Origin of the sequence: uncultured Massilia sp., from assembly GCF_913773735.1 — a bacterium.
Lineage (GTDB): Bacteria > Pseudomonadota > Gammaproteobacteria > Burkholderiales > Burkholderiaceae_D > Telluria.
Genome location: NZ_CAJYEB010000035.1, coordinates 1 through 57,184 on the forward strand (window position 1 = coordinate 1; position 57,184 = coordinate 57,184).

Sequence of the window (57,184 nt, forward strand, 5' to 3'; positions counted from 1 at the left end):
GCCCACGATCGGTCACTTGCTTGACCGCCGCGATCTTGAATTCTTCCGTGTACCGCTTCCCACTCATGTTGACTCCTTTTGCCTAGAATTATGGCTCAGAAGTATCTAGCATAGTGGTGGCGATTCAGTCGTCACGTTGTGACCAACCACGCTGGTTCTTGCAATAGCATTCAGAAGGTCCGCTTCTGGTCCACAGCTGCCTGTCGTAACAGTCCGAAAGTTATTAGCTCGGCAATATGATATGCTGCCTGACTGGGTCGAGCGGCTGGAATCAGCCCAGGCTGTGTAAAAACGCAAAACCTTGAAATTTTCATGGGTAGGGTGACCCTTCCCGACCTTGAGAAAATCGCGCAGCGGCCGTTCTGAGAGGTCGATTTTTTTGTTGGACGATGTTTCTCGCGTTTTTACACAGCCTGGGCCAGGAGCCGACATTCAAATGATCACTCAAAGAGGTTAATGCACCCTATGAAAATCTCTTTCTCGTGCAAACATATTGCTAGCATGTGGATGTTTTTCCTTGCAGCCTTGGTACACGGGCAGGAACTCGACTCTCTCTGGGAGCTACGGGTGATGGACATGAACAATCGGGTCAAAGTTGAGGCAACGATCCGATTTTCGAATGAACCTGCCCAGTCCTGCATGGGTAGTGACTGGAAGCGTATCGTCGTTGAGACAAAAGACGATCGGGCCGAAGACTTTTTCCCGCTGGATAGCCCGCTTGCTTACAAACTAGAACGCGGTACGCTAACACTTGGCCGGACCCATGTATGTGACGGATATTTATTTTTGACTGGAAAACAGGAAGGCACAATCATTCGGGGCGACTACAATGCTGTAGGCTGGGGTAATAAGAAACTGGGTTCATTCTCATTAAAGAAAATCGAATTGCGATAAATCGTCGAGGTTTGTAATACGTGCTTCGTCCGATTCGGGTCGATAGCGGACGTACGCGGCCTCAGTCCGGGCACTAACATGGCGTCCGTGTTCGTAGACAGACTGATGCCATGGCCCGAGCACTTCTGCCCGAAGACCTGTGGTCGCTTATGGAAGGCCATCTCCCAATCCACCATCGATCGTCTAAAGGGGCGGCGGCCACGCATTGATGATCGCGCGGCTATGACGGGAATGCTGTTTGTCCTCCTGACCGCAATACCCTGGGAGGACCTGCTGCGCGAACTCCGCTGCGGCAGTGGCATGACATGCTGGCGTCGCCTTCACGAACGGATGCGTGTCGGCGTTTGGCAGCGCGTCCACAAACGCGATTCTCCGACGGCGCCGGGAGCACGACCAGAGCATGTGGGATCGAGCTTGCGTTGACGCTGCAAGCGTACTGGCACCCGCCGGAGGCGAGCACGCGGGCCGCAACCCAACCGACCGCGGCGAACCCGGAAGCAAACACCATTTGCTGGTGGACGAGCGTGGGCTTCCACTAGTCGCTCGGATTTCGGGCGCGCAGGGACACGACGCGCGTTTCCTCATCCTTTTGGTAGCGTCAATCCCGGCAGTGAAAGGACCGGCACGTTCAGTTCGCAAACGTCCAGGCAAGTTGCATGCTGATCGCGCATACGCTTCGAAAGCCCATCGGGCCTGGTTGCGCAGTCGAGGCATCGCAGTTCGGTTTGCGCGTGATGGCGTGGAGTCGCGCGAGAGGCTTGGCCGCTGGCGCTGGGTCGTCGAGCGAACCTCGGGTTGGCTGCATCCCTTCCGCAGATTGCGCATCCGACATGAGCGGCGGGCAGACATGCATCGGGCGTTCTTGTCGCTTGCCTGCCCGCTGATCCGTTGGCGGTACTTCGGCCGGTGTTATCAGGCGCTCCAAGGGCGCGCGCACGATTCGCCGCACATGCCAAACCCGCTATCCTTGTGCTAGTCTTTCTGGTGAGAAACCCAACGAAAGGCGACGCATGGCTTCCCAGGTGAAGGCTTCCGTGATGGAGGCGATCGGCAATACCCCCGTGGTCCGGCTCGGGCGACTGTTCCCGCACGCGCACGTGGTGGCGAAGCTCGAATTCATGAACCCCGGCGGCAGCGTCAAGGACCGCATGGTGCGGCACATGCTGCGCGGCCTGCCGGAAGGTGCGCGGCGCGTGGTGGAGAGCTCGTCCGGGAACACCGGCGCCGCGCTCGCGATGGCCAGCGCCGTGCTCGGCCTGCGCTGCGACGTGACGGTCCCCGATACCACCAGCACGGAAAAGGTGAAGCGGATCCGCGCCTACGGCGCCGACGTGCACCTGTGCGCGCCGGACGGCGCCGGCGACCCGGCGCGCGGCTACCATGCGGTGGCCGAAGGCATCGCGCGCGACGAAGGGGCGCACTACCTGGACCAGTACTGCTCGGAACACAACCGCGACGCGCACTACCGCGACACCGGCCCGGAACTGTGGGAGCAGCTGGCCGGCGAGATCGACGTGTTCGTCTGCGGCATCGGCTCGGGCGGCACGATCTCCGGCATCGGCCGCTACCTCAAGGAGCGCCGGCGCGACATCGCGGTGGTCGGCGTCGAGCCGCTGCACTCGGCCTACCGCGGACTGGTCACCGACGAACCGGCGAGCGGCGCCTACGCCACCGTCGTCGAGGGCGTGGGCAAGCGCCAGCCGTCGCGCAGCTTCGATCCCGCCGTCGTCGACGACGTGGTGCAGGTGGCCGACGACGACGCGCTGGCCTGGTGCCGCCGCCTGGCCGCCGAGGAAGGCATCCTGGCCGGCGGTTCGAGCGGCTGCGTCACCGCCGGCATCGCCCGGCTCGAGGGCGCGCTGCGCGGCAAGCGGATCGCCACGCTGTATCCGGATTCGGGCGCGTTCTACCTGTCCAAGTACTTCTGACCGGTGCGCCGGTTCACGCCGTGGCCTGGGCGCGTCCCCTGCGCCGCTCGGCCAGCACGTAGCCCATCCACAGCACCAGCAGCCAGGCCGGGATCAGCCATACCGACAGCAGCAGGTCCGGCGACCGGGTCATGATGACGACGATGCCGGCCAGGTACGCCAGGCACAGCCAGTTGGTCAGCGGGTAGGCCGGGCTGGGGAAGGCGGTGGCCTGGCCCGCGGCGCGCTTGGCGGCGCGAAAGCGCAGGTGGCTCCAGCTGATCATGGCCCAGTTGATCAGCATGCCGCCCACGGCCAGGCCCATCAAGAGGCCCAGCGCCTTGCCCGGCAGCGCGTAGTTGACGCCCACGCACAGGGCGGTGGCCAGCGCCGACACGCCCAGCGACGCCAGCGGCACGCCGCGCTCGTTCACCTTCAGCAGCGCGCGCGGCGCGTGGCCCTGCACGGCCAGGCCGTACAGCATGCGGCTGTTCGAGTACACGCAGCTGTTGTAGACCGACAGCGCCGCCGTCAGCACGACCAGGTTCAGCACGTGGGCGACGATGCCGGCGTCGAGCGCCTTGAAGATCAGTACGAAGGGGCTGGCGCCCGGGACGATCTGGTTCCACGGATACAGCGACAGCAGCACGGCCAGCGCGCCGACGTAGAACACCAGGATGCGCCACAGGGCCTGGTTGGTCGCGCGCGGGATCGAGCGGGCCGGGTCGGCCGCCTCGGCCGCCGTGATGCCGATCACTTCCAGGCCGCCGAACGAGAACATGATGATCGCCATCGACATCACCAGCCCTTCGAATCCGTGCGGGAAGAAGCCGCCGTGGCGCCACAGGTTGTCCACGCCCGCCTGCGGACCGGCGCCGCCGCTGGCCAGCAGGAAGATGCCGTAGACGATCATCGCGACGATGGCGGCCACCTTGATCACCGAGAACCAGAATTCGCTCTCGCCGAAGGCGCGCACGTTGATCAGGCTGATGCCGTTGGCGAGCACGAAGCAGCCCAGCGCCGACACCCAGGTCGGCACCGACGGGAACCAGTACTGCACGTAGATGCCGACGGCGGACAGTTCCGCCATGCTGACGAGGACGTACAGCACCCAGTAGTTCCAGCCCGAGACGAAGCCGGCGAAGCGCCCGCAGTACTTGTCGGCGAAGTGGCCGAAGGAGCCGGCGACGGGCTCGTCGACCATCATCTCGCTGAGCTGGCGCATGATCAGGAAGGCGATGAGGCCGGCGACGGCATAGCCCAGCAGCACGGCGGGGCCGGCGATCCGGACGGTTTCGGCCACCCCCAGGAACAGGCCGGTGCCGATGGCGCCGCCGAGGGCGATCAGCTGGATGTGCCGGCTCTTGAGGCCGCGGTGGAGTCGAGAATCGTCGTTTGCCATGCTGCGCTAGCTGATAGGAAAGACAATGATTCTAAAGGAAACGGCCGCCGGTGTGACCGCCCGCGCGGCTTTTACGTTCTTTTACACGCGGTAATCATGCTGGCGGCGTGGGCAGGTCTTACAATGCGCAACGTTTCCAGACCAGAAACAGCCACAGGCGCCCGGCACGCCCCCTCTCCGGCCGGAGCGACGACGAACACACCATTACCGTAACGACCCATGTCCCAAGCGAATCGTCTCATCCACAGCAAACAGGCGCAGGCCGGCACCGGGGCGTCGCCGCGCCAGCGCGTGCTCTACCTCGCCGTCGGCCTCGCCCTGTGCGAGTTCGGATCCGCCGTGCCGGCGCTGGCGCAGAGCGCCACAGCGCCGGCCCCGGCCGCGGTCCCCGCCGCCGCCGCCACCACCGCAGCGCAGGCCGCGCCGGCGGCCGCCACGACGGCGCCCAAGGTGGTGAACGTGGTCGGCGAGCGCCCGACCAACCGCATCGACCGCCAGGTCTACGACGTCAAGCAGGACATCAACGCGAGCAACGGCAGCGCCGCCGACGCCCTCGGCAACGTGCCGTCGGTGGCGGTGGACCCGGACGGCACCGTGTCGCTGCGCGGCAGCACGAACGTCCAGATCCTCGTCGACGGCAAGCCCTCGGCCATGCTGCAGGGCGACAACCGCGGACCGGCGCTGCAGGCCATGCCGGCCGACGACATCGATTCCGTCGAGGTGATCAACAATCCCGGCGCGGAATTCGGCAACGAGGGCGGCGGCGGGCCGATCCTGAACCTGGTCATGAAGCGCAACCGCAAGCCGGGCGGCTTCGGCGTGGCCAACGCCAACGTGGGCACGGCGGGGCGCTACAACGCGGCGCTGAGTGGCTCCTACAATACCGGCCGCTGGGGCTTCCAGGGCGGCGTCAACGTCCGCCACGACGGCCGCAACTCGACGTCGGACAGCGAGCGCGAACGCGTCGATCCCCTTACCGGCGACACCCAGCGCAGCACCACCGCGTCGTCCAGCGCGGGCCTGAACGACAATACGGGCGCGCGCGGCCAGGTGTCGTACAACCTGGGCCAGGACGACACGCTGGAGGCGAACTTCGCCGTGATGAAGCGCACCAACGACCAGGAGGGCCTGGACCGCTACCGCGTGGTCGACGAGGACGGCACGCCGACCAGCGACTACTACCGCAGCACCCAGCGCAGCGGCGACAACACCAACAAGATGTTCGGCGCCCGCTGGGACCACAAGGGCGAGAAGCTGGGCGAGTCGTTCAAGATGGACCTGCGCGTGTCGGACAGCGACACGAGCAACGCCACCGACTACGCCAACCGCTACCTGGTGCTGCCGCCGTTCGCGGCCGACAGCCGCAACCTGCAGGACGACGCCGGCGCGACGAAGATCGTCGACTACACCGGCGACTACGAGCGCCCGCTGGAGAGCGGCGCGATCCTCAAGCTGGGCTGGAAGCTGTACGACAACCAGACCGATGCCGACCGCCGCTACTACGACTTCGACCTGGCCACCGGTGCGCAGACCCTGAACGGCCGCCGCACCAACGCCTTCGCCTACGAGGAACGCGACACGGCGCTGTACACCAGCTACCAGTGGCGCGTGAACGAGCGCTGGGGCGCGCTGCTCGGCCTGCGCGCCGAGCACACCGACATGGACATCGGCGCCGGCAGCAGCGGCACGGCGGCCGCCGGCAACAGCTACCTGAACTGGATGCCGAGCGCCTTCGCCACCTACAAGCTGGACGACAAGACCAACCTGCGCTTTTCCTACGCGCGCCGGATCCGCCGCCCGCAGCCGAACGACCTGAACCCGTTCGTGCGCTACGTGGACGAGTTGAACGAATCGAGCGGCAACCCGTTCCTGAAGCCGGTGAAGACGGATTCGCTGGAAGTGGGCTACGAGACCAAGGCGGCGGGCCTGGACGCCAACGTGCGCGCCTACTACCGCAACGACAGCGACATGATCCGCAGCCGCCAGTACGCGGTGAACGACACGGTGATCCTGACCACGCAGGAAAACGGCGGCAGCAACCGTTCCGGCGGCCTGGAATTCACACTGAGCGGCAAGCTCACGCCCAAGCTGTCGATCAACACCAGCGGCAACGTGTTCTTCGCCCAGCAGCAGCAGATCGACATCACCGGCGCGGAGAACAAGCGCAGCGCCACCTCGCTGAACGTGCGCGGCCGCTTCACCTACCAGCTGACGCCGCAGGACATGGTGCAGCTGATGCTCAATGCCCAGGGCAAGACCCTGGCCGGCGCCGGCTACCGCCAACCCAGCGCCACCGCCAATGTGACCTGGAAGCGCAGCCTGACGCCGGCGCTGTCGCTGGTCGCGACGGTGACGGACCTGTTCGACTCGCAGAAGATGGAGACGATCACCGACTCGGCGACGCTGAAGGAACACACGATCCGGCGCTTCGACGGCCGCATCGTGTACGTGGGCCTGTCCTACCGCTTCGGCGGCGTGCAGTCGCGCCGCGAGGGAGCGGACGGGGAGGGCTGGCGCCGCGGCCCGCCGGGCGGCATGGGCGGTCCACCGCCGGGCGGACCGGGCGGCGGCTTCGGCCCGGGCGGCGGTCCCGGCATGTGAGGCGCCGTCACGCCACGTGCGGCAGCCCCAGGTTGCGGTTGGCCGGCAGCGCGACGTCGATCAGCTTCGGCTGCGGCAGGTTCAATGCCGCCATCAGCGCCACGAAGTCGGCGCGCGTGCCGCCGGCCAGGCGCGCGTTGTGGCGCTTTTCCCAGCCGATCGTCGTCACCGACTGGCCCTTGTAGTCGTGGCCCGGCCAGACCCGGGTAGCGTCCGGCAGCGCGAACAGGCGCGTCGTGATGCTGTCGTACAGCGCCTCGGCGCTGCCGCCCTGGAAGTCGGTGCGGCCGCAGCCGTCGATCAGCAGGGTGTCGCCGGTGAAGACGTTGCCGCGCCAGACGTAGCACATGCTGCCGGCCGTGTGGCCCGGCGTGTGGAGCGCGGCGATGGTTTCGCCGGCGCCGAAGCGCAGCACGTCGCCGTCGCGCAGCTGCACCTCGGCCGGCGGGATGCCGCAGCCGCTCGGCACGGCGGCGCGCGCGCCCGTCAGCTGGCGCAGCCGGCCGGCCGAGGTGACGTGGTCGGCATGCGCGTGGGTCTCGAGGATGGTGGCCAGGCGCAGGCCCAGGCGCTCGATGTGGGCGAGGTCGCGCTCCCAGTGCTGGTCGACGGGATCGATGATCACGGCCTCGCCGTTTTCCGGTCCCGCCAGGATGTAGGTGAAGGTCGACGACGCGGCGTCGAACAGCTGGATCGGGTTGATGTGCATGGCTTACTCTCCTGGTCTGGCCGCCGGCGGCGGCAGGCCGGCCGCGTGCGCGGACCGGATGCGTTCAAAGACCTCGAATAGTGCCATGCCGGCCACCATCGCCGCAACGAACATCAGGGTGGGCCTGCCGCCGACGGCCAGCGCGGCCAGCGCCGGACCGGGGCAGTAGCCGGCCAGGCCCCAGCCGGCGCCGAACGCCAGCGCGCCCAGCACCAGCCGGGCGTCGATGCCCGCGGCGCCGGGCAGGTGCACTTGCCCGCCCAGCAGGGTGCGGCCGCGCGCGCCGGCCACGCGGAAGGCCAGGGCGGCGACGGCGATGGCGCCGAGCATCGTGAACAGCAGCGACGGGTCCCACCGTCCCGCCAGGTCGAGGAAGGCCAGCACCTTGGCCGGGTTGGTCAGGCCGGAGAGGATCAGGCCGGCGCCGAACAGCAGGCCGGCGAGGAAGGCGGTGAGCGGCATGGCGGCGCCTTCAGGCGAGGACGTGACGCGTCACGAAAACGGTGGCGAAGCCGGCCAGCATGAAGCAGGCGGTCGCGACCAGCGAGCGGGGCGACAGGCGCGCGATGCCGCACACGCCGTGGCCGCTGGTGCAGCCGGAGCCGAAGCGGGTGCCGGCGCCCACCAGCAGGCCCGCCACCGTCAGCAGCAGCGGCGAGTGGTCGATCTGCGCCGGCGGCATGGCGCCGACCGCGAGCCAGGCCAGCGGCGCCACGAACAGCCCCAGCAGGAAGGCGCCGCGCCAGGCGACGTCGCCCCTTGCCGGGCGCAGCAGGCCGCCCAGGATGCCGCTGATGCCCGCCACGCGGCCATTGGCCAGCAACAGCAATGCCGTGGCCAGCCCGACCAGGATGCCGCCGGCCAGCGCGGACCAGGGCATGGAGTGTTGCCAGTCGATCGTCATCGTGTCTCTCCTCGTCGTCCGGTGTGACGTGCCATGCTGTCTTTGATCGCCACGACGCGCCGCCGTTCTTCCTCTGGTAGTTGCAACTAACCGACAGGCGGTGCCGCCGACTGGAAAAGCGGCCCGCAGGGTGGGGGGCAACGTCCCGACACGAACCCTGGTGCGCGCCGGGAGCGCAGCCTAGCGCCCGTCGTCCACCACGCCGGGGATGTCCTGCGTCGGCCGCTGGAACCTGCCCTTCAGGTCGTCCACTCCCGACTGCGGCTTCGCCAGCGGCCGCAGGTCCGCCCGCTCCTTGCGTTTTTCGGGCGTGCGGATCTTCAGCCGCGTGTCGCGCTCTTCCTGCACGTTCGGCAGGATCTCGCCGTCGCGGTTGAACGACCAGGCCAGTTGTGGCGCGCCCAGGGGCAGGGCGTCGCCGCGCTTGCCGTTGTAGCCGGTGTTCCACAGGTGCCAGGTCTTGCCGTAGCTGTTCATCTTGCTCTTCATGAGCGCGTGTTCGGCCGCGTCCGGCAGTCCCGGCGCGACCAGTTGCCCGGACAGGATCTCGCCGTTGTGCGGATGCCAGTACTGGCGCTCGGCCGCGGGCAGGGTGGCGAACAGCTTCTCGGAAATGATGTACTCGATGCCGGTCAGGTTGGCCGTCCTGGTGTTGCCGTCGAACAGGGCGCACTGGGCCAGGTCCTCGTTCAGCTGGTGGCAGAAGTGGTGCGCCTCGATCTGCTGTTCCGGCGCCTGCTTCATCGGGTGGAAGCCGACCAGGTAGACGTCGAAGCCGGCCAGCGGCGCATTGCCCTGCAGGACGCGGGCCCCGGCTTCGAGCATGCGGGTGCGGGGACGCTTGGCGTCGCCGGCGGGGGCGACCTGCGGTGTCGATTGCTGGGCGGCGGCCTCGGCGCCGGCCAGGGCGGCCACGGCAGCCAGGGCGGCGAGGGCGGCCGGGAGGGCCGCCGCGGTACGGCATCGGGTAGTCATGGGGCGTCTCCGGCAGCGTGGCGATGCCGGAGATCGTAGCGGCTTACGCCTGGCGACGCCGCTCGCTTGGCGGCGTGTCCGCCGGCGACGCGTCCGGCGCCACCAGCAGGCGGTCGATGCGGTTGCCGTCCATGTCGACCACCTCGAACAGCCAGCCGCGCCAGGTCAGGCGGTCGCCGGCCTTGGGGATCACGCCCATCTGGTACAGCAGGAAGCCGGCCAGCGTGTGGTAGGCGCCGGTGTCCTCGTCGGGAAAGGCGATGTCGGCGCCGGTCAGGTCGCGGAAGCGGTCCATGACCATGCCGCCGTCGACGAACCAGCTGCCGTCCTCGCGCTGGACGGCGTCCGGATGCTCGGCGTCCTCGCCGGTGCTGACCTCGCCCACCAGCGCGCTCATCACGTCGGTCAGCGTGACCATGCCCTGGATGTCGCCGTACTCGTCGACGATCATCGCCAGTTCCACGCGGTGCTTCTTGAGCTGCTCGAGCAGGTCGATCGCGCTCACGGATTCCGGCACGTAGACGATCGGCTCGACCGCGGCGGCGATGTCGATCGCGTCCAGCGACTGCTTGCGGATCGCCTGGCCGAACAGGTTGCGCGCGCGCACCACGCCCAGCACCTGGGAACGGTCGCCCTGGTGCACCGGGAAGCGGCTGTAGGGCGACTCCGCGATCAGCGCCAGGTTGTGCGCCAGCGGCTGGTTCAGGTCGATGTATTCGAGGTCGACGCGCGGCGTCATCAGGGCGCGCAGGTGCCAGTCGTCCAGGCGCAGCGCGCGCGCGGCGATATCGTACTCGGCCTTCTCGAACACGCCGGCCGCGGTGCTCTCCTTGATCATGCCGGTGACGTCTTCCTCGGTCGGCGTCTCGTCCTTGGTGCGGTGCATGCCGATCAGCCGCATGATGGCGTCGGTGGTGAGCGACAGCAGGCGCACGAACGGGTGCATGACGCGCGACAGCAGGTTCAGCGGCCGCGCGATCAGCGCCGCCATCGTTTCCGGATACAGGATCGCGATGCGCTTGGGGACCAGTTCGCCCAGCACGATGGAGACGAAGGTGATGCAGATGACGACGATGGCCAGCGCGATCCAGTGGGCGGCCTCGGCGTCGATGCCCAGGCCGGCGACGAACGGACCGAAGCGCTCGACCAGCGAGGCTTCGCCGAACGCGCCGGTGAAGATGCCGATCAGGGTGATGCCGACCTGCACCGTCGACAGGAAGCGGCTGGGATCCTCGTGCAGCCCGAGCGCGGTGCGGGCGCCGGCGCTGCCGTCCTGGGCCATGCGCTCGAGCCGCAGCCGCCGGGACGACACCACGGCCAGCTCGGACATGGCGAAGACCGCGTTGAGGAGGATGAGGGCGAGGATGATGAAGATGTCTGACATGCGGTACCTGGTCGAAGCGGAACGGCCCGTGCCGTCCCTCGTTTCCCGGATGATCGCATGCCCGCCGCGGCGCGCCAACGGCTACCCGGCCCTCCGGCCGGGTTTTGCCGATTTTTTTTCGGGCTTTGCCGGTATTTACGGGGTGTTCGGGTCAAAATGGCGCCCGATGCCGGCCCAGCAATCCTGGTAGTCGCGTTGCCGCAGGGGCGAGGCCAGCGCCTGCCCGGTGGCGACGATCGGCGTGCGCGTCTCGAACATGAAGGCCATCGTGTCGGCCACCTTGTGCGGCTTGCTGGTGTCGGCCGCGCTGGCCTTCTCGAAGGTGGCGGCGTCGGGACCGTGGCCGCTCATGCAGTTGTGCAGGCTGGCGCCGCCCGGCACGAAGCCCTCGGCCTTGGCGTCGTAGGCGCCGTGGATCAGGCCCATGAACTCGCTGGCGACGTTGCGGTGGAACCAGGGCGGGCGGAACGTGTCCTCGCCGACCAGCCAGCGCGGCGGGAAGATCACGAAGTCGAGGTCGTCCACGCCGGGCGTATCGGTGGGCGAATGCAGCACCAGGAAGATCGACGGGTCCGGGTGGTCGTAGCTGATCGAGCCGATGGTGTTGAAGTGGCGCAGGTCGTACTTGTACGGCGCGTAGTTGCCGTGCCAGGCGACGACGTCGAGCGGGGAATGGCCGATCCGCGCCGCCCACAGGTGGCCGGAGAACTTGGCCACCAGCTCGAAGTCGCCCTCGACGTCCTCGTAGCGCGCCTGCGGCGTCAGGAAGTCGCGCGGGTTGGCCAGGCCGTTCGCGCCGATCGGGCCCATGTCCGGCAGGCGCAGCAGGGCGCCGAAGTTCTCGCACAGGTAGCCGCGCGCGGCGCCGTCGGGCAGCGACACCGAGAAGCGCACGCCGCGCGGGATCACGGCGATCTGCTGGGGTTCGACTTCCAGCAGGCCCAGTTCGGTGGCGATCGCCAGCCGGCCCTCCTGCGGCACGACCAGCAGCTCGCCGTCGGCCGAGTAGAAGTAGCGGCCCTGCATCGAGCGGTTCGCGGCGTACAGGTGGATCGCGCAGCCGCGCATGGCGGCGGGCGAACCGTTGCCGGCCATCGTCACCCAGCCGTCGATGAAGTCGGTGGGGGCCGCGGGGATCGGCAGCGGACTCCAGCGCATCTGGTTGGGCGAGGCCGCCAGGCCGTCGAAGCCGGCGACGATGCCGGCGTGGTCGATGCGGGCGAACGCGCCGTGCATCGCGCCGGGACGGATCCGGTACAGCCAGGAGCGGCGGTTGTGGCTGCGCGGCGCCGTGAACGCCGTGCCGGACAGCTGCTCGGCATACAGGCCGTAGGCCACGCGCTGCGGCGAGTTGCGGTGCGCCGGCAGCGCGCCGGGCAGCGCCTCGGTGGCGAATTCGTTGCCGAAGCCGGACATGTAGCCGGGATGGCCGGTCGCCGGGACCGGTTGCGCGAGGGCCTGTTGCGGGGCGTTCAAGAAAGTCTCCTGTCGGTGTCGTGTTTTTACTGTAGGGGAGTTGCGCGGATTTTACGAGATGAATATAAAAATGTAGACTATTCACATCGTAAATAGCACTCCACCCGCCATGACCGAACCCGGTAGCATCGACCTGAATTTGCTGTCCGTGTTCCAGGAGGTGTACCGCGAACGCCAGATCTCGGCGGCGGCGCGCCGGCTGGGACTGACGCAGTCGGCCGTCAGCAATGCGCTGGCGCGGCTGCGCCGCAGCTTCGACGACGAACTGTTCGTGCGCACGGCGCACGGCATGCAGCCGACCCCGCTGGCCCAGCAGATGGCCGAGCCGATCGGCGCGGCGATGGCGCAGGTGGCCCTGGCGCTGTCGCAGCGCAGCCGCTTCGACCCGGCCACCAGCACGCGCCGCTTCACGCTGGCGATGACCGACGTGGGCGAGGTGTACTTCATGCCGGTGCTGGTCGAGCGCTGCCGCGCCGTGGCGCCGCACGTGGAGATCGCGTCGAGCCGCGCCCGGCCGCTGCGCCTGAAGGACGACATGGAGACCGGCCGTGTCGACCTGGCGATCGGCGCCTTCGACGACGTGTCCGAGGCGCTGTACCAGCGGCAGCTGTTCCGCCAGCCCTTCGTGAGCATGTTCCGCAAGGGGCATCCGCTGGCCACGGGCACGGTGGACCTGGCGCGGTTCGCGGCGGCCACGCACCTGATCGTCGATGCGGCGCAGAGTCCGTACGACCGCATCAACGTGCTGCTGGAAAAGGCCGGGGTGACGGCCAATGCGCGCTTTCGCGTGCCGCATTTCACGGCGGTGCCGTACATCGTCAGCACGAGCGAGCTGGTGGTGACGGTGCCGCAGAAACTCGCCGAGAGCGCCGCGGGGCCTTTCGGACTGAAGTGGATCGAGCCGCCGCTCGCCCTGCCGACGTTGCAGACCAACGTCTTCTGGCACCGGCGCTTCAACCACGATCCCGGCAACCAGTGGCTGCGGGGACTGATCGCCGACGTGTTTGCCGAGTGACGGCGGCCGGAGGAGGATAATTTACTTACAATGAGGAACGAGACAATGGCCGACCTGTTCGACAATCCGATGGGCCTGATGGGCTTCGAATTCGTGGAGTTCGCTTCGCCCACCCCGGGCGTGCTGGAACCGGTGTTCGAGGCGCTGGGCTTTAGCAAGGTGGCGGTGCACCGCTCCAAGGACGTGGTGCTGTACCGCCAGGGCGACATCAACTTCATCGTCAACAACGAACCGAAGAGCGCCGCCGCGTACTTCGCCGCTGAGCACGGCCCGTCGGCCTGCGGCATGGCCTTCCGCGTGAAGAACGCGCACCAGGCCTACGCGCGCGCGCTGGAACTGGGTGCCCAGCCGGTCGAGATCCCGACCGGTCCGATGGAATTGCGCCTGCCGGCCATCAAGGGCATCGGCGGCGCGCCGCTGTACCTGATCGACCGTTTCGACGAAGGTGACAATGTCGGCAAATCCATCTACGACATCGACTTCGAATGGATCGACGGCGTCGAGCGCCATCCGCGCGGCCACGGCCTGTCGATCATCGACCACCTGACCCACAACGTCTACCGCGGCCGCATGACCTACTGGGCCGGCTTCTACGAGAAGCTGTTCAACTTCCGCGAGATCCGCTACTTCGACATCAAGGGCGAGTACACCGGCCTGACCTCGAAGGCGATGACGGCGCCGGACGGCATGATCCGCATCCCGCTGAACGAGGAAGGGCAGGCCGGGGGCGGCCAGATCGAGGAATACCTGCTGAAGTTCAATGGCGAAGGTATCCAGCACATCGCGCTGCTGAGCGACGACATCTACGCCACCGTCGACGGCCTGCGCGCCGCCGGCGTGCCCCTGATGACGGCGCCGCCGGAAACCTATTACGAGATGCTGGAAGAGCGCATCCCGGGCCACGGCGAGGACGTCGACGCGCTGCGCGCGCGCGGCCTGCTGGTCGACGGCAAGGTCGAGGACGGCCGCCAGCGCCTGCTGGTGCAGATCTTCTCGCAGAACCAGCTGGGTCCCGTGTTCTTCGAGTTCATCCAGCGCAAGGGCGACGACGGCTTCGGCGAAGGCAACTTCAAGGCCCTGTTCGAATCGATGGAGCGCGACCAGCTCAAGCGCGGGGCGCTCAAGACCGCGGCCTGAGCCCGGCGCCGGACGGCGCCACCGATGTGGGGCGGGCAGCGCCACCGCGCCGTCCGCGACCACGCCCCGCAGATACTGCCCACGCGTGACGTGCGCGTCGGGCTGGCATGGCTCCGGTTCCGGCCGCTGGCCGTGCCGGCGTCACGCAAGGGCAGCGGAGCGTCATCGTCCGCCAGGCGGGTGGAGCAGCCCACGCTACGACCGACCCTGCGTCCTGCCCCGCGCCCTGATAACTGCTATCCTTTCCCTCCTCATCCATTCCCGAGGAGCCCCGCTTGCTGCCCGCCTTCGCCATCCTGCTCGCCTTCCAGTGCCTGGGGGAGGGCCTGGTCTTCCTGTCCGGCTTTCCCGTTCCCGGCCCCGTCGCCGGCATGCTCCTGCTGCTGGCCGCGCTGGTCGCCTGGCCGCGCCTGCACGCGGCGGTCGAGCGCGGCGCCAGTGAACTGCTGCGCCACCTGTCGCTGCTGTTCGTGCCGGCCGGCGTCGGCATCGTCGCCGCCGCGTCGAGCGTCGGCGGGCACTGGGTGGCGACGCTTGCCGGGGTGGCCGCCAGCACGCTGCTCACCATGGCGTTCACGGCGCTGGTGCTGAAGGCGGCCGGGATGGGCGCCGACCCGGACCGCTGCACGGACACGGAGGGCGGCGATGCTTGACTTCGAGCACATCGCCCACTTCTGGGTCTACCTGTCGGCGTCGCCGCTGCTGGGCCTCACGCTGACGCTGTGCGCCTACCTGTTCGCCCAGTGGATCCATGCGCGCTGCGGTTTCTCGGCGCTGGCCAATCCGGTGGCCATTGCCATCGCCATCGTCGCCGCCGTGCTGCTCGCCAGCGGCATGTCCTACCAGCGTTATTTCGCCGGCGCGCAATTCGTGCACTTCCTGCTCGGGCCGGCCACGGTGGCGCTGGCCGTGCCGCTGGCGCGCCAGGTGCCGCGCCTGCGCCGCAACCTGCTGCCCCTCGCCGCGGCCCTGCTGTGCGGGTGCGTGACGGCGATCGTCAGCGCGGTGGGCGTGGCGGTGCTGCTGGGCGCCTCGCCCGAACTGGCGCGCTCGATCGCGCCGAAGTCGGCCACCACGCCCATCGCGATGGCGGTGGCCGAGCGCCTGGGCGGCGTGCCGGCGCTGACGGCGGTGCTGGTGATCGGCACCGGCATCTTCGGCGCGGTGACGGCGCGCTTCCTGTTCGACGCGCTGGGCGTGCGTGCGCATGCGGCGCGCGGACTGGCGCTGGGCGTGGCCGCGCACGGCATCGGCACGGCGCGCGCCTTCCAGGTCAGCGCCGAGATGGGCGCCTACGCGGGACTGGGGATGGGGGTGAACGGGGTGCTGACGGCGCTGATCGCGCCGTGGCTGGTGCCGCCGCTGCTGCGCTGGATGGGCGCCTAGGGACCGCCCCGGCCCTGGCCGGGGCGGCGGGCGTGGTCCTGGCGCCGGTCAGGCCGACCTGCGCGTGAAGGCGCGCGCGGCGAACAGCGCGCTGGCCAGGCCCACGACGACCGCCGCGGTGCTGCCCGAGAAGCCGCGCACGTGGTTGGCGGCGAGCTTGCCGGCCTTCGGTCCCACCAGCTGCATGCGCCGCTTCGTCATCCGGGCGCCCAGCTCGGACAGCTGGTCCTTGCCCAGCGTCTGCTCGGCCTCCGGCAGCAGTACGGTTTCCTCGTCGGCCACGTGGTGCACGACGTCGCGCATCAGCTCGAACACCAGCTCGTCGTGGCGCGGCGACGCCGGGTCGGTGCGCCGCAGTTCGGCGATCACGCGGCGCATCTCGTCGTGCTCCGGTTCGCTCTTGTCCATCACCTTGCGGTCGTGCGCCTTCGGCCGCATCGCCGGGTAGAAGATCTCCTCTTCCAGCGTGGCGTGGATCTCCAGCGCGTCGCAGATGGTCTCGGCCAGCGCCTTCTTGACGGAAGGGCTCTTGTCCCTGGTGTACTGGTGGAAGGTGACCATCACGTGCGAATGGTCGAAGCGGATCATGTCGGTGATCGTCGGGCTCAGCTTGTTCAGAGAAAACATCGTGTGCTCCTCTCGTCGTGGGGGAATAGGTGCACATCGTATGCCCGCCGGCTGCGCGCGCGCGTAGGAGGCGCACGCAAGGGCGTGTCAGCGCCGGACGCAGGCGGCCCGGACGGCGTGCTTGTCGGCCGGATAGATTCTGAAAACGTCGCTTGTCGTCCTACACGGATACGGCCGCCCCGCCGATGCGGAACGGGTAGCCGGGCTGCGATCATGCCCGAGGCGTAGCGCCCTCCGGGTGCGCGCCGACCCTGCTCGACAACCCTATCACTGGAGAGAAGGCATGTTTGCACACACCAAGCGCTTGCAATACACCGTGCGCGTCAGCGAACCGAATCCCGGCCTGGCCAACCTGATGCTGGAACAGTTCGGCGGCCCGCAGGGCGAGCTCGCCGCGGCCATGCGTTACTTCACCCAGGCCGTCAGCGAGGACGATGCCGGCCGCAAGGACATGTTGTTCGACATCGCGACCGAGGAGCTCAGCCACCTCGAGATCATCGGCCATATCGTGGCGATGCTGAACAAGGGGGCCAAGGGCCGCCTGGCCGAAGCGGTCGACAGCGAGGCCGAGACCTACCGCAAGATCCAGGGCGCGGGGAACGACAGCCACGTCACCCAGGTGCTGTACGGCGCCGGCACCCCGCTGGTCAATTCGGCCGGCGTGCCGTGGACGGCGGCGTACATCGACACGATCGGCGAGCCGACCGCCGACCTGCGCTCCAACATCGCGGCCGAGGCGCGTGCCAAGATCGTCTACGAGCGCCTGATCGCGCTGACCGACGACCCGGGCGTGCAGGAAGCGCTGGGCTTCCTGATGACGCGCGAGATCGCCCACCAGAAGTCGTTCGAGAAGGCCCTGTACGCGATTTCGCCGAACTTCCCGCCGGGGAAAATGCCGGGCGATGCGCGCTTCGCCAACACCTACTTCAATATGTCGCAGGGACCCGGCGAGATGCGCGGCCCGTGGAACCAGGGCGGGCAGTGGGATTACGTGAGCGACCGCGACAGCCAGGCGGCGGTCGACGGCGGCAGCGGCGACGCCGAGGTCAGGCTGCCGGCCGAGGACGTCGAGACGCTCGAGGCGATGGCCCTGCGCACCCGGTCGGATCCGGGCAGCGATCCGGCCACCGGCGCCGAACTGGGCATGGGCAACCAGACCCTTGCCGACGGCAAGACGGTGGGCGGCGCATGAGGGCCGGGCGCGCCGCCCCGTGGACGCGGCGCGCTGGCGTGCGCCACATCCGGGCCGATCGCCTATGATTGGCTGAATGATGGAGACGCCATTTTCCAAGGCCGGGCGGGACACCGCACTGGGGGCCAACGCAGGCATCACGTCCAATGCCGGCCTCCCGTCCAATGCCGGTCACACGGCCGCCCGCCGCACGCTCGGGCCGCACCGCATGGTCGGCCTGTTCATCTGCGCGCTGGGCGCCGTGGCGCTGCTGGCGGGCCTGCTCGAACAGCTGGTGCAGGCGACCCCCAGGCTGCGCGGCGCGCTGGTCGGCGGCGGCACGGCGGCCGCGGCCACCGCGCTGGGCACGCTGCCCGTGCTGTTTTCCCAGCATTTCTCGAAGCGCACCTACGACTGCTTCCTCGGTTTCGGCGCCGGCGTCATGCTGGGCGCGACCGCCTTTTCCCTGATCATCCCGGCGCTGGCGGCGGCCGAATCGGGCGGCGCCGGCAACTGGGGCGCCAGCCTGCGGGTGGGCGCCGGTGTCCTGCTCGGCGCCGGCCTGCTGATCCTGCTCGACCGCTGCATCCACGTCGACGCCATCCTGGAGCGCCAGGATGCGGCCGTGGCCAGTTCCATGAAGCGCGCCTGGCTGTTCGTCTGGGCCGTCGCGCTGCACAACCTGCCGGAAGGGCTGGCGATCGGCGTCGCTTACGCCGGCATCGACGTCGACAAGGCCAATTCGCTGGCGACCGGCGTGTCGATCCAGGACGTGCCCGAGGGCCTGGTGGTCGCGCTGGCGCTGCGCACGGTGGGCTATGGCCGGGTGCTGTCGGCCGGCCTCGGCATGGCTTCCGGCCTGATCGAGCCGGTGGCGGCCGTCGCCGGCGTCGCGCTGATCGGCATCTCGGCCGGCCTGCTGCCATTCGCGCTGGCCGCCGCGGCCGGTGCCATGCTGTTCGTGATCGTCAACGACGTGGTGCCGGAGGCCCACCAGGGCGGCAACGGCAGCTGGGCCAGCATCGCCCTGGTGTTCGGCTTCGTGCTGATGACGGTGCTCGACACGGCGCTGGGGTAGGCGCCGGCGCGGTGGCAGGATGCGCGCCCGGCATGGCGTCGTCCCCGCCGGCGCTCGCAGGCGGGCGAGCGGCCTGTCCGTGGCGCGAACGGTCCCCGGTGTCCGCCAGCGCTGGCGCGCACCCGCCGGCCGCGCGGATGGCTAGGCGGCTTCCCGCCGCGTTTCCGTCATCCGCGCCGCGATGTCGGCGAACGGCATCGGCTTGCCGAACAGCCAGCCCTGGGCGAACTCGACGCCGCGCTCGCGCAGGTAGGCGGCCTGCGCCGGGCTTTCGATGCCTTCCGCGACCATGGTCAGGCGCATCGTGCGCGCCATGTCGATGATCATGCCGACCACGCCGCTGGTGGGCGCGTCGGTGCCGATCGTCTCGACGAAGGCGCGGTCGATCTTGAGGTAGTCCAGGTCCAGGCGCTGCAGGTAGGACAGGCTCGAGTAGCCGGTGCCGAAATCGTCGATGGCGACGGCGATGCCGCGCTTGCGCAGGGCGGCGACGGTCGCCTGCGCCGCGTCCAGGCGCAGGAAGCCGCGCTCGGTGATCTCGACCATCAGGTTCGAGGCGCGTGCGCCGCAGCGCGCCAGCATCCCGGCCAGGTGGTCGACGATGGCCGGCGAATGCATGTCGGCGGCGGAGAGGTTGATCGCGATGTGGAATCCGGGGTGCTCGGCCAGGAAGCGGCCGGCGTCCTCGCCGACCAGGCGCACCACGCGCTCGGTCAGCCGGACGATCAGGCCGGTCTGCTCGGCCACCGGGATGAAGGCATCCGGCCCCACCAGTTCGCCGTCGGCGCGGCGCCAGCGCAGCAGCGCCTCGGCGCCCACCCATTCGCCGGTCTGCAGGTTGACGATCGGCTGGTACAGCACGAAGAATTCGTTGCGCCGCAGCGCCTGGCCGATCGCGGCCTCGATCGAGCGGCGCCGGCGCGCGAACAGGACGACCGCGGCGCACGCGGCGATGCCGCACAGCAGTCCGGCCGGCACCAGGCGGGCGGCGATCTCGCGCGCGCGGCGCTCGACCTGGCCGGCCGGCATGGCGGCGACGGCGGCGATGGTGTCCAGCTTCGAGCGCACCACCACGACCAGGCGGCCGCCGTCCACGAACGTGGCCGCGCGGCGCGCGCCGAGGCGGTCGATCCAGGCCACGTCGACGGCGCCGCGGGCGATCGCCGTGCGGTGCTGTTCCAGGTGCAGGACGCCGAGCGCGACGTCGGCCGGCGCGGCGGTGGCGTCCACCGGCAGTTCCTGGTGCATCAGGGCCGCGTAGTCGCCGAGCTGGGCGGCCAGCACCGAGGCGCTCGCGCCGGTCGGGACGTGCGGGTACAGCACCGCGCCGGAGGCGGTGCGGAAGGACTGGCCGCCGAGCGGCAGTGGCATGGTGCCGAGCGAGGAGCAGGCCAGGGCGCCGTCGCGCACGTAGCCGACGGCCTGCAGGTAGCTGGAGGACAGGGCGATGTCGCGCATCAGCGCGAGCGCCGCCGGCGAGCAGGGGGCCAGGCCGGAGCGGTTCATGCGGCTGGTGGCGCGCACGATCTGGCGCGCCGTGTCGTCGGTGCGGTGCATGACGTCGCGCGCATAGGCCAGGGCCGCCGCCGATTCGCTCTCCCAGGCCTGGCGCCGCGCCTCGCGCCACGCCAGCCATGGCGGAACGAGGAGTGCGCCCGTCGCCGCCAGTACGGTCAATCCCAGTCCGATGCGACTGCGCATCCGATCCTCCCGAAAACCGCCATCCACCGCGCGCCCTGCGACAGCAGGCCGGCGCGGCGGTCGGCCATGGCCGCAGTATAGCGCCTATGCCAGGCAGAGCATAATCTTTTAGCGCTGCGGAAACATTGCCGTGCCACGGGCGTGGCGGGAGGAAGCGGCCGGCCGCGGCGGGCGCGGGGCGTACAGTTTCCCCGCCCTTTGCCAGGGGCGCGCGCGGGGCCGCGCGGGCATAGTGGAACGGACGGAGGGGGCCGGGAACGGCGCGGGCGAAGGCGAAGCTTGCGGCAGGCGGCGGGACGGGAAGGGCGGTGCGCACGCGGGGCGCCGCGTGCGCACCGTCCCGGTCAGTTACGGATTTCCAGCGCCCGGTTCAGGCTCAGGGCCGCCAGCGAGCCGACGGCGCCCGACAGCAGGTACAGGCTGACGTAGCCCAGGCCGAAGTTGGCGGCCAGGCCCAGCGCCACCAGCGGCGCGAAGGCGGCGCCGACCAGCCAGGCCAGGTCGGACGTCAGCGCGGCGCCGGTGTAGCGGTACTGCGGCAGGAAGTTCGAGGTGACGGCGCCCGCGGCCTGGCCGTAGGACAGGCCCAGCAGCACGAAGCCGACCAGGATGAAGGTGTTCTGGCCGCCCGCGCCGCCGTCCATCAGGGTCGGCACGAAGCCCGCGAACAGGGCGATCAGGACGGCCAGGGTGCCGAGGGTGTTGCGGCGGCCGAAGCGGTCGGCGATCAGGCCCGAGGCCAGCACGGCGAGGATGGCCAGGCCGGCGCCGCAGATCTGGACGACGAGGAAGTCGGCCATCGAGCGGGTGTCGTACAGCTGGATCCAGGACAGCGGGAACACGGTGACGAGGTGGAACAGCGCGTAGCTGGCCAGGGCGGCGAGGGCGCCCAGCATGATGGTGGTGCCCTGGGTGCCGATCACTTCGCGCGCCGGCGCCGCGTCCAGCTGGTGTTCGTCCAGCAGGTGCGTGTATTCGTGGGTGGAGACGATGCGCAGGCGCGCGAACAGGGCGACGACGTTGATCGCGAAGGCGACGAAGAACGGGAAGCGCCAGCCCCAGACCAGGAAGTCGTCCTGCGACAGCTCGTTGAGCATGTAGGCGAAGATGCCGGCGGCGATGATGAAGCCCACCGGCGCGCCCAGCTGGCCCAGCATGGCGTACCAGCCGCGCTTGCCCTCGGGGGCGTTCAGGGCGAGCAGCGACGGCAGGCCGTCCCAGGTGCCGCCCAGCGCGGCGCCCTGGCCAAGGCGCAGGATGACGAGGGAGACGATCGCCCATTCGCCCCAGCGCGAGTAGGTCGGCAGGCCGGCGATGGCGACGGTCGCGGTGCCGAGCATGAACAGGGCGATGGTGAGCTTGACCTCGCGGCTGAAATGCCGCTGGATCGCCATGAACACCAGCGTCCCGATGGGGCGCGCCACGTAGGCGAGGGCGAAGATGGCGAACGAATACAGGGTGCCTTCGAGGCGGTCGGCGAACGGGAAGAACACCGCCGGGAACACCAGCACCGAGGCGATCGCGTACACGAAGAAGTCGAAATACTCGGAAGCGCGGCCGATGACGACCCCGACCGCGATGTCGCCCGGGGCGACGTGCACGTCGCGGGCATTGATGTTGCGGGCACCGCTGTGGTGGCCGGTGATGGGAGCGGCGCCTGCGTCGCCGTACGTATTCGTAGTCGAGCTCTGCATATTGTTGTCTCCTGAAAATCGCCCGGCGCGCCCGAGTAAGCCGCTCTGGTCAACCCCCTTGAAGTATTGCAGTACTGAAAGGGGTGGGACAAAACGTCCAATCGCCAAACGCACGCCGTTGGGGGTACATTAGCATGTTATCTTTCCCATGTAACGTAAAACACAAGCATGATTCCTAAGACCGCCCGTCGAGGACTGCTCCTCGCCCCGTTTGCGCTGCTTGCCGGCTGTAATACGGTGGTGATGAACCCGTCCGGAGACATTGCACAGCAACAGGCGCATCTGATCACGATTTCCGTGGTCCTGATGTTGCTCATCATCGTTCCCGTCATCCTCCTGGTGATCGTTTTTGCCCGCAAGTACCGCGCCAGCAATACCGAAGCCGAGTACCTGCCGGACTGGGATCACTCGACCAAGCTCGAGCTGGTCATCTGGGGCGCGCCCCTCCTGATCATCATCGTGCTGGGCCTCGTGACCTGGATCTACACCCACAAGCTGGACCCCTACCGTCCGCTGGAGCGCCTGGACGCCAGCCGTCCGATCCCGGCATCGACCAAGCCGCTGATCGTGCAGGCCGTCGCAATGGACTGGAAATGGCTGTTCATCTATCCGGAGCAGGGCATCGCCACGGTCAACGAACTGGTGGTCCCGGTCGACGTGCCGGTGCGCTTCAAGATCAGCGCCACGTCCGTCATGAATGCCTTCTACGTGCCCGAGCTGGCCGGCATGATCTATGCGATGCCGGGCATGGAAACCACGCTCAACGCCGTGCAGAACAAGCCGATCCAGTCGGTGGGCTTCTCGGCCAACTACAGCGGCGCCGGTTATTCGGACATGCGCTTCGGCTACCGCGGCGTCGCCCAGGGCGACTTCGATGGCTGGGTCCAGTCGATCAAGGCCGGCGGCGGCAACCTCGACCGCGCCAGCTACCTGACGCTGGAAAAGCCGAGCATCAAGGATCCGGTCAAGCGCTACGCGGCCGTCGACGGCGACCTGTTCTATCGCGTCCTGAACCGCTGCGTCGCCGACGGCGTCGTCTGCATGGACAAGATGATGCAGCAAGATGCGAACAAGGCACGCGAGATGGCCATGCGCCGGATGCCTCAACCCGCGGCGGCGACCCGCCTGGCCCAGGCCAGCGGCGAGGTCTGCACCACGCCCGATGAAACTGTCAAGAAGAAGTAATCACCATGCACGAGCAATTTGACTTAGCGAAGTTGATCTTCGGTCGGCTCAGCTGGGAAGCGATTCCCTACCATGAGCCGATCCTGATCGGTACCTTTATCGCGGTGCTCCTGGGCGGCGTCGTCGTCCTGGGCGCCATTACCAAGCTGAAGCTGTGGGGCTACCTCTGGAACGAGTGGTTCACCAGCATCGACCACAAGAAGATCGGCATCATGTACATGGTGCTCGGCCTGGTCATGTTCCTGCGCGGCTTCGCCGACGCGCTGATGATGCGCGCCCAGCAGGCGTTCTCGTTCGGGGACTCGCACGGCTTCCTGCCGCCGCACCACTACGACCAGGTCTTCACCGCCCACGGCGTGATCATGATCTTCTTCGTGGCGATGCCGCTGGTGACGGGCTTCATGAACTACGTGGTGCCGCTGCAGATCGGCGCGCGCGACGTGGCCTTCCCGTTCCTGAACAACTTCTCCTTCTGGATGACCACCATGGGCGCGATGCTCGTGATGGCATCGCTGTTCGTCGGCGAGTTCGCCCGTACCGGCTGGCTGGCCTACCCGCCGCTGTCCGGCATCCTGGCCAGCCCCGACGTCGGCGTCGACTACTACATCTGGTCATTGCAGATCGCGGGTGTCGGCACACTGCTGTCCGGTATCAACCTGGTCGTCACCATCGTCAAGATGCGCGCGCCGGGCATGGACATGATGAAGATGCCGGTCTTCACCTGGACCTCGCTGTGCACCAACATCCTGATCGTCATGGCCTTCCCGGTCCTGACCGCCGTCCTGGCCATGCTGGGCCTGGATCGCCTGTTCGACACCCACTTCTTCACGAACGAACTGGGCGGCAACGCCATGATGTACGTGAACCTGATCTGGATCTGGGGCCACCCCGAGGTCTACATCCTGATCCTGCCGGCGTTCGGCATCTTCTCGGAAGTCGTCGCGACCTTCTGCGGCAAGCGCCTGTTCGGCTACACGTCGATGGTCTACGCCACCGCCGTCATCATGATCCTGTCCTACCTCGTGTGGCTGCACCACTTCTTCACGATGGGCTCGGGCGCGAGCGTGAACTCGTTCTTCGGCATCACCACGATGATCATCTCGATCCCGACCGGCGCCAAGCTGTTCAACTGGCTGTTCACCATGTACAAGGGCCGCATCCGCTATGAACTGCCGATGATGTGGACCGTGTCGTTCATGATCACCTTCACCATCGGCGGCATGACCGGCGTGATGCTGGCGATCCCGCCGGCCGACTTCGTCCTGCACAACTCGCTGTTCCTGATCGCCCACTTCCACAACGTCATCATCGGCGGCGTGCTGTTCGGCCTGTTTGCCGGCCTGAACTACTGGTGGCCGAAGATGTTCGGCTTCAAGCTGGACCGCAAGTGGGGCCTGTACTCGTTCTGGCTGTGGTCGATCGGCTTCTGGTTCGCCTTCATCCCGCCGTACATCCTGGGCTTCATGGGCGTGACCCGCCGCATGAGCCACTTCGAGGACCCGTCGATCCACTACCTGTTCCAGATCTCGCTGTTCGGTACCCTGATGATCGCCGCCGGCATCGGCTGCCTGCTGATGCAGATCGCCGTCTCGGTCATCAACCGCAAGAAGCTGGCCGACGTCACGGGCGACCCGTGGGACGGCCGCACGCTGGAATGGTCGACCTCGTCGCCGCCGCCGGCCTACAACTTCGCGTTCACCCCGATGGTGCACGACAACGACACCTTCGCCGACATGAAGAAGAACGGCTACCAGCGTCCGCTGAAGGACTACGTGCCGATCCACATGCCCGCCAACACCTGGGCCGGCCCGGTCATCCCGGCGCTGTCCTTCGTGGTCGGTTTCGGCATCATCTGGCACATGTGGCTGCTGGTCGCCGTGTCGTTCGTCGCCCTGATCGTCACGACCCTGTACCACACGTTCAACTACAAACGCGACTACTACATCCCGGCGGAAGAAGTGACCCGCACGGAAGAAGAGCGCACCCGCATGCTGGAAGCCCATGTCTGACATTAACGTAACCACTCCCGGCGCCCCGGGCGCCGACGCCAGCTCGCGCTACTTCGTGCGCGAGCACCATCCGGAAAACGGCACGCTGCTCGGCTTCTGGATCTACCTGATGAGCGACTGCCTCATCTTCGCCTGCCTGTTCGCGACCTACGCGGTGCTCGGCCGCAACTACGCGGGCGGCCCGTCGGGCGGCGAGATCTTCGACCTGCCGCTGGTGGCCCTGAACACGGCCTTCCTGCTGTTCTCGTCGATCACCTACGGCTTCGCCATGCTGGCGGCCGCGAAGAAGAACCTCGGCAAGACCCAGCTGTGGCTGGCGATCACCGGCGTGCTGGGCGCCTGCTTCCTGGGCCTGGAACTGTACGAGTTCTCGCACCTGATCCACGAAGGCTTCGGCCCGTGGCGCAGCGGCTTCCTGACGTCGTTCTTCGCGCTGGTCGGCACGCACGGCCTGCACGTGACGTTCGGTATCGTCTGGCTGGTCACGCTGATGATCCAGCTGGGCAAGCACGGCATCAACGGCGCCAACTACCGTCGCCTGTCCTGCCTGTCGATGTTCTGGCACTTCCTGGACGTCGTCTGGATCGGCGTGTTCACCTATGTTTACCTGATGGGGACCCTGCCATGAGCAACGTTCATCACGCCCACGGCCACGACGACCACCACGGTCACGGCCACCACGACGACGAGATCCACGCCCACGGGAGCCTGAAGGACTACACGATCGGCTTCATCCTGTCGGTGATCCTGACGGCGATCCCGTTCTGGCTGGTGATGACCCACCAGGTGGCGCCGGAGACCACCAAGTTCGTGATCCTCGGCTTCGCCGCCGTGCAGGTCGTCGTGCACATGGTCTACTTCCTGCACATGAACTCGAAGTCGGAGAACGGCTGGAACATGATGGCGATGATCCTCACCGTCATCCTGCTGGTCATCATCCTGGTCGGTTCGATCTGGGTCATGTACCACATGAACGCGAACATGATGCCGCACATCAGCAACGACGGCGGCTCGGTTCACGGCATGCACGACATGCAGTAATGGCGGGTAGCGACCATGCAGCAGCGCCGGCCAGCGTCCGGCGCAAGGGTGCGAGTCCCTTCGTAACGATCCTGGCGCTGCTGCTGGTCGTCCTGTTCGCCGGTCTGGGCACCTGGCAGGTCTATCGCCTGCAATGGAAACTGGACCTGATCGCCCGCGTGGAAGCACGCGTGCACGCCGCCCCCGCCGCGCCACCCGGCCCGGCGCGCTGGGCGGGCATCGATGCCGCCGGCGACGAATACCGTCGCCTCGAACTCCACGGCACCTATCTCTACGACCTCACCACCCCCGTCCAGGCCCTCACCGAGCAGGGCAGCGGCTACTGGCTGCTCACCCCGATGTGCACGACGGACGGCCAGGTCGTCATCGTCAACCGCGGCTTCATCCCGGCCGTGCTGGGCGCGCGCACCCGCTACGACGCGCGCCGCGCCGCCGGCGATCCCTGCGCCGCCGCCGCCGCCGAGGCGCCCGCGCGCGTGGTCGGCCTGCTGCGCATCAGCGAGCCGCGCGGCTCCTTCGCGCGCGACAACGTCCCCGCCGACAACCGCTGGTACAGCCGCGACGTCGCGGCCATCGCCGCCACGCGCGGCCTCGGCGCCGGCGCGGCAACGGTCGCGCCGTACTTCGTCGACGCCGAAGCGAACCAGAACCCGGCCGGCTCGCCCGACCGGCCCACCGGCGGGCTGACCGTGGTCAGGTTCCCCAACAGCCACCTCGTCTACGCGCTGACCTGGTACGCCCTGGCCCTGATGGTGGCGGGCGCCTGGTGGTACGTGGCGCGCGGGCGCGGCCGCCGCGATGACTGAGGCCACGGCGCCGGGACGGGATCCCAGCCGGCGCTGGCGCGCCGCCTCGGCCGCCGACGTCGAATACGTCGCCGGCCACAAGAACATGCTGCAGCTGATCGAGCTGCGCTGGATCGCCGTCATCGGCCAGGTCACCACCATCGCCGGCGCGATCCTCGTGTTCGACGTGCCGCTGCCGCTGGTGCAGATGCTCGAAGTGCTGGCCTGCCTGATCGCCTTCAACGTCGCCAGCCACCTGCGCTGGCACGAACACCGTCCGGTCACCAACAGCGAACTGTTCCTCGCGCTGCTGGTGGACGTGGCCAGCCTGACCATGCAGCTGTACCTGTCCGGTGGCACCAGCAATCCCTTCGCCTTCCTCTACCTGTTGCAGGTGATCCTGTCGGCCGTGCTGCTGGAAGCCTGGTCCACCTGGACCATCGTCGGCATCACGCTGGCCTGCCTGGCCGGCCTGTCGATCTTCGCCCAGCCGCTGCCGCTGCCGCTGGACCACGGGCGCGGCATCGCCAGCCTGTACGTGCAGGGCATGCTGCTGTGCTTCGTGCTGGACGCGGCGCTGCTGGTGATCTTCATCCTGCGCATCACCAACACGCTCAAGACCCGGGCCGCGCAACTGGCCGACCTGCGCCAGCGCGCCGCCGAGGAAGAACACATCGTGCGCATGGGCCTGCTGGCCTCGGGGGCCGCCCACGAACTGGGCACGCCGCTGGCTACGCTGTCGGTGATCCTGGGCGACTGGAAGCGCATGCCCGAATTCAAGGAAAATCCCGACCTGATCGAGGAAATCTCCGAGATGGAGACCCAGCTCAAGCGCTGCAAGTCGATCGTCAGCGGCATCCTGCTCTCGGCCGGCGAGGCGCGCGGCGAGTCCGCGCGCCGCACGACGATCCGCACCTTCCTCGACGAACTCGTGCAAGAGTGGCGCGCCAGCCGTCCGGTGCGCGACTTTTCCTACGTCAACCGCATCGCGCAGGACTTGCCGGTGGCCTTCGACTCGGCGCTGCGACAAATGATCGACAACGTGCTCGACAACGCGCTCGAGGCGCCGTCCGACTGGGTCGGGCTGGAGGCGCGCCTGGAAGCCGGCACGCTGGTGCTGGAGGTGGCCGACCGCGGCCCCGGCTTCGCGCCGGCGATCCTGGCGCAGTTCGGCAAGCCCTACCAGTCGAGCAAGGGCCGGCCGGGCGGCGGGCTGGGACTGTTCCTGGCCGTGAACGTCGCGCGCACGCTGGGCGGATCGGTGGCGGCCGCGAACCGGCCGGAGGGCGGGGCGCTGGTGACGCTGCGCCTGCCGCTGTCGGCGATCGCGCTGCGGCAGGAATAGCGGCGGGACCACGCCCCGGGCGGCGCCGGTCGTGCATCTCCGTCCTGCATCTCAGTCCTGCATGTCAATCGTGCATGTCAGGCCAGCATGTCAGTCCGGTGCCAGCGGCAGCACGATGGAGAACCGGCAGCCGTGGCCGAGCCCGTCGCTGTGCGCCGTGAGCGAGCCGCCGTGCAGCTGCGCGAGCTGGCGCGCGAGCGCCAGCCCAATCCCCAGGCCGCCCTGGGCCTGGTCCTTCTGGCCGTCGACCTGCTCGAACAGCTCGAAGACGCGCGCCAGCGACGCCTGGTCGAGGCCGATGCCGTCGTCGGTCACGTGGATCACGGCCTGGCCGTCGCGCTGGACCAGCGCCAGCTGCAGGTGGCCGTGCGGCGGCGTGTACTTGGCGGCGTTGTTGAGCAGGTTCGACACCATCTGCGCGACCCGCGTCGGGTCGGCCAGCGCCATGACGGGAACGTCGACACCGCTCTCCTCGAAGTGCTGTCCGCGTGACTCGATGAGCGCGTGGCAGGCGTCGACGGCCAGCCGCAAGGGTACGCGCAGGTCGATGCGTTCGCGTTGCAGGCGGATCTCGCCGCGTTCCACCCGCGCCACGTCGAGCAGGTCGTCGATCAGTACGCCCATGTGGCGGACCTGCCGTTCGGCCAGCGCCCGCAGCCATTCGCGGTCCTTGGGATCGTCGCCGCGCATCCGCATGGCCTGCAGCGCGCCGCGCACCGGACCGAGCGGACCGCGCAACTCGTGCGCCAGGATGGCCAAGAATTCGGATTTCTTGCGACTCTCCAGCACGGCCGCCGCCGCGCGTTCCCGGTCGAGTTCGCGCGCCCGCATGCGGTCGGTCACGTCGATGGACACGCCCGACAAGGTGGTCGCATTGCCGCGGTCGTCAAGCAGGCAGCTGCCGCGTACGTACACCCAGTGGACCGTGCCGTCCGGCCAGATTGCCCGATAGTCGAGGCCGAACTCGCCGCCGCTCGCGATGGCGCCGCCCACGGCCGCGCGCCACCGTTCCAGGTCGTCCGGATGCACGCAGGCTGCCAGCTCCTCGTAGCTGAACGGCGCGTCGGCGGGACGGCCGTAGTTCGCCTTGCACTGGCCGGAGCACGTCATCGTCCCGGTGGACAGGTCGATGTCCCACGTGCCCATGCGGCCGCCGTCCAGCGCCTGGCGTAGCCGCTGCTGCGTGCGCCGCAGCGCGCCGACGTCCTCGATGATGCCGACCGCCTGCGCCGGCAGGCCGTCCGCGCCGTCGAAGCGCGCCGCGCGCTCCTCGACTTCGCGCCACGTCCCGTTCGCATCGCGCAGCCGGTAGCCGAGCACCGCGTCGGTGGCGCCCCCCGTCCAGTGCGACCGGACGCGCGCGCGGTCGTCCGGGTGGACGGCGTCGAGCCAGCCGAGACCGGCCAGTTCGTCCTGCGACTGTCCGGTCAGCGCGCTCCAGGATGGCTGGGGATCGTGGAAGGCGCCGTCCAGGCCGCGCGTCCAGCGCGCCACGCCGGCCGCGCCCAGCGCCGACCAGAGCCGCTCTTCCATGGCGCCGCCCTGCGGTGCGGCCAGCACCTGCGGCGCGATCACGGTGTTCATGCTTTGTCCTTGTCAACGCCACTTTCGAGGGAATAGCGCGCGTGTCTCTGCCATTATGACCGAGTCCGGCGCAAAAGGAAAAATTGGTGGTTCGACCATGCGGTCCCGCCGGCCGCCCGCGTGCCCGGCGTTGCCACTTGTGAGTACGACATTTCCGACAAGCGCAGGCGCCGTGCGCCGGTACGATGCCCGAGCGGCCGGCGATTACCATGATGCCAACTCGTTCAGCGGTGGGGAATCATGCCGGGCAGGTCAGACAGTACACCGGACATCGGGTCGCAAGGCAAGTCGCGAAGCACGTCCAGAAAGCAGCGCGAGGGAAGCTACTGCGGCAGGACCAGTGCCGGCAGCGGCGCGCGCAAGCACGTTCACAGCCGCACGGGCGACGGCCACCCGGCGAGCGCCGGCAGCGCGGAACTGGAGGTGGCATGCCGGCGCATCCGGCGCGGGCAGCAGGCGGCGTGACGCCGGCCGGGGGCGCGGCTCAGGGGCCGGCGCCGGGCAGCGCCGCGTACCACTGCGCATAGGGCGTATTGACGGCCATGCGCCGGTTGAAGTCGGGGGCGCCGTCGTCCCACCACACCGGCCCGCGCTCGCCGAGGCCGCGCTTGGCGGCGTCGACGGCGTCGCGCGCCCGGCGCTCGGCCGCGGCGTCGCCGGCCCGCTTGGCCGCGCCCACGGCGCGGCGCGCGGCCATCAGCGCCTGGACGAGCGCTTCCCGCCGCGCCGGCGGCAGGCGCGGGTCGGTGGTGCGCCACAGGCGGCCGGCCACCACGAAGTAGCGGCCGTCGGGCGTCACCGGATGGGAAGGGGCGGGCGGCATGGCGCGAGGATAGCCGAACCGGCCCCGGCCCGGCGCATGCCTGCCGCCCCGCGTTGCCTGCGCGGCGGCGTCAGACGGTGAAGTCCCACTGCGCCGCCCCCAGCGCGTGGCCGACGATCTCCACCGACTGCAGCATGCCGTCCGCCACCTGCTGCAGGCTGGCGCCGTGCTGCATGGCGTCGAGCCAGAACGCGGCGCCGCCGGCGTCGGCCGCGCGGCCGAACAGGGCCTGGTACAGCACGCCGACGTCGTGGGCGGCATCGCCGCTGAACGCCGCCTGGTGGGCCTGGCCCTCCGCGGTGCCGATCATCGCGACGGCGATCGTGCCGAGGGTGGCGCCGGCCTTCTGCGCCGCGCCCCAGAACGCGAAGCCGTCCACGTCGGCCTGGCGCCCCAGTACGTCGGCGTACAGCCCGGCGATGGTCGACAGGGCGGCGCGGTTCTGCACGGCGACGTCGCCGTCGCCGAAGCGCAGCGTCTCGACGTTGACCACCAGGGCCTGGTCGTGGTTACCGCCGAGGGCGGTGACCACCAGGTGACCATCGTGCTCCTCGATCGCGTACGCGCTCCGGTCGCCCGCGAACACGGCGGTGTCCGTGCCCTGGCCGCCGTGCAGCAGCGTGGCGGCCGCGCCGCGCGTGGCGGCGCTCGATCCGGCGCCGGCATCGCTGCCCGCGCCCGGCGCCCCGAGCTGCAGCACGTCGGCGCCGCCGCCGGCGAACACCGAGCTGGCCTGGCCGGCGCCCACGGTCACGGTCTGCGCCGCGGCGTCGCCCGTGATGACCTGGCCGGCCGTCGCGCCGCCGACCGTCGCGGCGCCGATCACCGCCGCGAAGTCGACCGCCTTCAGCATGATGGTATTGCCGGCGCCGACGCCGGCGGCGTCGATCACCAGCGCCGTGTGCTGCGTGGCGCTGCTGGTGCCGGCCAGCGTGAGCGTGGCACCGCTGGTGCCCGCGCCCGTCACCGGGGTCACGGTCTGCACGAGCAGCGGGACCGTGGCGGGCAGCAGGTCGAGGAAGGACTGGCCGTTGCCGGTCAGGTGGCCCTGGTCGGTGGCGCTATGGTCCGGCGTCGCGCCGCGGATGGCCTGGATCAGTTGCTCGGCCGCGCCGGCGCCGGCCTGGCTGGCGCCGCCGGTGCTGCTCAGGCCGAAGCCGGTGGGCACCTGGGCCAGCAGCAGGTTCGCGCCGTTGCCGGCGGCGAGCGGGATGTCCGCCACGCCGGCGCTGCCGCTCGACTCGGTGCGGTCGGCCACGACGATCGGGACGGTGGTCTGCGTGCCGAGCAGGCCGCCCGGCAGCGAGATCGTCTGCTGCGTGACCGGCGTGCCGTCGATGAACGTCGCGGGCGGTTGCGGCGGCGGGACGATGGTCAGCGTCAGCGCGGCGCCGGCCAGCGAGACGTTGCCCGCCGCATCGGCCTGGGTGGCGCTCAGGCGGTGCTCGCCCAGGGCCAGGGTGGCGCTGGTCGCGCTCCAGTGGCCGGCGCCGTCGGCGACGGCCGTGGCCACGACGGTCTTGCCGTCGCTGTCGTACAGTGTGACGCGCGCATTCGCCTCGGCCGTGCCGGACAGGACCGGCCGCACCGTTTCCGTGATGCCGTCGCCGCGCGTGCCGGTGTCGCTGGCCGCGTCGAGGCTCGGCGCCGCGGGCGCCAGCGGGGCCGTGCCGTCCACGGTCAGTTGCAGCCCCTTGCTGGCGAGCGACACGTTGCCCGCCACGTCGGTCTGCGTCACCGTCAGGGTGTGCACGGCGTCCGCCAGGGCGGACGACACGATGCTCCACTTGCCGCTGGCGTCGGCCACGGTCGAGCCCAGCAACGTCGTGCCATCGGTGTCGTACAGGCGGACGGCGGCCAGCGCCTCGGCGCTACCGACCAGCGTCGGCGTGCGCACGCTGGTGATGCCGTCGCCGATGGTGCCGCTGTCGCTGGCCGGTGCCAGGGCGGGCGCCGCCGGCGGCGTGGCGGTGGTGTCGATCGTGACCGTCAGGCCGGCGCTGGCGGCGGACACGTTGCCGGCCGCATCCGTCTGCCGCACGGTCAGCGTGTGCTGGCCTTCGTCCAGCGCGCTGCTGGAGATGGTCCACTTGCCGCTGCCGTCCGCGGTCGTCTGGCCCAGCAGCGTGGTGCCGTCGGTGTCGTACAGCTTGATGGTGGCGTTGGCTTCGCCGCTGCCGCTGATGCGCGGGGCCGCCACGTTCGTGATGCCGTCCGTGTCCAGCCGGCCGGTGTCGTCCGCGCCCAGGATGGCGAAGCCGGCGACGGCCGCAGGCGCCGTATGGTCGAGCGAGAACGTCTGGCCGGTGGTGTAGTCGCCGGACAGCGGCGTGCCGCCGGCGTTCTGGATGGTGTTGCCGGCCAGCACGTCCAGGCGCAGCGTGCCGTCGCCGGCGACGTCCTTGACGGTGACGGTATAGGTGGTGCCGCTGCCGGTCACCGTGTCGATGGTGCCGTTGGCGTTGCCGCTGGCCGACAGCACGAAGGCGGTCTTGTCCACGCCGGTGACGGCCTGGTCGAACGTGACGGTATAGGTGACGGTCGTGGCGGCGGCCGGGGCCAGCGGATCGGCCGCGCCGGCGCGCTCGACGCTGGCCACGTGCGGCGCGTCGATCACTTCGAAGGTCAGCCCTTTCGGCGAACTGTTGCCGGCGGCGTCGGTGGCCTGTACGTAGACGTGGTAGACGCCCGGCGCGAGGTTCTGCGCGGCGACCAGCCCGGTACCGGACACGGTGAACCTGGCGTTGTCGGCGTCGGCGTTGCCGCTCGGCGCCGCCACCAGGGCGAACGTCACGGCGTGCGCGTCGGTCGCGGCCAGCGTGGCGACGGTGGCGCCGCTGCCCGCCTGGGTGATCGGCAGGGTGGCGCGCGACAGTGCGATGGCGGTCGGCGCGGTGGTGTCGACCGTGTAGTCGAAGCCGGCCGAGACGACCGACTTGTTGCCGGCGGCGTCGACCTGCACGGCGGTCAGCGTATGCTTGCCTTCGTCCAGGGCGATGCTGGGGATGTCCCAGTTGCCGCTGCCGTCGGCGGTGACGCTGCCCAGCAGCGTGGTGCCGTCGGTGTCGTACAGCTTGATGGTGGCGTCGGCTTCGCCGTGGCCGCTGATGTGCGGCGCCTTGACGCTGCTGATGCCGTCGACGGACGAGGCGCCGGAATCGTCGGCGGCCTTGGCGGCCAGCGCCGTCGGCGCCAGCGGCGCCGTGTGGTCGAGCGTGTAGAAGGCGCCCGCCGTGTAGCCACCGGACAGCGGCGTGCCGCCGGCGTTCTGGATGGTGCTGCCTGCCAGCACGTCCAGGCGCAGCATGCCGTCGCCGGCGACGTCCTTGACGGTGACGGTATAGGTGGTACCGCTGCCGGTCACCGTGTCGATGGTGCCGCTGGCGTTGCCGCTGGCCGACAGCACGAATGCGGTCTTGTCCACGCCGGTGACGGCCTGGTCGAAGGTCACCGTGTAGGCGACGCTGCCGTCGGCGGCCGGGACGGTCGCGGCGCCCACGCGGGCGATCTCGGAGACGGACGGGGCATCCGTCACGGTGAACGAAAAGACGTCGTACGCGGCGTTGCCGGCGGCGTCGGTCGCGCTCAGGTAGAGGTGATAGGTGCCGGCCGACAGGTTCTGCGCGGCGACCAGGCTGTTGCCGGAAATCGTGAACTTGCCGTTGTCGGCGTCGTTCACGCCGTCACCGACGGCGAAGTCGTACTGCACCGCGGTGATGTCGGTCGAGGACAGCGTGGAAACCGTGCTGCCGTTCGTGGCATGGTCCTTCCGGGCGCTGGTGGCGCTCAGCGCGATCGCGGTCGGGCCCGTGGTGTCGACGACGACGGTGAACGTGGCCGATGCCGCCGACAGGTTGCCGGCCACGTCGGTCTGCGTGGCCGTCAACTGGTGCGTGCCCGATTTCAGCGCGTCGCTCAGGATCTGCCACTTGCCGCCGCCGTCGGCCGTGGTGCTGCCCAGCAGCGTGGTGCCATCGGTATCGTACAGGCTCACGGCGGCGTTCGCTTCGGCCAGCCCGGACACCCTCGGCTGCGTCACGTTGGTGATGCCGTCGCCCTTCGCGCCGCTGTCGGTGCCGCTGGTCAGCGCCAGGTTCGACGGCGCTGCCGCGCCGGTGTCGATCGTCAGGGTGATGCCCTGGCTCAGCGTCGACGTCGCGCCGCTGCCGTCGGTCTGGGTCACGCGCAGCGTATGGTCGCCGTCCTTGAGGCCCAGGCTGGTGATGTTCCACTTGCCGCCACTGTCGGCAGCGTACGTGCCCAGCAACGTGGTGCCGTCGGTGTCGTACAGCTTGACCGTCGCGTTCGCGTCCGCGATACCGTACAGCGTCGGTGTCGCATCGTTGGTGATGCGGTCGCCGGCCACGCCGCTGTCGCTGCCGGCGTCGAGGGTAGGCGCTGCGGGGGCCGCCGGCCCGGGGCGACCGATAGCGACGATCGTCGAATGGCTGAAGCTTGCCGAGTCCGTGCCGTCCAAACCCTGGATCGCTTTGGCGTCGTTGCCGTTGCTGGGATCCGTGTAGACGAAATCGACAATATCTCCAGCCAGCAGGAAGCTGTTGATCGTGACGGTGACGGTCTGGGCGGCGCTGTCGACCGTGACGCCGGTCACCGTGACGCCGGTACCGTTGAGCTGCAGGTCGAACGCGCTGGCCGGCGGCGGGTTGGCACTGTCCAGCGGCAGCGAGAAACTGATCGTGATGAAATTTTCGGAAATGTACCCGGAAGCGCTGCTGTAAGATGGTTGCGGCATGATTAAACCCTTGGTGATCGGACGAAGAACCTGGAACGCTCAAGTATAAGCAAGGTAACGGGAAAGATTTGAGCAACAATTAAAATGGTTGCACCGAAACAACGAAATGTGCCAGGCGGATTCTCTCGAAGATGGGCTGCCATGGCGTGTGTAGTTGGGCGCGGTGCTCGTGGGCTTGCCCTTGACGACGGCAGTCGCGCGTTGGCCGCCAACGTGCAATCGCTGCCTCGGCCTGCCGGCCACCCGCGTTGCATGTAGAATAATCGGATGCCCAACACCGAACGACTGCTATTGATCATCGAGGACGACGACGCGTTCGCGCGCACCCTCGGCCGCTCCTTCGAGCGGCGCGGCTACAAGGTCCTGCTCGCCCCCGGGCTGGACGAAGCCCAGGAACTGCTGAAAGACCACCATCCCGGCTACGCCGTGGTGGACCTGAAACTCAAGGGCAACAGCTCGGGCCTGGCCTGCGTGCAGATGCTGCATGCGCACGACCCGGATATGCTGATCGTCGTGCTGACCGGGTTCGCCAGCATCGGCACGGCCGTTGAAGCCATCAAGCTGGGCGCCAGCCAGTACCTGGCCAAGCCGTCCAATACCGACGACATCGAGGCCGCCTTCGGCCACGTGGCCGGCAACACCGAGCTGGAACTGACCAACCGCTCCACGTCGATCAAGACGCTGGAGTGGGAGCGGATCCACGAAGTGCTGGCCGAGACCGACTTCAATATCTCGGAAGCCGCGCGACGGCTGGGCATGCACCGCAGGACGCTGGCGCGCAAGCTGGAGAAGCAGCGCGTCAAGTAAGCCGGCGGCATGCCCGGCCCGTCCTTGCTTGGCCCGCCTTTGCATCATCTCAATGCCGCTGCCCCGGCAGCTAGCAGACTCGGCTATTGCGCGGCGTCCGCCGCGCATCTCCTGTCAAACGAGAAAGAGGTGATGCATGGCTACGCAAGACAAGGCAAGCGCCGGCGCTCCGTACGACGGCGCCGGTTCCATCCTGAGCACGGTCGGCGGCCCGGCGACGGCGGCCACGCCGGACGGCCTGGGCGCCGACACGCGCGAGGACGAGCGGCTGCTGGAAAAAGTCACGCAAGGCGCCGCGCTGGCGGCCGAGCGCCCGTTCAACGCCACCAAGCCGCTCGAGTACGGCGAGGCGTCGTGGACGCCGCACCGCGGCGAGACCCATGCCCCGGACAGCCCGTTGGCCACGGCCGGCACGACCACCGAGGACATCGCCTCGCGCAAGGTCGGCGGGGGCACGCCGGACATCGGGCAGAATCCGCTGAACGGCCCGCTGGACCGGGTGCGCGTCGACGACAGCCGGCGCGAACTGACCACCAACCAGGGCGTCAAGGTCGCCAACAACCAGGATTCGCTGAAGATCGGCCTGCGCGGTCCGACGGCGATGGAAGACTTCATCCTGCGCGAGAAGCTGACCCACTTCGACCACGAGCGCATCCCGGAGCGCGTCGTGCATGCGCGCGGCGCCGGCGCCCACGGCTATTTCGAGAACTACGACGACCTGTCCGGCCTGACGCGCGCCGCCCTGTTCGCGCGGCGCGGCAAGCGCACGCCCGTGTTCGTGCGTTTTTCCACCGTCGCCGGCGCGCGCGGCTCGGCCGACACGGCGCGCGACGTGCGCGGCTTCGCCACCAAGTTCTATACGGACGAAGGCGTGTTCGACCTGGTCGGCAACAACATGCCGGTGTTCTTCATCCAGGATGCGATGAAGTTCCCGGACCTGATCCATGCCGTCAAGCCCGAACCGCACAACGAGATCCCGCAGGCGTCGAGCGCGCACGACACCTTCTACGACTTCGCCGGGCTGTCGCCGGAAACCTTCCACATGCTGATGTGGGTGACGTCGGACCGCGCGATCCCGCGCAGCTACCGCACCATGCAGGGCTTCGGCGTGCACACCTTCCGGCTGGTGAACGCGCAGGGCGCCTCGCACTTCTGCAAGTTCCACTGGACGCCGCTGCAGGGCACCCATTCGCTGGTCTGGGACGAGGCGGCCAGGCTGGCCGGCGCCGACCCGGACTTCCACCGGCGCGACCTGTGGGAAGCCATCGAGGCCGGCCAGTTCCCCGAGTGGGAACTGGGCCTGCAGGTGTTCACCGAGGAACAGGCGGCCGGCTTCGGCGTGTTCGACGTGCTGGATCCGACCAAGATCGTGCCCGAGGAGCTGGTGCCGGTGCGGCCGGTCGGCAGGCTGGTCCTGGACCGCAATCCCGACAACTTCTTCGCCGAGACCGAGCAGGTGGCGTTCTGCGCCGCCCATCTGGTGCCGGGCATCGACTTTTCCAACGACCCGCTGCTGCAGGGCCGCATCCACTCCTACATCGACACCCAGCTGACGCGCCTGGGCGGCCCGAACTTCCACGAGATCCCGGTCAATTCGCCGCTGGCCCAGGTCCACAACAACCAGCGCGACGGCATGCACCGCCAGGCCCTGCATCGCGGCCGCATCGCCTACGAGCCGAATTCGCTGGCCGGCGGCTGCCCGTTCCAGGCCGGCACGCGCGGCTTTTCCAGCTTCCCGCAGCCGGCCGAGGGCAGCAAGGTGCGCGGCAAGCCGGAACTGTTCGCCGAGCACTTCGGCCAGGCGCGCCTGTTCTGGATCAGCCAGTCGCCGGTCGAGCAGCGGCACATCGTCGACGCGTTCCGCTTCGAGCTGACGCGCGTGCAGGTGCCGGCCGTGCGCGCGCGCATCGTCGCCGGCCTGGTGCACGTGGATGCCGGCCTGGCCCGCGCCGTGGCGGACGGGCTCGGGATCCCGCTGCCGCCGCCGCTGCCGCGCGCGAGCGACATGCCGGTCCCGGGCTATCCGCCGTCGCCGTCGCTGTCGTTGCTGGCCAGGCCGGGCCGCACCGGCATCCGCACGCGCCGCGTGGCGATCCTGGCGGCCGACGGCGTCGACGCCGACGCCGCGCGCCGGCTGTATGGCGCCCTGCTGCAGGGCGGGGCGCAGCCGCGCATCGTCGGCCGGCGCCTGGGCGTGCTGCAGGCGGCGCCGGGCGCGCCGCTGGACGTCGAGGTCACCTTCGAGACCACGCCCTCGGTCCTGTACGACGCCGCCGTCGTGCCGCCGGGCGACGCGAGCGCCGCGGCGCTGGCCCGGGACGGCGCCGTGCTCGACTTCCTGCGCGAGCAGTACCGCCACGACAAGCCGCTGCTGGCGCTCGGCGCCGGCCGCGGCGTGGTCGAGGCCGCCGGCATCGCGCCGTCGCTGCCGGGCGGCGAACCCGATCCGGGAGTGATCCTGGCCGAGGCGGCGCAGCTGGCGGCGGCGTTCGCCGCCTTCGCGACGGTGCTCGGGCAGCACCGGGTGTACGCGCGCGAGGCGGCGGCGATGTGAGCGTGGCGAGCCGGGCCGGGTGGCGCGTCGCGACCGTGCTTACCAGGCGTACCCCGCCTTCAAGTAGAAGTAACGCCCGTTGAACCCGTTCGGCGCGAAGCCGCTGTACGGGCTGGTGCCGTTCTGGTTCAGGTTCGACAGCGACGTGATCTGCGCCGGGTAGCGGTTGGTCGCGTTGTCGATGCCTCCCGTCAGGCGCCAGTTCCCCGCCAGGCGCACCGTCGCGGCCAGGTCCAGCACCCACTGCGGGTCGTAGGTCTGGTCGTAGGCCGGGTTGTTCTGCGGGACCGTGAATTCGCCGTAGCGGGTGACGGTGGCGCGGCCGTTCCAGGCGCCGCGGGTGTAGTCGCCGGTCACGCTCAGCTTGTCCTTCGGGGAGCCGACGGTCAGGCGGTCGACGGTCTGGCGGTCCACCAGCAGCAGGTTCTGGCGGGTCAGGAAGGCGGGATTGTCGGCCACGCGGCGCACCGCGTTGTCGTTGTGGTTGTAGGCCACGGTGACGTCGGCGCGCGCGCCCTGGCGCAGGTCCAGGCGGTAGGTGCCGACCACGTCGACGCCCTTCGTGCGCGTATCGACGGCATTGGTAAAGTAGCGCGCCGCGCCCACGTAGTTGCCCTGCGCCGCCAGCACCTGCTGCAGCGCCGGCGACAGCTGCAGGTTCGACGAGAACACGATGCGGTCGTCGATGTCGATGCGGTAGACGTCGACCGACGCGGTGAGCGCGCGCGCGGGCTGCCACTGGGCCCCGAGACTCAGGTTGCGCGCGCGCTCCGGTTTCAGCGTCGTGGCGCCGAGGGCGCGCGCGGCTGGGCTGTCTACGGCGAAGGTCCCCGTCTCGACGGGCACGTAGTCCGACACGCCCGTCGCCGGATTCGTCACCGTCAGCAGGTTGGTGGTCGTGATCGTGTAGAACTGCTGGGCCAGCGACGGGGCGCGGAAGCCGTTCGACACCGTGCCGCGCAGCGCGAACGCGGGGGTGAACGCATAGCGCAGCGACCCCTTGCCCGAGGTCGTGTTGCCGAAGTCGCTGTAGCGCTCGTGGCGCACGGCCAGGGAGCCGGCCAGCTGCCGCGTGATGTCGCCTTCCAGGTTCAGGTAGAACGACTGGTTGTGGCGGCTGTTCTTGCCGGCGTTCTCGGGACGGAAACCGGAAAAGCCCTGGGCGCCGCTGCCCGTGTAGGAATTGAATTCCCCGGCGCCGATCGCGTAGTCCTCGTGGCGGTATTCGGCGCCCAGCGCGACGGTCAGCGGCCCGGCCAGCCACGCCACCGGGATGTCGCGCGCCACGTCCAGGTTCGCCACCTGCTGCGTGGCCGTCAACGCGCCGGCGTAGAAGTGCGTCGGACCGGCCGCGCCCAGCGCGTAGTTGACGGTATGGTCGAGGCCCAGCTTGAAGCGGTTGCGGCCGTAGTCGGCGCTGGCGTCCCAGCGCCAGCCGGCCACCTCGCCGCGCAGGCCGGTGACCACGGCATTGTCGTAGGACATGCTGTTCTGCAGTGGAAGGAAGCCTTCCGGGTAGATTGGCGTGCGCAGCACCTTGTCGGTGTCGTTGGTGTAGGCGGTGCGGAACGTCGCCGCCGCCGAGGTGTAGCGCTCGCTGTAGTTGGCGAAGGCGTACCAGTCGACCTGGTCGCTGACCCGGTATTCGGTGTTCAGGAACACGCTGCGCGGGCGGCTGTCCGGGTCGCCCAGGCGAGCGTTGACCAGCCCCCGGCGCGGGCCGGCCTGCGGGCGCGGGTCGGGGCCGGCGCGGTTGGTGGCGTTGCGCTCGAGCGCTTCCACCGACAGGCGCGCCCAGCCGCGTTCGCCCAGTGCGAAGCCCTTCGAGCCGCGCAGGGTCGCCTGTTCGCCGTCGCCGGCGTCGTACTGGCCGTAGCCGATCTCGGCTTCGCCGCCGTCGGCGCCGCGTTTGAGGATGATGTTGACGACGCCGGCGATGGCGTCCGAGCCGTATTGCGCGGCGGCGCCGTCGCGCAGCACCTCGATGTGGTCGATCGCGGCCAGCGGGATCGCGTTCAGGTCGGCCGGCGCCGAACCGCGGCCCAGCGTGCCGTTGACGTTGATGACGGCCGCCGTATGGCGGCGCTTGCCGTTGACCAGCACCAGCGCCTGGTCGGGCGACAGGCCGCGCAGCTGCGCCGGACGCACGGCGTCGCTGGCGTCGGCGCCGGACGGGCGCGGGAAGTTCATCGACGGCAGCAGGCGACCCAGTACCGTCGCCAGCTCGCCCGAGCCGGTGCTCGCGAGTTCCCTGGCGCCGATGACGTCGACCGGCGATGCCGTGTCCAGGCTGCGGCGGTTCAGCGCGCGGGTGCCGGTGACCACGACGGTGGCCGGCGCGGCGGCGCCAGGACCGTCCTGGACCTGGGCCTGGGCAGGCTGGGGCGGGGCGAGGGAGACGACGAAGGTGGCGACGAGGGCGAGCACGCGCAGGGCGCGCGCCGGGTCGGGCTGCGGATGTTTGACGCTCATGGTGGCTTTCTTGTTCGTTGTAATGCGCCGGCTCCATGGCCGACGGGGGAGCGCAGCTTAGCAGCGTGCCAACGGCAAGGCCAATATCAATTTTGCTTATGCTTATGCGTATATATGATTAGCTCAATGAATGAGCTTTTCCGCTCAACGGTGCGCCATGCTTGTCGAAAAGGCAGCTAGAATCGCCACGCTCGGCGGCCGGCGCCCGTATCGCTACGTCATCTGCTGCGATCCGTCGCCCATCCGCAGGCAATTCACTATATTGATACAAATGTGGTTGCCATGAGTACATGTTTTGTGCAACAATGAACTTGTGAGCGGGGTAGCCAGGCGCTGCCTTCGCGATCAGCGATGAGGATACCCTGGTATCTGTTTGGCTCCCGGCGACCCCGGGAGCCGTTTTTTTCCTGCTCGCCGCTCGTTCCCCGTCACCGCAAGGAGGCCTGCATGGCGCTCGAACCGTTTGCCGTATCCGAATCGCTGACCTTCGGCGTCGAGCTGGAGCTGCAGCTCGTCAGCCTGTCCGACTTCGACCTCGTGCCGGCCTCGCCGGACATGCTCGAACTGCTGGGGCGCGCCCCGTTCCCGGGCAACGTGACGCCCGAGATCACCGAGAGCATGATCGAGATCAACAGCAGCGTGCACACCAACTACACGGACCTGCTGGCGCAGCTGCGCGAGATCCGCGACACGCTGCTGGCCGCCGGCGACCGCCTGAACGTGGGCGTGTGCGGCGGCGGCACCCATCCGTTCCAGGTCTGGTCGCAGCGCCGCATCTATGCCAAGCCGCGCTTCCACGAGGTGTCGCAGCTGTACGGCTACCTGGCCAAGCAGTTCACCGTGTTCGGCCAGCACGTGCACATCGGCTGCCGCTCGGGCGACGAGGCGCTGTTCCTGCTGCACGCGCTGAACCGCTACGTGCCGCACTTCATCGCGCTGTCGGCCTCGTCGCCGTTCTCGCAGGGCTACGACACCAGCTTCCAGTCGGCGCGCCTGAATTCCGTGTTCGCCTTCCCGCTGTCGGGCCGCGCGCCGTTCCTGCTGGAATGGGACGCCTTCGCCGAGGATTATTTCAAGCGCATGGCCGATACCGGCATCGTGCGCAGCATGAAGGATTTCTACTGGGACCTGCGCCCCAAGCCGGAGTACGGTACCATCGAGCTGCGCGTGTGCGACACGCCGCTGTCGGTGGAACGCGCGGCCGCGCTGGCGTGCTACCTGCAGGCGCTGTGCCGCTACCTGCTGGAGGGGAACGAGCCGCCGCCGCGCGAGGACGACTACCTGGTCTACAACTACAACCGCTTCCAGGCCTGCCGTTTCGGCCTGGACGGCACGCTGGTGCATCCGCAGACCCACGAGCAGCTGTCGCTGCGCGAGGACATCATGACGACGCTGCGCCGCATCGAGCCGCATGCGCGCGCGCTCGGCAGCACCGAGGCGCTGGACGCGCTGTACAAGGAATCGCATACCGGCAGCGATGCCACCTTCCTGCGCCAGGCCTTCGAACGGGTGGGCAGCCGCGAAGCCATCGTGGACGCGGCGCTGCGCCGCTTCCGTGCCGGGGACGCCTGATCAGGCCGCCGTCACAGCTGGGACAGCGGCACCCGCGCGCCGGCCTCGTCGGCTTCGAGCACGCGGATCAGCTGGGCCAGGTCCTGTTCCAGCCGCGCCAGCGTCGCCGCGTCGAGGCTGGACAGCGCGTCCGGCAGCACGCCCGTGAACGGCGGCGGCGCGCTGCCGAGCACCGCCTCGCCCGGCGGCGCGATGCGCAGCGCGACGCTGCGCCGGTCCAGTCCTTCGCGGCTGGCGGCGACCAGGCCGCGCTCGGACAGCGCCTTGATCAGGTTGCTGGCGGTGGACTGGTGGATGTCGAGTTCGCGCGCCAGGTCGGTGACGCCGATGCCCGGGCGGCGCTGGATCACGGAAAGCGCCCACAGCTGGGCGCCGCCCAGCCCCGCTTCGCGCTCGACCTGGCGGAAGTGGGCCTTGACGGCGTTGAAGACGACGCGGAACTGGCGCAGCACGCGGGTGGGCGGCGGCGGTTCGGCGGCGTCGCTGGAAGGGGCGGAGGAGGACATACGTATGATGATAGCGGAAAACGGATTGCGGTCGCCACGTTTGTTGTTGCTAACAGGTAATTATTTAATGTCATGAACCATGCATAACGAAGACGACGTCGACGACGACTGGCGCGCCGCGCTGCGGCGCGAACTGGCCGACTGGCGGCTGTGGGCCACGCGCATCGTGGTGGTGGCGCTGGCGGTGTTGTCGGGCCTGACCATCGTGGGATTCACCTGGCTGGCGGAACATGCCGGCGACCTGTTCGGGACGCTGCGCCGGCTTGCCTGGTGGAGCCCGCTGCTGTGGACGCCCGCCTGCGCCGCTGCCATCGTCTGGGCCACGCGGCGCTTCGCCGCCGGCGCCGCCGGGTCCGGGATTCCGCAGGTGATGGCGGCCCTCGACCGCCGCGCCGACGGCGAGGGGCGCGGCCTGTTCGTCTCGCTGCGCCTGTCCTGCGCCAAGATCTTGCTGACGTCGGCCGGCCTGCTGGGCGGCCTGTCGCTGGGCCGCGAGGGGCCGTCGGCCCAGATCGCGGCCGGCGTGATGCTGCAGGCGCGCCGCCTGCTGCCCTGGGGTATCGGCATGCGCGGCGACGGCACGCCGGCCGTCGGCATCCGCGGCCTGCTGGTGGCGGGCGGGGCGGCCGGCATCGCGGCCGCATTCAACACGCCGCTGGGCGGCGTCATGTTCGCCATCGAGGAACTGGCGCGCTCGCCCGAGCATCGCAGCAGCGGCCTGATCATCGCCGCGATCGTGCTGGCCGGCCTGGTCGCCGTGTCGGCGCACGGCAACGGCGCCTATTTCGGCGTGATCCACGCCCAGCACGTCGGCGTCCAGCTGATCCTGCCCGGCCTGCTGCTGGCCGTCCTGGCGGGCCTGGCCGGCGGGCTGTTCTCGCGCCTCTTGATCGCCTCGCTGTCGGGCACCGCCAGCGACCGCTTCAGCCGCCTGCGCGCGCGCCGCCCGGTGCTGTTCGCGGCCGGCTGCGGCCTGGCCGTCGCCGTGATCGGCCTGGTCACGGCCGGCGCCACCTTCGGCTCGGGCTATGCCTCGACCCGCGCGATGGTCGAGGACGGCGCGGCGATGCCGTTCGCCTACGCGCTGTTCAAGTTCCTGGCGACGTGGATCACGACCTGGTCCGGCGTGCCCGCGGGCATCTTCGCGCCCTCGCTGGCGATCGGCGCCGCGATCGGCAACGACGTCGCGCTACTGCTGTTCGGCACCCCGGCGCCGAGCCTGATCGCGCTGGGGATGGTGGGTTTCCTGGCGGCGGCCACGCAGGCGCCGCTGACGTCCTTCATCATCGTGATGGAAATGGTCGACGGCCACGCCATGGTGCTCAGCCTGATGGCGTGCGCGCTGGTGTCGTTCGCGGTGGCGCGCATCATCAGCCCGCCGCTGTATCCTACGCTGGCGCGGCTGCAGCTGGGACGCCTGCCGCCGCCGGCGCCACCGGGTCCGCCGGTGGCGCCGGGAGCGCCGGTGCCACCCGGCGCCTGAGCCGCGCGCGCGTGCGGCGGCGCGGCGTGCCCTGTCGTTGCGGATTTGCTAGGATGGGGCCATGCTGACACGCATGGCACCCATTGGCCGCGCCTGGCCGCGGTCCCTGGCACCCGCCACGGTTCTCACCGTGCTCGCGGGCCTGTCCCTGACCGCCGCGCTGGCGGCGGGCATCCACGCCGCCGAGCAGGAACGGGCCCGTTCCGAATTCCTGCAACGCAGCGAGGTGCGCACCGCGGCCGTCACGCGCAGCTTCGGCGACGCCTTCGACGTGCTGCAGGCGGCCAATGCCCTGTTCGCCGCGATGGGGGAGGTCGGGCGCGCCGAGTTCGGCGCCTTCGTCCGCCCGCTGCTGGGCAGCCATCCCTACCTGCGCGCGGTGGCGTTCCACCGCTTCGTCGCCGATGCCGAGCGCGCCGCCTTCGAGGCCGAGCGCGCCCGCACCTGGCCGGGCTACCGCATCAGCGAGCGGCGCGGCGACGCCCTGTTCCCGGCCGGCCGGCGCCCGCGCTACCTGGTGGTCGACTACGTCGAGCCGCTGGCCGGCAACGAGGTCACGCTCGGCTACGACGCGCTGTCGTTCGCGCGCCAGGGCGCCAGCTTCGCGCGCGCCATCGACGAAGGGCGGCCGGCGTCCAGCACGCTGCTGCCGCTGCTGCAGCAGCCCGACCGCCTCGGCCTGGTGCTGGTGCTGCCGGTCTACCGCCGCGGCGCGGCGCTGCCCGACGCGGCGGCGCGCAGCGCGAACGCCGTGGGCGACACCGCCGTCGTGGTCGACGTCGCGCTCCTGGTCGGCGACACGCTGGCGCACTCGAACCTGCTGGCGCGCGACGGCATGGCCATCGAGCTGTACGGCCCCGCCGACGGCGGCCAGCGCCTGGCCTACCGCCACGACGCGCTGGCGCGCAATCCGCCGCCGTTCTGGCAGGCGTGGCTGGGCGATCCGCTGTTCACCGCGCGGCGCGCCTTCGACGTCGCCGGCCAGCGCTGGGAGCTGCGCCTGGCCGGGCGCGCCACCGGCGCGTCGGCCGGCATCGCGCCGCTGGTGACGCTGGCGCTCGGCGGCCTGGCCAGCCTGTGCGCCGGCGCCTGGGTGCAGAGCCGGGTGCTGCGCACGCGCCGCATCGAACGGCTGGTCGCGCGCCGCACGGCCGACCTGAACGGCGCGCTCGACGCGCTGCGCCTGTACCGGCGCGCGATCGACGCCAGCGCGAATGCCGTCATCCTGGTCAGCGCGACCCGGCCCGGCTACCCGATCGAGTACGTGAATCCCGCCTTCGAGCGCATCCGCGGCTATGCGGCCGCCGACGTCGTGGGCCGGCGCCTGCTTGAGCTCGGCGAGCGCGAACCGGACCAGGCCGGCGTGGCCGAGCTGCGCGCGGCCATGCGCGGGCGGCGCGAGGGCCACGTGTCGATGCGGCTGCGCTGCGCCGGCCGGCGCGAGATCGACGCCGAGGTGTACATCGCCCCGGTCTGCAACGACGATGGCGAGATCGAGCACTTCGTGATGACGCAGTACGACGTCAGCCAGGCCAGGCGCTACGAGGCCGAGCTGGAGGCGCGCGCGCGCTTCGACACGCTGACCGGGCTGCCCAACCGTTCGCTGCTGCACGACCGCATCGAGGGCGCCATCAACCTGCGCTCGGGCAGCGAGCCGGTGTGGGTCGTGGCGCTGGACCTCGACCACTTCAAGTTCGTCAACGACACGCTCGGCCACGAGGCCGGCGACGAGCTGCTGAAGGCGGCCGCCGCCCGCATCGCCGGCGCGGTCGAGCGCACCGACACGGTGGCGCGTACCGGCGGCGACGAATTCGTGCTGGTGCTGCCCGGGCGCGCCGACGTCGGCGAGGCGACCGACACCGTGCGCGCCGTGCTCGACGCGCTGGCCCATCCCCTCGCGCTGCGCGGCCAGGACCTGGTGCTGACCGGCAGCGCCGGCGTGGCGGCGTTCCCGGCCGACGGCAGCGATGCCGCCACCCTGGTCCAGCACGCCGAGGTGGCGATGTACCGCGCCAAGGAGCTGGGCCGCAACACGGTGCAGTTCTACATGCCGACAATGAATGCGCGGGCGCGCGAGCGCCTCGCGCTGGAGGGCGCGCTGCGCGCGGCGCTGGTGCACGACGAGTTCGAACTGTTCTACCAGCCCCAGGTCGACCTGGTGTCCGGCTCGGTGGTGGGCCTGGAGGCGCTGATCCGCTGGCACCATCCCAGCATGGGCCTGGTGCGCCCGGACCGCTTCATCACCCTGGCCGAGGAGACCGGGCTGATCGTGCCGATCGGCTTCTGGGTATTGCGCACCGCCTGCCGGCAGAGCCGCGACTGGCAGCATGCCGGCTTCGGCCCGCTGCGCATGGCCGTGAACCTGTCGGCGCGCCAGTTCGCCGAGCCGGGCCTGGCCGGGGAGATCGCGCGCGTGCTGGCCGAGACCGGGCTGGCGCCGGCCTCGCTCGAGATCGAGATCACCGAGAGCCTGGTGATGGAAGACGTGGAGGGCGCGATCCGCACCATGCGCGAGCTGAAGGACATGGGCGTCAAGCTGTCCATCGACGACTTCGGGACCGGTTACTCGAGCCTGTCCTACCTGCGCCGCTTTCCGGTGGACGTGCTCAAGATCGACCGCAGCTTCGTGCGCGACATCCCGTTCAGCGAGGGCGACGCGGCGCTGGTGGCCGGGATCATCGAACTGGCGCGCGGATTGCGCATGCGCGTCATCGCCGAAGGCGTGGAGACCGAGGCGCAGCTCGACTACCTCAAGCTGCGCGGCTGCGACGAGGTACAGGGCCACGTGTTCGCGCGCGCCGTGTCCGTGCCCGACGTCGAGATCCTGCTGCGCGCCGGGCGCCAGGTGCTGCCGCTGGGGGCGCCCGTATGAGCGGCGGCGCACCGTGCACGGGGAGCGGCTCGGCTATACTTGGAGGATCGACAACGACGCAGCGGGCGGGACCACGTGGATGACCAGGACGAGCAGGGCGGGGGCGGACGGCAGGGCGGGCAGGATGGCGAGCAGGACGGCAAGCGCGCGTGGGACGGGCGCGAGCGCCGGCTGATCGACCGCGCCACCGGCCGCGCGCTCGAGAACTACGAACGCACGCGCGCCCACCTGATGCGCAAGCCGCCGCTGCAGCGCTGGCTGTGGATCGCCGGCGGCGCCTTCGTGCTGCTGCTGGTGCTGTTCGCCGGCTACGTCGCGCTGCTTTTCCCGCTGACGCCGGCCATCGCCGACGTGCGCCAGGCGCGCGTGGCCAGCCCGACGGTGGTGCTGTCGGCCGACGGGCGCGAGCTGGCCAGCTTCGAGCGCGGCGTGCAGGAGCGCGTGCGGCTGTCGGAGGTGTCGCCGCACGTGGTTACCGCGCTGATCGCCACCGAGGACCACCGCTTCTACGACCACCACGGCGTCGACTTCACGCGCATCGCCGGCGCCGTGGTCGCCAACCTGAAGGGCGACGCCCAGGGCGGCTCGACGATCACCCAGCAGCTGGCCCGCAACATGTTCCACGACGAGATCGGCCGGGCGCGCAACCTGAACCGCAAGCTCAAGGAACTGATCACGGCGATCAAGATCGAGAACACCTACAGCAAGACCGAGATCCTCGAGGCCTACCTGAACACGGTGCCGTTCCTGTACAACACCTTCGGCATCGAGGCGGCCGCCCGCACCTATTTCAGCAAGAGCGCCGCGCGCCTGGACGAGACCGAGGCCGCCACCCTGGTCGGCATGCTCAAGGGCACCGCCTACTACAATCCGGTCACGAACCCGGAGCGCTCGCTGGCGCGCCGCAACGTCGTGCTGGGCCAGATGCTCAAGGCCGGCGCCTTCGACGAAAAGCGCTACGCGCAACTGGTCAGGCGTCCGCTGCGCGTGCGCTTCCAGCGCCAGGCCGAGCGTACCGGCAAGGACGACCATTTCACGACCTACGTGCGCAAGTGGCTGGTCGACTGGGCCGAGAAGCACGACGCCGACCTGCAGCAGGACGGCCTGGTCGTGCAGACCACGCTCGACTACGACCTGCAGCAGGACGCGCTGCGCGCCGTGGCGCGCCAGGCCGACGCCCTGCAGGCGGTGGCCGACGTCGACTGGGCCCATTCCTGGCAGGTGAATTCGACCTCGACGGCCACCTACGCCGGCATGCGCGAAGGGGTCACGCCGTTCGCCTACTACTGGCAGTCGCACGCGGCGCTGCTGGACACCTTCGTGCGCGAGTCCCCCGACTACCGCAAGGCCGTCGACGGCGGCGAGGATCCGGCCGCGGCCCTGCGGCGCCTGCAGAACGACCGCGAATTCATGCGCCAGCTGAAGACGGCCAAGTCGCGCCTGGAAGCCGGCTTCGTCGCCATGGACCCGAACACGGGCGAGGTGAAGGCCTGGGTCGGTAGCCGCGATTTCGCGCGCGAGCAGTACGACCACGTCGCCCAGGCCGCGCGCCAGCCCGGCTCCACCTTCAAGCCGATCGTCTATGCCGCGGCGCTCGAGCAGGGCATCCCGCCCGACCAGCCCTACCTGGACGCCGTCACCGAGATCCGCTTCGACGACGGCACCGTCTGGCGTCCGACCGACATGAGCGGCACCACCGGCCGCCGCCTGAGCATGCGCGACGGCCTGGCGCTGTCGAAGAACACGATCACCGCCCAGGTGACGCGCGACGTCGGCGTGGCGCCGATCGTCAAGCTGGCGCAGAACATGGGCATCCGCCAGAGCAAGCTGCAGCAGGTGCCGTCGATCGCGCTGGGCACCAGCCCCGTCACGCTGCTGGAAATGGTCAGCGCCTACTCCACCATCGCCGCCGGCGGCGCGTACCGGCACCCGGTGTTCGTGCGCCGCATCAGCGACCGCGACGGCAGGGTGCTGGCCGACTTCGGCTCGCAGCAGCCGCAGCGCGCCCTGTCCGAGGCCAGCGCCGGCACGCTGCTGGACATGATGCGCGGCGTGATCGACCGCGGCACCGGCACCGCGATCCGCAACCGCTTCGGCATCTGGGCCGACGTGGCCGGCAAGACCGGCACCACGCAGAACAATGCCGACGGCTGGTTCATCATGATGCACCCGAACCTGGTGGCGGGCGCCTGGGTGGGCTTCAACGACAACCGGGTGACGATGCGCTCGAACTACTGGGGCCAGGGCGGCCACAGCGCGATCCTGCTGGTGGGGGACTTCTTCAAGACGGTGCTGGACAGCGGCCGCATCAGCGCCGACACCGTGTTCCCGGGCGGCCGCAAGCCCGAACCGCCGCGGCGCGCGGAACCGGTCGAGGAACCGATGGAGGAGGGCGGCGGCTTCGACCAGGAGGGCGGCCCGCCGGCCGACCTGCCGCAGCCGCCCGACGCCGAACCGCCGGCGCCGCCGCAGGAGCCGCAGCCGGTGGATGTCGGCACGCGCTTCCCGAACGACGCGTGACGCTGGCCTGGCAGTTCGCGGCGCCGGCCCGGGCCCGGGCCCAGGCTTAGGTCCGGGCCCGGGCCCGGGAGGGCACCGGAGGCGGCGCCCCGTGAAGCCGGCCGCGCGCCCCGGCCCCCGCCGTCAAAGGATCGGCACGCCTCCCGTCACCGCCACCCGCGCGCCCGAGATGTAGCTGGCCTGGTCCGACGCCAGGAACACGTAGGTCGGCGCCACCTCGGCCGGCTGGCCCGGGCGCTTCATGGGCACCTGCTGGCCGAAGTGCGCTACCTCGTCGGGCGGCATCGTCGACGGGATCAGCGGCGTCCAGATCGGCCCCGGCGCCACCGAATTGACGCGGATGCCGCGCTCGGCCAGCGACTGCGCCAGGCCGGCGCTGAAGTTGGCGATCGCGCCCTTGGTCGCGGCATAGGCCAGCAGCGTGGGCGAGGGCTTGTCCGAGTTGACGGAACTGGTGTTGATGATGGCCGACCCCGGCCCCATGTGCGGCACCGCCGCCTTGCAGATGTAGAACATGGCCGAGATGTTGACCGCGAACGTGCGCTCCCACTCCTCGTCGGGAATGTCCTCGATCCGCGGGTGCGACATCTGGAAGGCCGCATTGTTGACCAGCACGTCGATGCGGCCGAATTCCCGCACCGCGCGCTCGACCACGGCGCGGCAGTGCGCCGGGTCGGCCAGGTCGCCGGGCACCAGCACGGCCTTGCGGCCGGCTTCCTCGACCAGGCGCGCGGTCTCGCGCGCGTCCTCGTCCTCGTTCAGGTAGGAGATCAGCACATCGGCGCCTTCGCGCGCGAAGGCCAGGGCCACGGCGCGGCCGATGCCGCTGTCCGCGCCGGTGACGAGGGTGGCCTTGCCGTCCAGGCGGCCGTGGCCGACGTAGCTGGATTCGCCGTGGTCGGCCTTGGGCACCAGCAGGGCCTCGGTGCCCGGCGGGGTCTGGGCGGGAGTCGATTGCTGCTGTTGCTGCTGCGGTTGCTGCTGCGGTTGCTGCGATTGCTGCTGCTGTTGCTCGGGCATGCTCGCCTCCGTGAAGTCGTGGAGCGAACCATTCTATGCAGGGCGGATGCGCGGCGGCGCCAGCGTGCCCCCGCGCAAGTGCAGGTCAGTGCGGGCGCACCTGCAGCCCGCCGCGGCCGTCCGGGCGGCGGGCGCCGTCCGCGTCGCCCCCTGCGGTGGCGTCCTTGCCCGCCAGGTCCTTGCCCGCCACGTCCGTACCGGTCGCGTCGTTGGCGGCGCCGTCCTGCAGCACCAGGCGCTGGGCGCGCGGCGCCGTCGAGACCCCCAGTTCGCGCAGCATGCGCATGGTCTCCAGAAGTACCGCCTGCTGGGTGCGCAGGAACAGCCCGTAGTCGGCTTCCTGCATGTTGTAGACGATGTCGAACTCCAGGTAGTCCTGGTTCATCGCGACCAGGTTCACGTGGTCGAAGTCGACCTTGGCCTGCTCCTGGATGATGGCGCCCAGGCGCTTCGGGATGCGGGCCGCCAGCTCGGGCGCGGTGGCCGGGTCGATGCGCAGCGCGTACTGCACGCGGCGGCGGCTCTGGCGCTTGAAGTTGTGCACCACCTTGCGCAGCAGTTCGGCGTTGGCGATCACGATCTGCTCGCCGGACAGCGCGCGCACGCGCGTGGTCTTCAGGCCCACGTGCTCGATGGTGCCTGAAAACTCCGGCACCGAGATCGCGTCGCCCACCTCGAAGGGCTTGTCGACCGCGATCGACAGCGAGGCGAACAGGTCGCCCAGCACGTTCTGCACCGCCAGCGCGACGGCCACGCCGCCGATGCCCAGGCTGGCCACGAAGGTGGTGACGTTCACGCCGAGGTTCGACAGCATCGCCAGCACGAACACGGTCCATACCGTCCATTGCAGCGCCCAGATCATCAGGGTGTGGGCCACCGTGACCTGGTTGTCTTCCATGCCGCGGCCGTGGACGCGGAAATAGCGCTGCGCGGTGACGGCGATGGCGCGGTGCAGCCACAGCGCGAACTGGGCGCCGAGCGTGATGAACCACAGGTGGTCGACGCGCTGGGCCCACGGCGCGGGCAGGTCGAGCACCTCCAGGCCGATCAGGACCGACGTCGCCAGTACCGCGATGTTGCTGGTGCGCGCCAGCGTGTGGCGCAGGACGTCGACGATGGGTTTTTGCGCCGTCTCGGTGGACAGCGCGGCCAGGCGCTTGCGGAACAGCGCGATCGCGCCGTGGATGACGATGAAGGCGAGGACGGCCGCCGCCAGGGCAAAAGCGGCGTTGGTCCAGGCGATGTCGAGGTTGGAGAAATAGCCGCGGATGGTCATCGGGCTCCTTTCGGGTCAGGTGTGTCGGGTGTGGGATGCGCGCAGCGGGCAGGGGCGGCCGGTGAGGGCAGCCGGCGAGGGCGCACGGCGGCGGCAGGGCATGCCGACGCCGTGGCGGGCCGCGCGTGCCCGTGCGGGCAAAGCGGGCGGAGGACGGGGCCCCGCCCGGCATGGTGGCGCTGCCGGGTCAGCGCTTGTTCAGGTGCTGGCGCACGGCGTCGGCGCTGCTGCCGGCCGCCTTCACGGCCTGCTCCAGCTGCTCGGGCGTGACGCCGAGCGCCTTCGTCCAGTACTGGACTTCCCAGCGTTCGCTCAGGTTGATGCGGCTGCGGTCCTGCGGACCACGGTCATGCAGATCGTCGGACATGGTGATCTCCTGTGGTGAGCCATGCGTCGAGGATGCCATCCGCCGGGGCCACATTCCGTACGCTGACTCACCTTGCGCCCTGATCAACCAATAATGCAACTAACCGACAGTTAATAGCAAACCACCCCGAAAACCGTCTTCAACGGAAGGGGGCCGCGGCAGGCGCCGCCGCAAACCGGCAGGTGCCGGCAGTTGTCATTTGAGGTACGCTAACGTCATCGATAACGACAGGAGACAGCACATGACCAGGCCCTACGACACCATCCAGCCCGACCGCACCGCCATCGACGCCCGCAGCGGCGTCACCGCGATCGACTTCGGCACCAACTGGTGCGGCTACTGCAAGGCGGCCGAATCGCACATCGAGCGCGCGCTGGCGCAGTATCCGGAGATCGTCCACGTCAAGGTGGAGGACGGGCCGGGCCGCGCGCTGGGGCGCTCGTTCCGCGTCAAGCTGTGGCCGACCGTCGTCATCATGAAGGACGGCCGGGAGGTCGCGCGCGTCGTGCGGCCGGAGGACGACCAGGAGGTCGTGGACGCCCTCAGCCAGGCGGACGGCGAATGAGCGTGGCGCCGATGACGAATGCCGTCCCGCACCACGCCCCAAGGAACAAGCCGGCGACCGTCCTGTTCGCCAGCCTGATCGGTACCACCATCGAGTTCTTCGACTTCTACATCTACGCCACCGCCGCCGTGCTGGTGTTCCCGAAGCTGTTCTTCCCGGCGGGGGACGCCGCCGCGGCCACGCTGCAATCGCTGGCCACCTTCGCCATCGCCTTTTTCGCGCGGCCGGTCGGTTCGGCCGTGTTCGGCCATTTCGGCGACCGCATCGGCCGCAAGGCCACGCTGGTCGCCGCGCTGCTGACGATGGGCGTCTCGACCGTCGTGATCGGCCTGCTGCCGACCTATGCCGCCATCGGCACGCTGGCGCCGCTGCTGCTCGCGCTGTGCCGCTTCGGCCAGGGCCTGGGCCTGGGCGGCGAGTGGGGCGGGGCGGTGCTGCTCGCCACCGAGAACGCGCCGCCGGGCAAGCGCGCCTGGTACGGCATGTTCCCGCAGCTCGGCGCGCCTCTGGGCTTCTTCCTGTCCGGCGCGATCTTCCTGCTGCTGTCCGAGACGCTGAGCGACGCCGATTTCTTCGCCTGGGGCTGGCGCGTGCCGTTCCTGGCCAGCGCGCTGCTGGTGGCGGTCGGCCTGTACGTGCGCCTGAAGATCACCGAGACGCCGGATTTCCAGGCCGTCCTCGACCGCAACGAGCGCGTCCGCCTGCCGGTGCTGGAGGTGCTGTCACGACACACCCGCCCGCTGGTGCTGGGCACGCTGGGCGCGCTGGCGACCTTCGTGATCTTCTACCTGATGACCGTGTTCGCGCTCAGTTGGGGCACGACGGCGCTCGGCTATTCCCGCCAGCAGTTCCTGGTGCTGCAACTGTTCGCCATCGTGTTCTTCGGCCTGACGATCCCGATCGCCGCCGTGCTGGCCGACCGCCACGGACGGCGCGCGGCGATGATCGCGGTGTCGGCGGCGATCGCCGCCTTCGGCCTGCTGCTGGGTCCCATGTTCGGCTCCGGCAGCCTGCTCGTGGTGACGCTGTTCATGGTGCTCGGCCAGTGCCTGATCGGCATGACCTACGGCCCGCTGGGCACGCTGCTGGCCGAGCTGTTCCCCCCGGCCGTGCGCTACACGGGCGCGTCGCTGACGTTCAACCTGGCCGGCATCCTGGGCGCCTCGCTGGCGCCGTACATCGCGACCTGGCTGGCCACCCATCACGGGCTGCACTGGGTGGGCTGGTACCTGAGCGCGGCCGCGCTGGTCAGCCTGGTGGCGCTGGCGCAGACCGGGCGCGCCGGGCGGCCCGGGGCGGCGCCGGCACACCGATAGGGAGGACGACATGAACTGGACCGGAGGATGCGCCTGCGGCGCGGTGCGCTACGAGACGGCGGGGCCGGCGTTCAACGCCACCCTGTGCCATTGCGTCGACTGCCGGCGCGCCTCCGGGGCGCCGGCGCTGGCCTGGTTCAGCGTGCCGGCCGCGGCGCTGCGCTGGACCGCTGGCGCGCCGGTCGTCCACCGTTCCAGCGGGCGGGCGCGGCGCGGCCATTGCGGCCGCTGCGGCACGCAACTGACCTGGCAGGGCGACGCCAGCCCGGACGAGATCGACGTCGCCACCGCGACGCTGGACGATCCGGAACTGGCGCCGCCGCGCGACCATACGTTCGCCGCCGAACGCCTGTCCTGGCTGCGGCTGGACGATGGGCTGCCGGCGTATCCGCGCACCCGCGCCGAGGGCCTGGCCCCGGGAACCTGAATTGGTAGTCGCGCTCTAAACCGCCGCCACGGCGCCGCGCGGACGCGCGCATCGTTCAGAATGGCGGCTTTACCATCACGAGGAGACCCCATGGACCAACCCGAGATGACCCCGGCATTCTTCAACGAGCGCGGCCAGCCGTTCCTGCCCGGCCACCTGGGCATCGAGATCGTGCGCATCGCCCCGGGGGAGGTGGCCGCGCGCCTGCCGGTGCAGCCGCACCTGCTGGCGCCGAACGGCTACCTGCACGCCGGCAGCGTCGTCACGCTGGCCGATACCGCGGCGGGCTACGGCTGCATCGCCAGCCTGCCGGACGGCGCGCACAGCTTCACCACCGTCGAACTCAAGTCGAACCACATGGGCACGGCGCGCGAGGGCGCGATCTGGTGCGTCGCGAAGGCGGCGCACCTGGGACGCACCACCCAGGTCTGGGATGCGGAAGTCAAGGACGAGGCCAGCGGCCGCACGATCGCGCTGTTCCGCTGCACGCAGATGCTGCTGTACCCGAAATAAGGCCGAAAGCGGGCCGGCTCAGCCGTGCGCGCTCCCGGATGCGAAATTGTTAAACTTAAATTTCTTTTAACTTTCATTTCACATTCCGGAGACCTGTCATGCTTTCATCCATCCTGCGTCCAGCCACCGCCTGCCTGCTGCTGTCGGTCGCGTTCGGCGCATCCGCCGGCAACAAGACCTACCAGGACCTCGAACTGTCCGGCGTGCTGCAGGAGATCCCGGGACCGTCGCCGCGCTGCGCATCGCAATTCGGCGGCACCATCCTCGGCTACGGCAACAGCGCGCTGCTCGGGCGCGTCACGTTCCTGGCCAGCGACTGCATCACCCCGAGCGGCACCAGCTACACGTTCAGCGACGGCCGCTTCATGATCACCACGCTGACGGGCGAACTGCTGTTCGCCGCCTACAGCGGCCAGTTCGTGCCCACCGGCGAGGGGACGAAATACGTGTTCAGCAACGCGACCTTCCAGATCACGGGCGGCACCGGCCGTTATGCGAAGGCCAGCGGCGGCGGCGACCTGGTCGGCGGGGAAGACATGGCCACCGGCCAGGGCACGATCCAGCTGAAGGGGCGAATCCTGGTCAAATGAGGCCGGCGGGGTGGGTAGTTCCACCCCGCAGTCCGTGGCCACGCGGGACGTCCGCACGCCCCGCGCGCGCCGCGGCGCGCTCAGAACGAATACACCAGCGTCAGCGACGTCTGCGTATCGGTATTCTTCTTTTCCTGCGGGACGTTGGTGTCGTTGCGCGCGCTGAAGGCGGCCTTCATCTGCATCGTCCCGTTGATCTTGGTGCTGAGCGCGGTCTCGGCGATCGAATGGGTGTTCGCGGTGCTGCGCTCCACGCTCACGCTCTGCGAGAAGGCCGCCGACGGGCTGACGCGCCAGCGCAGCTGGGCCGCGCCGCGCACCGTCACGCCGGACTCGATCTCGCCCTCGGCATTCTCGCCGTGGAAGTAGCCCGGGCCGATCTCGACGTCGACCGTCTTGTCCTCGCGGCGCAGCAGCTGGGTGCCGTAGCCCACGCCGATCGACGAATAGCGCGTGTAGGCGCCGAACTTGTCGTTGACGTGCGAGCCGAGCACGAAGGCGCGGTTGCCGTCCTCGAGCAGCTTGTAGGCGGCCTTGGCTGACAGCGAGTAGCGCTGGGCCGAGCGGGTGCGGGTGCGCGTGCCGTCGTCGTTGGCGATCTCGTCTTCCTTGAAATAGCCACTGAAGATGTACTCGTTGCTCCAGTTGCGCATTTCGTGGCGGGCGTCGACCTTGCCGGTCACCGAGGTGCCGGTGGTGTTGCCCGACGTGGTGATGGCGCCGAGTTCGGCCGAGGTG

Annotated in this window: 45 protein-coding genes and 1 pseudogene (1 of these 46 cut by a window edge); 27 read left to right on the plus strand and 19 right to left on the minus strand. The window is 69.6% G+C overall.

What is annotated here, in order from left to right:
* Positions 1 to 465: 465 nt before the first annotated feature.
* From QZ749_RS17435 to QZ749_RS17445, 3 genes and pseudogenes are all read left to right on the plus strand, one after another.
* Complete coding sequence (locus QZ749_RS17435) at positions 466 to 894, plus strand: hypothetical protein (RefSeq protein ID WP_296949377.1); 429 nt, start codon at positions 466 to 468, stop codon at positions 892 to 894.
* Between the two features lie 110 nt (positions 895 to 1,004).
* Positions 1,005 to 1,801: pseudogene (locus tag QZ749_RS17440) on the plus strand (IS5 family transposase); the annotation flags it as partial.
* A gap of 103 nt (positions 1,802 to 1,904) precedes the next feature.
* Complete coding sequence (locus QZ749_RS17445; RefSeq protein ID WP_296949379.1) at positions 1,905 to 2,822, plus strand: PLP-dependent cysteine synthase family protein; 918 nt, start codon at positions 1,905 to 1,907, stop codon at positions 2,820 to 2,822.
* A gap of 13 nt (positions 2,823 to 2,835) precedes the next feature.
* On the opposite strand, the gene QZ749_RS17450 is transcribed toward QZ749_RS17445, so the two are convergent.
* The gene (locus QZ749_RS17450) at positions 2,836 to 4,203 is read right to left on the minus strand and encodes an amino acid permease (RefSeq protein ID WP_296949380.1); all 1,368 of its coding nucleotides are present in this window, start codon (positions 4,201 to 4,203) and stop codon (positions 2,836 to 2,838) included.
* Positions 4,204 to 4,422: 219 nt separating this feature from the next.
* Between QZ749_RS17450 and QZ749_RS17455 the strand changes: the two genes are divergently transcribed.
* Positions 4,423 to 6,804 (plus strand): outer membrane beta-barrel family protein, encoded by a 2,382-nt coding sequence (locus QZ749_RS17455; RefSeq protein WP_296949382.1) that lies wholly within the window; start codon positions 4,423 to 4,425, stop codon positions 6,802 to 6,804.
* 7 nt (positions 6,805 to 6,811) lie between these two features.
* Here the strand turns inward: QZ749_RS17455 and QZ749_RS17460 are convergent, their stop codons facing one another.
* The 6 genes from QZ749_RS17460 to hmgA all read right to left on the minus strand — a co-directional run bounded on the left by QZ749_RS17460 (position 6,812) and on the right by hmgA (position 12,192).
* Complete coding sequence (locus tag QZ749_RS17460) at positions 6,812 to 7,513, minus strand: MBL fold metallo-hydrolase (RefSeq protein ID WP_296949383.1); 702 nt, start codon at positions 7,511 to 7,513, stop codon at positions 6,812 to 6,814.
* Positions 7,514 to 7,516: 3 nt separating this feature from the next.
* Positions 7,517 to 7,975, minus strand: coding sequence for a DUF6691 family protein (locus QZ749_RS17465; protein WP_296949384.1), 459 nt, complete (start codon positions 7,973 to 7,975; stop codon positions 7,517 to 7,519).
* A 10-nt stretch (positions 7,976 to 7,985) separates the two neighbouring features.
* A complete protein-coding gene (locus QZ749_RS17470) occupies positions 7,986 to 8,558 on the minus strand; it encodes a YeeE/YedE family protein (RefSeq protein ID WP_296949385.1) in 573 nt (190 codons plus the stop codon).
* 39 nt (positions 8,559 to 8,597) lie between these two features.
* Entirely contained in the window at positions 8,598 to 9,392 is a 795-nt protein-coding gene (locus QZ749_RS17475; protein WP_296949386.1) for an OBAP family protein, read from the minus strand.
* A 43-nt stretch (positions 9,393 to 9,435) separates the two neighbouring features.
* Positions 9,436 to 10,776 (minus strand): hemolysin family protein, encoded by a 1,341-nt coding sequence (locus QZ749_RS17480; RefSeq protein ID WP_296949388.1) that lies wholly within the window; start codon positions 10,774 to 10,776, stop codon positions 9,436 to 9,438.
* 135 nt (positions 10,777 to 10,911) lie between these two features.
* Positions 10,912 to 12,192 carry a homogentisate 1,2-dioxygenase gene (gene hmgA / locus QZ749_RS17485; protein WP_296949718.1) on the minus strand — a complete coding sequence of 427 codons (1,281 nt, stop codon included), beginning with the start codon at positions 12,190 to 12,192 and terminating at the stop codon, positions 10,912 to 10,914.
* Positions 12,193 to 12,361: 169 nt separating this feature from the next.
* Between hmgA and QZ749_RS17490 the strand changes: the two genes are divergently transcribed.
* From QZ749_RS17490 to QZ749_RS17505, 4 genes are all read left to right on the plus strand, one after another.
* Positions 12,362 to 13,267: a LysR family transcriptional regulator gene (locus tag QZ749_RS17490; RefSeq protein WP_296949390.1), complete on the plus strand. Its 906-nt coding sequence runs from the start codon at positions 12,362 to 12,364 to the stop codon at positions 13,265 to 13,267.
* A gap of 45 nt (positions 13,268 to 13,312) precedes the next feature.
* Positions 13,313 to 14,404, plus strand: coding sequence for a 4-hydroxyphenylpyruvate dioxygenase (gene hppD, locus QZ749_RS17495; RefSeq protein ID WP_296949720.1), 1,092 nt, complete (start codon positions 13,313 to 13,315; stop codon positions 14,402 to 14,404).
* Positions 14,405 to 14,679: 275 nt separating this feature from the next.
* Positions 14,680 to 15,057, plus strand: a complete 378-nt coding sequence (locus QZ749_RS17500; RefSeq protein WP_296949392.1) for a CidA/LrgA family protein — start codon at positions 14,680 to 14,682, stop codon at positions 15,055 to 15,057.
* Complete coding sequence (locus QZ749_RS17505; protein ID WP_296949394.1) at positions 15,050 to 15,790, plus strand: LrgB family protein; 741 nt, start codon at positions 15,050 to 15,052, stop codon at positions 15,788 to 15,790. Before QZ749_RS17500 ends, QZ749_RS17505 begins: the two co-directional genes overlap by 8 nt.
* A 48-nt stretch (positions 15,791 to 15,838) precedes the next feature.
* Here the strand turns inward: QZ749_RS17505 and QZ749_RS17510 are convergent, their stop codons facing one another.
* A complete protein-coding gene (locus tag QZ749_RS17510; protein ID WP_296949396.1) occupies positions 15,839 to 16,417 on the minus strand; it encodes a hemerythrin domain-containing protein in 579 nt (192 codons plus the stop codon).
* A 283-nt stretch (positions 16,418 to 16,700) separates the two neighbouring features.
* Between QZ749_RS17510 and QZ749_RS17515 the strand changes: the two genes are divergently transcribed.
* Together QZ749_RS17515 and QZ749_RS17520 are read left to right on the plus strand one after the other, a co-directional pair.
* On the plus strand, positions 16,701 to 17,609 hold the full coding sequence (locus QZ749_RS17515; protein ID WP_296949398.1) for a manganese catalase family protein: 909 nt from the start codon (positions 16,701 to 16,703) through the stop codon (positions 17,607 to 17,609).
* A gap of 208 nt (positions 17,610 to 17,817) precedes the next feature.
* Positions 17,818 to 18,666, plus strand: coding sequence for a ZIP family metal transporter (locus tag QZ749_RS17520; protein WP_373896837.1), 849 nt, complete (start codon positions 17,818 to 17,820; stop codon positions 18,664 to 18,666).
* Positions 18,667 to 18,807: 141 nt separating this feature from the next.
* Here the strand turns inward: QZ749_RS17520 and QZ749_RS17525 are convergent, their stop codons facing one another.
* Complete coding sequence (locus tag QZ749_RS17525; protein WP_296949402.1) at positions 18,808 to 20,367, minus strand: EAL domain-containing protein; 1,560 nt, start codon at positions 20,365 to 20,367, stop codon at positions 18,808 to 18,810.
* A 344-nt stretch (positions 20,368 to 20,711) separates the two neighbouring features.
* On the minus strand, positions 20,712 to 22,061 hold the full coding sequence (locus QZ749_RS17530; protein ID WP_296949404.1) for an MFS transporter: 1,350 nt from the start codon (positions 22,059 to 22,061) through the stop codon (positions 20,712 to 20,714).
* A 168-nt stretch (positions 22,062 to 22,229) separates the two neighbouring features.
* Here QZ749_RS17530 and cyoA point away from each other — a divergent pair, with 168 nt between their 5' ends.
* Genes cyoA through QZ749_RS17560 form a run of 6 tightly spaced genes read left to right on the plus strand, consistent with a single transcriptional unit; the run spans position 22,230 to position 28,426 of the window.
* On the plus strand, positions 22,230 to 23,246 hold the full coding sequence (cyoA, locus tag QZ749_RS17535) for a ubiquinol oxidase subunit II (protein WP_296949406.1): 1,017 nt from the start codon (positions 22,230 to 22,232) through the stop codon (positions 23,244 to 23,246).
* Between the two features lie 5 nt (positions 23,247 to 23,251).
* Positions 23,252 to 25,255, plus strand: a complete 2,004-nt coding sequence (gene cyoB, locus QZ749_RS17540; RefSeq protein ID WP_296949408.1) for a cytochrome o ubiquinol oxidase subunit I — start codon at positions 23,252 to 23,254, stop codon at positions 25,253 to 25,255.
* The gene (gene cyoC / locus QZ749_RS17545) at positions 25,248 to 25,883 is read left to right on the plus strand and encodes a cytochrome o ubiquinol oxidase subunit III (protein WP_296949409.1); all 636 of its coding nucleotides are present in this window, start codon (positions 25,248 to 25,250) and stop codon (positions 25,881 to 25,883) included. The genes cyoB and cyoC overlap by 8 nt, the downstream gene beginning before the upstream one ends.
* A complete protein-coding gene (gene cyoD / locus QZ749_RS17550; RefSeq protein WP_296949410.1) occupies positions 25,880 to 26,296 on the plus strand; it encodes a cytochrome o ubiquinol oxidase subunit IV in 417 nt (138 codons plus the stop codon). Before cyoC ends, cyoD begins: the two co-directional genes overlap by 4 nt.
* Positions 26,296 to 27,102 carry an SURF1 family protein gene (locus QZ749_RS17555; RefSeq protein WP_296949411.1) on the plus strand — a complete coding sequence of 269 codons (807 nt, stop codon included), beginning with the start codon at positions 26,296 to 26,298 and terminating at the stop codon, positions 27,100 to 27,102. Before cyoD ends, QZ749_RS17555 begins: the two co-directional genes overlap by 1 nt.
* Entirely contained in the window at positions 27,095 to 28,426 is a 1,332-nt protein-coding gene (locus QZ749_RS17560; protein WP_296949413.1) for an ATP-binding protein, read from the plus strand. Before QZ749_RS17555 ends, QZ749_RS17560 begins: the two co-directional genes overlap by 8 nt.
* A 90-nt stretch (positions 28,427 to 28,516) precedes the next feature.
* On the opposite strand, the gene QZ749_RS17565 is transcribed toward QZ749_RS17560, so the two are convergent.
* The 3 genes from QZ749_RS17565 to QZ749_RS17575 form a co-directional block, all read right to left on the minus strand.
* Positions 28,517 to 30,010 carry a sensor histidine kinase gene (locus QZ749_RS17565; protein WP_296949415.1) on the minus strand — a complete coding sequence of 498 codons (1,494 nt, stop codon included), beginning with the start codon at positions 30,008 to 30,010 and terminating at the stop codon, positions 28,517 to 28,519.
* A gap of 484 nt (positions 30,011 to 30,494) precedes the next feature.
* A complete protein-coding gene (locus QZ749_RS17570) occupies positions 30,495 to 30,833 on the minus strand; it encodes a hypothetical protein (RefSeq protein ID WP_296949417.1) in 339 nt (112 codons plus the stop codon).
* Between the two features lie 70 nt (positions 30,834 to 30,903).
* Positions 30,904 to 35,586 (minus strand): Ig-like domain-containing protein, encoded by a 4,683-nt coding sequence (locus QZ749_RS17575; protein WP_296949419.1) that lies wholly within the window; start codon positions 35,584 to 35,586, stop codon positions 30,904 to 30,906.
* Between the two features lie 267 nt (positions 35,587 to 35,853).
* Between QZ749_RS17575 and QZ749_RS17580 the strand changes: the two genes are divergently transcribed.
* Positions 35,854 to 36,393 carry a response regulator transcription factor gene (locus QZ749_RS17580; protein ID WP_296949420.1) on the plus strand — a complete coding sequence of 180 codons (540 nt, stop codon included), beginning with the start codon at positions 35,854 to 35,856 and terminating at the stop codon, positions 36,391 to 36,393.
* 136 nt (positions 36,394 to 36,529) lie between these two features.
* Entirely contained in the window at positions 36,530 to 38,947 is a 2,418-nt protein-coding gene (locus QZ749_RS17585; protein WP_296949422.1) for a catalase, read from the plus strand.
* Between the two features lie 39 nt (positions 38,948 to 38,986).
* On the opposite strand, the gene QZ749_RS17590 is transcribed toward QZ749_RS17585, so the two are convergent.
* Positions 38,987 to 41,419 (minus strand): TonB-dependent siderophore receptor, encoded by a 2,433-nt coding sequence (locus tag QZ749_RS17590; RefSeq protein WP_296949424.1) that lies wholly within the window; start codon positions 41,417 to 41,419, stop codon positions 38,987 to 38,989.
* 447 nt (positions 41,420 to 41,866) lie between these two features.
* On the opposite strand from QZ749_RS17590, the gene QZ749_RS17595 reads away from it, so the two are divergent.
* The gene (locus tag QZ749_RS17595) at positions 41,867 to 42,991 is read left to right on the plus strand and encodes a YbdK family carboxylate-amine ligase (RefSeq protein ID WP_296949426.1); all 1,125 of its coding nucleotides are present in this window, start codon (positions 41,867 to 41,869) and stop codon (positions 42,989 to 42,991) included.
* A gap of 11 nt (positions 42,992 to 43,002) precedes the next feature.
* On the opposite strand, the gene QZ749_RS17600 is transcribed toward QZ749_RS17595, so the two are convergent.
* The gene (locus tag QZ749_RS17600) at positions 43,003 to 43,497 is read right to left on the minus strand and encodes a MarR family winged helix-turn-helix transcriptional regulator (protein WP_296949427.1); all 495 of its coding nucleotides are present in this window, start codon (positions 43,495 to 43,497) and stop codon (positions 43,003 to 43,005) included.
* A gap of 79 nt (positions 43,498 to 43,576) precedes the next feature.
* On the opposite strand from QZ749_RS17600, the gene QZ749_RS17605 reads away from it, so the two are divergent.
* From QZ749_RS17605 to QZ749_RS17615, 3 genes are all read left to right on the plus strand, one after another.
* Positions 43,577 to 44,980: a chloride channel protein gene (locus QZ749_RS17605; RefSeq protein ID WP_296949429.1), complete on the plus strand. Its 1,404-nt coding sequence runs from the start codon at positions 43,577 to 43,579 to the stop codon at positions 44,978 to 44,980.
* 61 nt (positions 44,981 to 45,041) lie between these two features.
* Entirely contained in the window at positions 45,042 to 47,852 is a 2,811-nt protein-coding gene (locus QZ749_RS17610; protein WP_296949431.1) for an EAL domain-containing protein, read from the plus strand.
* Between the two features lie 75 nt (positions 47,853 to 47,927).
* Positions 47,928 to 50,372 (plus strand): penicillin-binding protein 1A, encoded by a 2,445-nt coding sequence (locus tag QZ749_RS17615; RefSeq protein ID WP_307726669.1) that lies wholly within the window; start codon positions 47,928 to 47,930, stop codon positions 50,370 to 50,372.
* A 123-nt stretch (positions 50,373 to 50,495) separates the two neighbouring features.
* Here QZ749_RS17615 and QZ749_RS17620 read toward each other — a convergent pair whose 3' ends face one another.
* From QZ749_RS17620 to QZ749_RS17630, 3 genes are all read right to left on the minus strand, one after another.
* Positions 50,496 to 51,392 (minus strand): glucose 1-dehydrogenase, encoded by an 897-nt coding sequence (locus tag QZ749_RS17620; RefSeq protein ID WP_296949432.1) that lies wholly within the window; start codon positions 51,390 to 51,392, stop codon positions 50,496 to 50,498.
* A gap of 85 nt (positions 51,393 to 51,477) precedes the next feature.
* Positions 51,478 to 52,668, minus strand: coding sequence for a mechanosensitive ion channel family protein (locus QZ749_RS17625; protein WP_296949433.1), 1,191 nt, complete (start codon positions 52,666 to 52,668; stop codon positions 51,478 to 51,480).
* 187 nt (positions 52,669 to 52,855) lie between these two features.
* On the minus strand, positions 52,856 to 53,035 hold the full coding sequence (locus QZ749_RS17630; RefSeq protein ID WP_296949435.1) for a DUF3606 domain-containing protein: 180 nt from the start codon (positions 53,033 to 53,035) through the stop codon (positions 52,856 to 52,858).
* Between the two features lie 241 nt (positions 53,036 to 53,276).
* Here QZ749_RS17630 and QZ749_RS17635 point away from each other — a divergent pair, with 241 nt between their 5' ends.
* The 5 genes from QZ749_RS17635 (at position 53,277) to QZ749_RS17655 (ending at position 56,446) form a co-directional block, all read left to right on the plus strand.
* Positions 53,277 to 53,600, plus strand: a complete 324-nt coding sequence (locus QZ749_RS17635; RefSeq protein ID WP_296949437.1) for a thioredoxin family protein — start codon at positions 53,277 to 53,279, stop codon at positions 53,598 to 53,600.
* Positions 53,597 to 54,916: an MFS transporter gene (locus tag QZ749_RS17640; RefSeq protein ID WP_296949439.1), complete on the plus strand. Its 1,320-nt coding sequence runs from the start codon at positions 53,597 to 53,599 to the stop codon at positions 54,914 to 54,916. Before QZ749_RS17635 ends, QZ749_RS17640 begins: the two co-directional genes overlap by 4 nt.
* A gap of 10 nt (positions 54,917 to 54,926) precedes the next feature.
* Positions 54,927 to 55,343, plus strand: coding sequence for a GFA family protein (locus tag QZ749_RS17645; RefSeq protein WP_296949441.1), 417 nt, complete (start codon positions 54,927 to 54,929; stop codon positions 55,341 to 55,343).
* A gap of 90 nt (positions 55,344 to 55,433) precedes the next feature.
* The gene (locus QZ749_RS17650; RefSeq protein ID WP_296949443.1) at positions 55,434 to 55,856 is read left to right on the plus strand and encodes a PaaI family thioesterase; all 423 of its coding nucleotides are present in this window, start codon (positions 55,434 to 55,436) and stop codon (positions 55,854 to 55,856) included.
* Between the two features lie 98 nt (positions 55,857 to 55,954).
* On the plus strand, positions 55,955 to 56,446 hold the full coding sequence (locus tag QZ749_RS17655; RefSeq protein ID WP_296949445.1) for a hypothetical protein: 492 nt from the start codon (positions 55,955 to 55,957) through the stop codon (positions 56,444 to 56,446).
* Between the two features lie 80 nt (positions 56,447 to 56,526).
* Here the strand turns inward: QZ749_RS17655 and QZ749_RS17660 are convergent, their stop codons facing one another.
* Positions 56,527 to 57,184, minus strand: partial view of a YdiY family protein gene (locus QZ749_RS17660; protein ID WP_296949447.1) — the 3' portion only. 137 nt of this gene lie beyond the right edge of the window; only the last 658 of its 795 coding nucleotides appear in the window; its start codon lies beyond the right edge, outside the window — the gene reads right to left on this strand; its stop codon occupies positions 56,527 to 56,529.

Coding starts and splice junctions, on each gene's coding strand:
- QZ749_RS17570 (WP_296949417.1), bottom strand. CDS start 30,833: ATGCCGCCCGCCCCTTCCCATCCGGTGACGCCCGACGGCCGCTACTTC.
- QZ749_RS17515 (WP_296949398.1), top strand. CDS start 16,701: ATGTTTGCACACACCAAGCGCTTGCAATACACCGTGCGCGTCAGCGAA.
- QZ749_RS17645 (WP_296949441.1), top strand. CDS start 54,927: ATGAACTGGACCGGAGGATGCGCCTGCGGCGCGGTGCGCTACGAGACG.
- QZ749_RS17610 (WP_296949431.1), top strand. CDS start 45,042: ATGCTGACACGCATGGCACCCATTGGCCGCGCCTGGCCGCGGTCCCTG.
- cyoC (WP_296949409.1), top strand. CDS start 25,248: ATGTCTGACATTAACGTAACCACTCCCGGCGCCCCGGGCGCCGACGCC.
- QZ749_RS17465 (WP_296949384.1), bottom strand. CDS start 7,975: ATGCCGCTCACCGCCTTCCTCGCCGGCCTGCTGTTCGGCGCCGGCCTG.
- QZ749_RS17640 (WP_296949439.1), top strand. CDS start 53,597: ATGAGCGTGGCGCCGATGACGAATGCCGTCCCGCACCACGCCCCAAGG.
- QZ749_RS17565 (WP_296949415.1), bottom strand. CDS start 30,010: ATGAACACCGTGATCGCGCCGCAGGTGCTGGCCGCACCGCAGGGCGGC.
- QZ749_RS17630 (WP_296949435.1), bottom strand. CDS start 53,035: ATGTCCGACGATCTGCATGACCGTGGTCCGCAGGACCGCAGCCGCATC.
- QZ749_RS17460 (WP_296949383.1), bottom strand. CDS start 7,513: ATGCACATCAACCCGATCCAGCTGTTCGACGCCGCGTCGTCGACCTTC.
- QZ749_RS17600 (WP_296949427.1), bottom strand. CDS start 43,497: ATGTCCTCCTCCGCCCCTTCCAGCGACGCCGCCGAACCGCCGCCGCCC.
- QZ749_RS17620 (WP_296949432.1), bottom strand. CDS start 51,392: ATGCCCGAGCAACAGCAGCAGCAATCGCAGCAACCGCAGCAGCAACCG.
- hmgA (WP_296949718.1), bottom strand. CDS start 12,192: ATGTCCGGCTTCGGCAACGAATTCGCCACCGAGGCGCTGCCCGGCGCG.
- QZ749_RS17445 (WP_296949379.1), top strand. CDS start 1,905: ATGGCTTCCCAGGTGAAGGCTTCCGTGATGGAGGCGATCGGCAATACC.
- cyoD (WP_296949410.1), top strand. CDS start 25,880: ATGAGCAACGTTCATCACGCCCACGGCCACGACGACCACCACGGTCAC.
- QZ749_RS17455 (WP_296949382.1), top strand. CDS start 4,423: ATGTCCCAAGCGAATCGTCTCATCCACAGCAAACAGGCGCAGGCCGGC.
- QZ749_RS17560 (WP_296949413.1), top strand. CDS start 27,095: ATGACTGAGGCCACGGCGCCGGGACGGGATCCCAGCCGGCGCTGGCGC.
- QZ749_RS17580 (WP_296949420.1), top strand. CDS start 35,854: ATGCCCAACACCGAACGACTGCTATTGATCATCGAGGACGACGACGCG.
- QZ749_RS17655 (WP_296949445.1), top strand. CDS start 55,955: ATGCTTTCATCCATCCTGCGTCCAGCCACCGCCTGCCTGCTGCTGTCG.
- QZ749_RS17530 (WP_296949404.1), bottom strand. CDS start 22,061: ATGCAGAGCTCGACTACGAATACGTACGGCGACGCAGGCGCCGCTCCC.
- hppD (WP_296949720.1), top strand. CDS start 13,313: ATGGCCGACCTGTTCGACAATCCGATGGGCCTGATGGGCTTCGAATTC.
- QZ749_RS17635 (WP_296949437.1), top strand. CDS start 53,277: ATGACCAGGCCCTACGACACCATCCAGCCCGACCGCACCGCCATCGAC.
- QZ749_RS17475 (WP_296949386.1), bottom strand. CDS start 9,392: ATGACTACCCGATGCCGTACCGCGGCGGCCCTCCCGGCCGCCCTCGCC.
- QZ749_RS17590 (WP_296949424.1), bottom strand. CDS start 41,419: ATGAGCGTCAAACATCCGCAGCCCGACCCGGCGCGCGCCCTGCGCGTG.
- QZ749_RS17575 (WP_296949419.1), bottom strand. CDS start 35,586: ATGCCGCAACCATCTTACAGCAGCGCTTCCGGGTACATTTCCGAAAAT.
- QZ749_RS17650 (WP_296949443.1), top strand. CDS start 55,434: ATGGACCAACCCGAGATGACCCCGGCATTCTTCAACGAGCGCGGCCAG.
- QZ749_RS17510 (WP_296949396.1), bottom strand. CDS start 16,417: ATGTTTTCTCTGAACAAGCTGAGCCCGACGATCACCGACATGATCCGC.
- QZ749_RS17555 (WP_296949411.1), top strand. CDS start 26,296: ATGGCGGGTAGCGACCATGCAGCAGCGCCGGCCAGCGTCCGGCGCAAG.
- QZ749_RS17520 (WP_373896837.1), top strand. CDS start 17,818: ATGGTCGGCCTGTTCATCTGCGCGCTGGGCGCCGTGGCGCTGCTGGCG.
- QZ749_RS17605 (WP_296949429.1), top strand. CDS start 43,577: ATGCATAACGAAGACGACGTCGACGACGACTGGCGCGCCGCGCTGCGG.
- QZ749_RS17585 (WP_296949422.1), top strand. CDS start 36,530: ATGGCTACGCAAGACAAGGCAAGCGCCGGCGCTCCGTACGACGGCGCC.
- QZ749_RS17435 (WP_296949377.1), top strand. CDS start 466: ATGAAAATCTCTTTCTCGTGCAAACATATTGCTAGCATGTGGATGTTT.
- QZ749_RS17525 (WP_296949402.1), bottom strand. CDS start 20,367: ATGCGCAGTCGCATCGGACTGGGATTGACCGTACTGGCGGCGACGGGC.
- QZ749_RS17490 (WP_296949390.1), top strand. CDS start 12,362: ATGACCGAACCCGGTAGCATCGACCTGAATTTGCTGTCCGTGTTCCAG.
- QZ749_RS17450 (WP_296949380.1), bottom strand. CDS start 4,203: ATGGCAAACGACGATTCTCGACTCCACCGCGGCCTCAAGAGCCGGCAC.
- QZ749_RS17625 (WP_296949433.1), bottom strand. CDS start 52,668: ATGACCATCCGCGGCTATTTCTCCAACCTCGACATCGCCTGGACCAAC.
- QZ749_RS17480 (WP_296949388.1), bottom strand. CDS start 10,776: ATGTCAGACATCTTCATCATCCTCGCCCTCATCCTCCTCAACGCGGTC.
- QZ749_RS17505 (WP_296949394.1), top strand. CDS start 15,050: ATGCTTGACTTCGAGCACATCGCCCACTTCTGGGTCTACCTGTCGGCG.
- cyoB (WP_296949408.1), top strand. CDS start 23,252: ATGCACGAGCAATTTGACTTAGCGAAGTTGATCTTCGGTCGGCTCAGC.
- cyoA (WP_296949406.1), top strand. CDS start 22,230: ATGATTCCTAAGACCGCCCGTCGAGGACTGCTCCTCGCCCCGTTTGCG.
- QZ749_RS17595 (WP_296949426.1), top strand. CDS start 41,867: ATGGCGCTCGAACCGTTTGCCGTATCCGAATCGCTGACCTTCGGCGTC.